This is a genomic window from Bacillus sp. GW821-FHT11D08, from assembly GCF_058808515.1.
This window is the reverse complement of the sequence record NZ_JBXARS010000009.1, coordinates 114,736-170,065: the sequence shown is the minus strand read 5'-3', so window position 1 is coordinate 170,065 and position 55,330 is coordinate 114,736. Positions and strand designations below refer to the sequence as shown.

Annotated in this window: 64 protein-coding genes, 7 tRNA genes, 5 pseudogenes and 1 riboswitch (2 of these 77 running past the window's edge); of the genes and pseudogenes, 20 read left to right on the top strand and 56 right to left on the bottom strand. The window is 40.2% G+C overall.

Annotated features, from left to right (window positions below):
• Positions 1-453: the 3' portion of a DMT family transporter gene (locus tag AC1RRX_RS17460; protein WP_020955401.1), read on the top strand. 432 nt of this gene lie to the left of the window's left edge; only the last 453 of its 885 coding nucleotides appear in the window; its start codon lies beyond the left edge, outside the window; its stop codon occupies positions 451-453.
• Positions 454-530: 77 nt separating this feature from the next.
• Here AC1RRX_RS17460 and AC1RRX_RS17455 read toward each other — a convergent pair whose 3' ends face one another.
• A complete protein-coding gene (locus AC1RRX_RS17455) occupies positions 531-1,109 on the bottom strand; it encodes a TetR/AcrR family transcriptional regulator (RefSeq protein ID WP_020955400.1) in 579 nt (192 codons plus the stop codon).
• Between the two features lie 259 nt (positions 1,110-1,368).
• Here AC1RRX_RS17455 and AC1RRX_RS17450 point away from each other — a divergent pair, with 259 nt between their 5' ends.
• Both AC1RRX_RS17450 and AC1RRX_RS17445 read left to right on the top strand, forming a co-directional pair.
• The gene (locus AC1RRX_RS17450) at positions 1,369-2,559 is read left to right on the top strand and encodes an MFS transporter (protein WP_025284320.1); all 1,191 of its coding nucleotides are present in this window, start codon (positions 1,369-1,371) and stop codon (positions 2,557-2,559) included.
• 224 nt (positions 2,560-2,783) lie between these two features.
• Positions 2,784-3,146 carry a hypothetical protein gene (locus AC1RRX_RS17445; RefSeq protein ID WP_119027153.1) on the top strand — a complete coding sequence of 121 codons (363 nt, stop codon included), beginning with the start codon at positions 2,784-2,786 and terminating at the stop codon, positions 3,144-3,146.
• Between the two features lie 44 nt (positions 3,147-3,190).
• On the opposite strand, the gene AC1RRX_RS17440 is transcribed toward AC1RRX_RS17445, so the two are convergent.
• Positions 3,191-3,811 (bottom strand): FMN-binding negative transcriptional regulator, encoded by a 621-nt coding sequence (locus tag AC1RRX_RS17440; protein WP_039062687.1) that lies wholly within the window; start codon positions 3,809-3,811, stop codon positions 3,191-3,193.
• Between the two features lie 117 nt (positions 3,812-3,928).
• Here AC1RRX_RS17440 and pdxR point away from each other — a divergent pair, with 117 nt between their 5' ends.
• Complete coding sequence (gene pdxR / locus AC1RRX_RS17435) at positions 3,929-5,311, top strand: MocR-like pyridoxine biosynthesis transcription factor PdxR (protein WP_119027152.1); 1,383 nt, start codon at positions 3,929-3,931, stop codon at positions 5,309-5,311.
• Positions 5,312-5,341: 30 nt separating this feature from the next.
• Here pdxR and AC1RRX_RS17430 read toward each other — a convergent pair whose 3' ends face one another.
• Positions 5,342-6,631, bottom strand: coding sequence for a Na+/H+ antiporter NhaC family protein (locus AC1RRX_RS17430; protein ID WP_119027151.1), 1,290 nt, complete (start codon positions 6,629-6,631; stop codon positions 5,342-5,344).
• Positions 6,632-6,854: 223 nt separating this feature from the next.
• Entirely contained in the window at positions 6,855-7,259 is a 405-nt protein-coding gene (locus AC1RRX_RS17425) for a MerR family transcriptional regulator (protein WP_007409338.1), read from the bottom strand.
• A gap of 159 nt (positions 7,260-7,418) precedes the next feature.
• On the opposite strand from AC1RRX_RS17425, the gene AC1RRX_RS17420 reads away from it, so the two are divergent.
• Positions 7,419-8,468, top strand: coding sequence for an NAD(P)-dependent alcohol dehydrogenase (locus tag AC1RRX_RS17420; protein ID WP_020955395.1), 1,050 nt, complete (start codon positions 7,419-7,421; stop codon positions 8,466-8,468).
• A 58-nt stretch (positions 8,469-8,526) separates the two neighbouring features.
• On the opposite strand, the gene AC1RRX_RS17415 is transcribed toward AC1RRX_RS17420, so the two are convergent.
• The 10 genes from AC1RRX_RS17415 to AC1RRX_RS17370 form a co-directional block, all read right to left on the bottom strand.
• Complete coding sequence (locus tag AC1RRX_RS17415) at positions 8,527-9,489, bottom strand: arsenic resistance protein (protein ID WP_119027150.1); 963 nt, start codon at positions 9,487-9,489, stop codon at positions 8,527-8,529.
• Between the two features lie 188 nt (positions 9,490-9,677).
• Positions 9,678-10,916, bottom strand: a complete 1,239-nt coding sequence (locus AC1RRX_RS17410; RefSeq protein ID WP_020953905.1) for an HAD-IIA family hydrolase — start codon at positions 10,914-10,916, stop codon at positions 9,678-9,680.
• 8 nt (positions 10,917-10,924) lie between these two features.
• A complete protein-coding gene (thiD, locus tag AC1RRX_RS17405; RefSeq protein WP_032866829.1) occupies positions 10,925-11,743 on the bottom strand; it encodes a bifunctional hydroxymethylpyrimidine kinase/phosphomethylpyrimidine kinase in 819 nt (272 codons plus the stop codon).
• 14 nt (positions 11,744-11,757) lie between these two features.
• Positions 11,758-12,516, bottom strand: coding sequence for a class I SAM-dependent methyltransferase (locus tag AC1RRX_RS17400; protein ID WP_007409545.1), 759 nt, complete (start codon positions 12,514-12,516; stop codon positions 11,758-11,760).
• Positions 12,513-13,523 (bottom strand): thymidylate synthase, encoded by a 1,011-nt coding sequence (locus tag AC1RRX_RS17395; protein WP_119027149.1) that lies wholly within the window; start codon positions 13,521-13,523, stop codon positions 12,513-12,515. The genes AC1RRX_RS17400 and AC1RRX_RS17395 overlap by 4 nt, the downstream gene beginning before the upstream one ends.
• Positions 13,520-13,984 (bottom strand): TIR domain-containing protein, encoded by a 465-nt coding sequence (locus AC1RRX_RS17390; protein WP_032866832.1) that lies wholly within the window; start codon positions 13,982-13,984, stop codon positions 13,520-13,522. Before AC1RRX_RS17390 ends, AC1RRX_RS17395 begins: the two co-directional genes overlap by 4 nt.
• Before the next feature lie 77 nt (positions 13,985-14,061).
• A riboswitch (TPP riboswitch) is annotated at positions 14,062-14,165 on the bottom strand.
• Between the two features lie 87 nt (positions 14,166-14,252).
• Entirely contained in the window at positions 14,253-14,633 is a 381-nt protein-coding gene (locus AC1RRX_RS17385; RefSeq protein WP_032866838.1) for a YdeH family membrane protein, read from the bottom strand.
• Between the two features lie 109 nt (positions 14,634-14,742).
• Complete coding sequence (locus AC1RRX_RS17380; RefSeq protein ID WP_007409549.1) at positions 14,743-15,792, bottom strand: Cfr family 23S rRNA (adenine(2503)-C(8))-methyltransferase; 1,050 nt, start codon at positions 15,790-15,792, stop codon at positions 14,743-14,745.
• A 150-nt stretch (positions 15,793-15,942) separates the two neighbouring features.
• On the bottom strand, positions 15,943-16,146 hold the full coding sequence (locus tag AC1RRX_RS17375; protein ID WP_007409550.1) for a hypothetical protein: 204 nt from the start codon (positions 16,144-16,146) through the stop codon (positions 15,943-15,945).
• 143 nt (positions 16,147-16,289) lie between these two features.
• A complete protein-coding gene (locus AC1RRX_RS17370) occupies positions 16,290-17,084 on the bottom strand; it encodes a dihydrodipicolinate synthase family protein (RefSeq protein WP_032870452.1) in 795 nt (264 codons plus the stop codon).
• 306 nt (positions 17,085-17,390) lie between these two features.
• Here AC1RRX_RS17370 and AC1RRX_RS17365 point away from each other — a divergent pair, with 306 nt between their 5' ends.
• Complete coding sequence (locus AC1RRX_RS17365) at positions 17,391-18,026, top strand: hypothetical protein (RefSeq protein ID WP_119027148.1); 636 nt, start codon at positions 17,391-17,393, stop codon at positions 18,024-18,026.
• 98 nt (positions 18,027-18,124) lie between these two features.
• Here AC1RRX_RS17365 and AC1RRX_RS17360 read toward each other — a convergent pair whose 3' ends face one another.
• Positions 18,125-19,162, bottom strand: coding sequence for a flavin-containing monooxygenase (locus tag AC1RRX_RS17360; protein WP_119027147.1), 1,038 nt, complete (start codon positions 19,160-19,162; stop codon positions 18,125-18,127).
• Between the two features lie 63 nt (positions 19,163-19,225).
• Positions 19,226-20,167: a cation diffusion facilitator family transporter gene (locus AC1RRX_RS17355; RefSeq protein ID WP_061047198.1), complete on the bottom strand. Its 942-nt coding sequence runs from the start codon at positions 20,165-20,167 to the stop codon at positions 19,226-19,228.
• 192 nt (positions 20,168-20,359) lie between these two features.
• Between AC1RRX_RS17355 and AC1RRX_RS17350 the strand changes: the two are divergent.
• A pseudogene (locus AC1RRX_RS17350) lies at positions 20,360-20,782 on the top strand (VOC family protein).
• 73 nt (positions 20,783-20,855) lie between these two features.
• Here the strand turns inward: AC1RRX_RS17350 and AC1RRX_RS17345 are convergent.
• From AC1RRX_RS17345 to AC1RRX_RS17325, 5 genes are all read right to left on the bottom strand, one after another.
• On the bottom strand, positions 20,856-22,202 hold the full coding sequence (locus tag AC1RRX_RS17345; protein ID WP_032866845.1) for an FAD-binding oxidoreductase: 1,347 nt from the start codon (positions 22,200-22,202) through the stop codon (positions 20,856-20,858).
• 402 nt (positions 22,203-22,604) lie between these two features.
• Positions 22,605-22,925, bottom strand: coding sequence for a hypothetical protein (locus AC1RRX_RS17340; protein ID WP_043021446.1), 321 nt, complete (start codon positions 22,923-22,925; stop codon positions 22,605-22,607).
• 257 nt (positions 22,926-23,182) lie between these two features.
• On the bottom strand, positions 23,183-23,368 hold the full coding sequence (locus AC1RRX_RS17335; protein WP_043021445.1) for a hypothetical protein: 186 nt from the start codon (positions 23,366-23,368) through the stop codon (positions 23,183-23,185).
• A gap of 162 nt (positions 23,369-23,530) precedes the next feature.
• Positions 23,531-23,896, bottom strand: coding sequence for a cupin domain-containing protein (locus AC1RRX_RS17330; RefSeq protein ID WP_007409559.1), 366 nt, complete (start codon positions 23,894-23,896; stop codon positions 23,531-23,533).
• Between the two features lie 35 nt (positions 23,897-23,931).
• Positions 23,932-24,408: a DinB family protein gene (locus tag AC1RRX_RS17325; protein WP_007409560.1), complete on the bottom strand. Its 477-nt coding sequence runs from the start codon at positions 24,406-24,408 to the stop codon at positions 23,932-23,934.
• Between the two features lie 200 nt (positions 24,409-24,608).
• Here AC1RRX_RS17325 and cotR point away from each other — a divergent pair, with 200 nt between their 5' ends.
• The 3 genes from cotR (at position 24,609) to AC1RRX_RS17310 (ending at position 26,807) form a co-directional block, all read left to right on the top strand.
• Positions 24,609-25,574, top strand: a complete 966-nt coding sequence (gene cotR, locus AC1RRX_RS17320) for a sporulation hydrolase CotR (RefSeq protein ID WP_144464934.1) — start codon at positions 24,609-24,611, stop codon at positions 25,572-25,574.
• Between the two features lie 359 nt (positions 25,575-25,933).
• The gene (locus AC1RRX_RS17315; protein ID WP_043021443.1) at positions 25,934-26,251 is read left to right on the top strand and encodes a PadR family transcriptional regulator; all 318 of its coding nucleotides are present in this window, start codon (positions 25,934-25,936) and stop codon (positions 26,249-26,251) included.
• Positions 26,238-26,807, top strand: coding sequence for a DUF2812 domain-containing protein (locus tag AC1RRX_RS17310; RefSeq protein WP_043021442.1), 570 nt, complete (start codon positions 26,238-26,240; stop codon positions 26,805-26,807). Before AC1RRX_RS17315 ends, AC1RRX_RS17310 begins: the two co-directional genes overlap by 14 nt.
• A gap of 109 nt (positions 26,808-26,916) precedes the next feature.
• Here AC1RRX_RS17310 and AC1RRX_RS17305 read toward each other — a convergent pair whose 3' ends face one another.
• A complete protein-coding gene (locus AC1RRX_RS17305) occupies positions 26,917-27,597 on the bottom strand; it encodes an aspartate/glutamate racemase family protein (RefSeq protein ID WP_039062672.1) in 681 nt (226 codons plus the stop codon).
• A gap of 556 nt (positions 27,598-28,153) precedes the next feature.
• Here AC1RRX_RS17305 and AC1RRX_RS17300 point away from each other — a divergent pair.
• On the top strand, positions 28,154-28,615 hold the full coding sequence (locus AC1RRX_RS17300) for a CarD family transcriptional regulator (RefSeq protein WP_032870361.1): 462 nt from the start codon (positions 28,154-28,156) through the stop codon (positions 28,613-28,615).
• Positions 28,616-29,278: 663 nt separating this feature from the next.
• On the opposite strand, the gene cspC is transcribed toward AC1RRX_RS17300, so the two are convergent.
• Complete coding sequence (cspC, locus tag AC1RRX_RS17295) at positions 29,279-29,482, bottom strand: cold shock protein CspC (protein ID WP_003156143.1); 204 nt, start codon at positions 29,480-29,482, stop codon at positions 29,279-29,281.
• A 446-nt stretch (positions 29,483-29,928) separates the two neighbouring features.
• Entirely contained in the window at positions 29,929-30,057 is a 129-nt protein-coding gene (locus AC1RRX_RS17290; RefSeq protein ID WP_223255339.1) for a molecular chaperone TorD family protein, read from the bottom strand.
• A 146-nt stretch (positions 30,058-30,203) separates the two neighbouring features.
• On the opposite strand from AC1RRX_RS17290, the gene desA reads away from it, so the two are divergent.
• On the top strand, positions 30,204-31,232 hold the full coding sequence (desA, locus tag AC1RRX_RS17285) for a Delta(5) desaturase DesA (protein ID WP_071392102.1): 1,029 nt from the start codon (positions 30,204-30,206) through the stop codon (positions 31,230-31,232).
• A 574-nt stretch (positions 31,233-31,806) separates the two neighbouring features.
• Here desA and AC1RRX_RS17280 read toward each other — a convergent pair.
• The 5 genes from AC1RRX_RS17280 to AC1RRX_RS17260 form a co-directional block, all read right to left on the bottom strand.
• Positions 31,807-32,820 carry an NADP-dependent oxidoreductase gene (locus tag AC1RRX_RS17280; protein WP_007409569.1) on the bottom strand — a complete coding sequence of 338 codons (1,014 nt, stop codon included), beginning with the start codon at positions 32,818-32,820 and terminating at the stop codon, positions 31,807-31,809.
• A gap of 262 nt (positions 32,821-33,082) precedes the next feature.
• Positions 33,083-33,832, bottom strand: a complete 750-nt coding sequence (locus tag AC1RRX_RS17275; RefSeq protein ID WP_032866855.1) for an SDR family NAD(P)-dependent oxidoreductase — start codon at positions 33,830-33,832, stop codon at positions 33,083-33,085.
• A 58-nt stretch (positions 33,833-33,890) separates the two neighbouring features.
• Positions 33,891-34,466: a TetR/AcrR family transcriptional regulator gene (locus tag AC1RRX_RS17270; protein ID WP_020955373.1), complete on the bottom strand. Its 576-nt coding sequence runs from the start codon at positions 34,464-34,466 to the stop codon at positions 33,891-33,893.
• 533 nt (positions 34,467-34,999) lie between these two features.
• Positions 35,000-35,125: a hypothetical protein gene (locus AC1RRX_RS17265; RefSeq protein ID WP_258566500.1), complete on the bottom strand. Its 126-nt coding sequence runs from the start codon at positions 35,123-35,125 to the stop codon at positions 35,000-35,002.
• Between the two features lie 89 nt (positions 35,126-35,214).
• Positions 35,215-35,853: an NAD(P)-dependent oxidoreductase gene (locus AC1RRX_RS17260; RefSeq protein ID WP_039062670.1), complete on the bottom strand. Its 639-nt coding sequence runs from the start codon at positions 35,851-35,853 to the stop codon at positions 35,215-35,217.
• A 197-nt stretch (positions 35,854-36,050) separates the two neighbouring features.
• On the opposite strand from AC1RRX_RS17260, the gene AC1RRX_RS17255 reads away from it, so the two are divergent.
• From AC1RRX_RS17255 to AC1RRX_RS17245, 3 genes are all read left to right on the top strand, one after another.
• Positions 36,051-36,494, top strand: a complete 444-nt coding sequence (locus AC1RRX_RS17255; RefSeq protein WP_007409574.1) for an Rrf2 family transcriptional regulator — start codon at positions 36,051-36,053, stop codon at positions 36,492-36,494.
• Between the two features lie 89 nt (positions 36,495-36,583).
• Positions 36,584-36,772, top strand: coding sequence for an AAA family ATPase (locus tag AC1RRX_RS17250; protein WP_232321972.1), 189 nt, complete (start codon positions 36,584-36,586; stop codon positions 36,770-36,772).
• Between the two features lie 54 nt (positions 36,773-36,826).
• Entirely contained in the window at positions 36,827-37,168 is a 342-nt protein-coding gene (locus tag AC1RRX_RS17245) for an MmcQ/YjbR family DNA-binding protein (RefSeq protein ID WP_032866857.1), read from the top strand.
• Positions 37,169-37,433: 265 nt separating this feature from the next.
• On the opposite strand, the gene AC1RRX_RS17240 is transcribed toward AC1RRX_RS17245, so the two are convergent.
• The 5 genes and pseudogenes from AC1RRX_RS17240 to AC1RRX_RS17220 form a co-directional block, all read right to left on the bottom strand.
• Positions 37,434-37,859 carry a MaoC family dehydratase gene (locus AC1RRX_RS17240; RefSeq protein ID WP_144464932.1) on the bottom strand — a complete coding sequence of 142 codons (426 nt, stop codon included), beginning with the start codon at positions 37,857-37,859 and terminating at the stop codon, positions 37,434-37,436.
• 125 nt (positions 37,860-37,984) lie between these two features.
• Positions 37,985-38,343, bottom strand: a pseudogene (locus AC1RRX_RS17235) (cystatin-like fold lipoprotein); the annotation flags it as partial.
• 161 nt (positions 38,344-38,504) lie between these two features.
• Complete coding sequence (locus tag AC1RRX_RS17230) at positions 38,505-38,819, bottom strand: MarR family winged helix-turn-helix transcriptional regulator (protein ID WP_007409579.1); 315 nt, start codon at positions 38,817-38,819, stop codon at positions 38,505-38,507.
• A gap of 339 nt (positions 38,820-39,158) precedes the next feature.
• A complete protein-coding gene (locus AC1RRX_RS17225; protein WP_144464930.1) occupies positions 39,159-40,562 on the bottom strand; it encodes an MFS transporter in 1,404 nt (467 codons plus the stop codon).
• Between the two features lie 57 nt (positions 40,563-40,619).
• Positions 40,620-40,996 (bottom strand): annotated as a pseudogene (locus tag AC1RRX_RS17220) (BCCT family transporter); the annotation flags it as partial.
• 434 nt (positions 40,997-41,430) lie between these two features.
• On the opposite strand from AC1RRX_RS17220, the gene AC1RRX_RS17215 reads away from it, so the two are divergent.
• Entirely contained in the window at positions 41,431-41,589 is a 159-nt protein-coding gene (locus AC1RRX_RS17215) for an ester cyclase (protein WP_076982829.1), read from the top strand.
• Positions 41,590-41,774: 185 nt separating this feature from the next.
• Here AC1RRX_RS17215 and AC1RRX_RS17210 read toward each other — a convergent pair whose 3' ends face one another.
• The 4 genes and pseudogenes from AC1RRX_RS17210 to AC1RRX_RS17195 all read right to left on the bottom strand — a co-directional run bounded on the left by AC1RRX_RS17210 (position 41,775) and on the right by AC1RRX_RS17195 (position 43,937).
• A complete protein-coding gene (locus AC1RRX_RS17210; protein WP_015416878.1) occupies positions 41,775-42,299 on the bottom strand; it encodes an NAD(P)H-dependent oxidoreductase in 525 nt (174 codons plus the stop codon).
• Positions 42,300-42,870: 571 nt separating this feature from the next.
• Positions 42,871-42,990, bottom strand: a pseudogene (locus AC1RRX_RS17205) (response regulator aspartate phosphatase); the annotation flags it as partial.
• A gap of 150 nt (positions 42,991-43,140) precedes the next feature.
• Complete coding sequence (locus AC1RRX_RS17200) at positions 43,141-43,287, bottom strand: NAD-dependent epimerase/dehydratase family protein (protein WP_119001710.1); 147 nt, start codon at positions 43,285-43,287, stop codon at positions 43,141-43,143.
• A gap of 8 nt (positions 43,288-43,295) precedes the next feature.
• Positions 43,296-43,937 (bottom strand): FMN-dependent NADH-azoreductase, encoded by a 642-nt coding sequence (locus tag AC1RRX_RS17195; protein WP_061581794.1) that lies wholly within the window; start codon positions 43,935-43,937, stop codon positions 43,296-43,298.
• Between the two features lie 196 nt (positions 43,938-44,133).
• Here AC1RRX_RS17195 and AC1RRX_RS17190 point away from each other — a divergent pair, with 196 nt between their 5' ends.
• Positions 44,134-44,637, top strand: a complete 504-nt coding sequence (locus tag AC1RRX_RS17190; protein ID WP_004393007.1) for an RrF2 family transcriptional regulator — start codon at positions 44,134-44,136, stop codon at positions 44,635-44,637.
• Between the two features lie 259 nt (positions 44,638-44,896).
• Positions 44,897-45,367: a MauE/DoxX family redox-associated membrane protein gene (locus AC1RRX_RS17185; RefSeq protein WP_020955360.1), complete on the top strand. Its 471-nt coding sequence runs from the start codon at positions 44,897-44,899 to the stop codon at positions 45,365-45,367.
• Positions 45,368-45,438: 71 nt separating this feature from the next.
• Here AC1RRX_RS17185 and AC1RRX_RS17180 read toward each other — a convergent pair.
• Positions 45,439-45,597: pseudogene (locus tag AC1RRX_RS17180) on the bottom strand (cystatin-like fold lipoprotein); the annotation flags it as partial.
• 671 nt (positions 45,598-46,268) lie between these two features.
• On the opposite strand from AC1RRX_RS17180, the gene AC1RRX_RS17175 reads away from it, so the two are divergent.
• A complete protein-coding gene (locus AC1RRX_RS17175; RefSeq protein WP_007409585.1) occupies positions 46,269-46,718 on the top strand; it encodes a hypothetical protein in 450 nt (149 codons plus the stop codon).
• Between the two features lie 434 nt (positions 46,719-47,152).
• Here the strand turns inward: AC1RRX_RS17175 and AC1RRX_RS17170 are convergent.
• The 8 genes from AC1RRX_RS17170 to AC1RRX_RS17135 all read right to left on the bottom strand — a co-directional run bounded on the left by AC1RRX_RS17170 (position 47,153) and on the right by AC1RRX_RS17135 (position 48,437).
• A tRNA-Leu gene (locus tag AC1RRX_RS17170) sits at positions 47,153-47,236 on the bottom strand.
• A 68-nt stretch (positions 47,237-47,304) separates the two neighbouring features.
• A tRNA-Leu gene (locus AC1RRX_RS17165) sits at positions 47,305-47,386 on the bottom strand.
• Between the two features lie 8 nt (positions 47,387-47,394).
• Positions 47,395-47,470 (bottom strand) — tRNA-Lys (locus AC1RRX_RS17160).
• Positions 47,471-47,503: 33 nt separating this feature from the next.
• Positions 47,504-47,578: transfer RNA gene (locus AC1RRX_RS17155), tRNA-Gln, on the bottom strand.
• 11 nt (positions 47,579-47,589) lie between these two features.
• Positions 47,590-47,664, bottom strand: a tRNA-Glu gene (locus tag AC1RRX_RS17150).
• A 19-nt stretch (positions 47,665-47,683) separates the two neighbouring features.
• Positions 47,684-47,774 (bottom strand) — tRNA-Ser (locus AC1RRX_RS17145).
• 3 nt (positions 47,775-47,777) lie between these two features.
• A tRNA-Asn gene (locus AC1RRX_RS17140) sits at positions 47,778-47,852 on the bottom strand.
• Positions 47,853-47,987: 135 nt separating this feature from the next.
• Positions 47,988-48,437 carry a SprT family protein gene (locus AC1RRX_RS17135; RefSeq protein WP_020953898.1) on the bottom strand — a complete coding sequence of 150 codons (450 nt, stop codon included), beginning with the start codon at positions 48,435-48,437 and terminating at the stop codon, positions 47,988-47,990.
• A 99-nt stretch (positions 48,438-48,536) separates the two neighbouring features.
• Here AC1RRX_RS17135 and cmpA point away from each other — a divergent pair, with 99 nt between their 5' ends.
• Positions 48,537-48,650, top strand: coding sequence for a cortex morphogenetic protein CmpA (gene cmpA / locus AC1RRX_RS17130; RefSeq protein ID WP_003156164.1), 114 nt, complete (start codon positions 48,537-48,539; stop codon positions 48,648-48,650).
• A gap of 9 nt (positions 48,651-48,659) precedes the next feature.
• Here the strand turns inward: cmpA and AC1RRX_RS17125 are convergent, their stop codons facing one another.
• The 9 genes from AC1RRX_RS17125 to AC1RRX_RS17085 form a co-directional block, all read right to left on the bottom strand.
• Positions 48,660-50,819, bottom strand: a complete 2,160-nt coding sequence (locus tag AC1RRX_RS17125) for a Tex family protein (RefSeq protein WP_144464928.1) — start codon at positions 50,817-50,819, stop codon at positions 48,660-48,662.
• A 72-nt stretch (positions 50,820-50,891) separates the two neighbouring features.
• A complete protein-coding gene (gene rsbX / locus AC1RRX_RS17120) occupies positions 50,892-51,494 on the bottom strand; it encodes a phosphoserine phosphatase RsbX (protein ID WP_039252641.1) in 603 nt (200 codons plus the stop codon).
• Positions 51,494-52,282 carry an RNA polymerase sigma factor SigB gene (gene sigB / locus AC1RRX_RS17115; protein WP_003156171.1) on the bottom strand — a complete coding sequence of 263 codons (789 nt, stop codon included), beginning with the start codon at positions 52,280-52,282 and terminating at the stop codon, positions 51,494-51,496. Before sigB ends, rsbX begins: the two co-directional genes overlap by 1 nt.
• On the bottom strand, positions 52,248-52,730 hold the full coding sequence (gene rsbW / locus AC1RRX_RS17110) for an anti-sigma B factor RsbW (protein WP_007609591.1): 483 nt from the start codon (positions 52,728-52,730) through the stop codon (positions 52,248-52,250). The genes sigB and rsbW overlap by 35 nt, the downstream gene beginning before the upstream one ends.
• A complete protein-coding gene (gene rsbV / locus AC1RRX_RS17105) occupies positions 52,727-53,056 on the bottom strand; it encodes an anti-sigma factor antagonist RsbV (RefSeq protein ID WP_003156176.1) in 330 nt (109 codons plus the stop codon). Before rsbV ends, rsbW begins: the two co-directional genes overlap by 4 nt.
• A 63-nt stretch (positions 53,057-53,119) precedes the next feature.
• Positions 53,120-54,127: a PP2C family protein-serine/threonine phosphatase gene (locus AC1RRX_RS17100; protein ID WP_039252645.1), complete on the bottom strand. Its 1,008-nt coding sequence runs from the start codon at positions 54,125-54,127 to the stop codon at positions 53,120-53,122.
• Positions 54,128-54,138: 11 nt separating this feature from the next.
• A complete protein-coding gene (locus AC1RRX_RS17095; protein ID WP_003156178.1) occupies positions 54,139-54,540 on the bottom strand; it encodes an anti-sigma regulatory factor in 402 nt (133 codons plus the stop codon).
• Between the two features lie 2 nt (positions 54,541-54,542).
• On the bottom strand, positions 54,543-54,908 hold the full coding sequence (gene rsbS, locus AC1RRX_RS17090) for an RsbT antagonist protein RsbS (RefSeq protein WP_003156180.1): 366 nt from the start codon (positions 54,906-54,908) through the stop codon (positions 54,543-54,545).
• A gap of 4 nt (positions 54,909-54,912) precedes the next feature.
• Positions 54,913-55,330, bottom strand: the 3' portion of a protein-coding gene (locus AC1RRX_RS17085) for an STAS domain-containing protein (RefSeq protein WP_003156182.1). Its footprint extends 404 nt past the window's final position; only the last 418 of its 822 coding nucleotides appear in the window; its start codon lies off the right edge, out of view — the gene reads right to left on this strand; it ends in the stop codon at positions 54,913-54,915.

Here is a 55,330-nt window from a genome sequence, read left to right as displayed (position 1 = left end):
TCCTCTCCGCTCGGTGATACGTACATGATCGCTTCGATTATCGTGTGCGGTCTCGGTTATGCCGAAGGCGCCCGCCTCTCCCGGCGGCTTGGCAACTGGCAGGTGATCTCTTGGGCACTCGTTTTTTCGCTCCCCCTTATGTTCATCCTGTCTTTCTGCTTCATGCCGGACTCATGGTCAAACATCGGCGCGCCCGCACTGCTCAGTCTTGCATATGTCTCAATATTCAGCATGCTGATCGGCTTCGTATTCTGGTATCGCGGACTCGCCCAGGGAGGCATCGCCGCGGTCGGGCAGCTGCAGCTTCTGCAGCCTTTCTTCGGACTGTTACTGGCCGCCATGATTCTCCATGAAAAAGCAGGATGGGAACTTGCGGCGGTGAATGCCGGCGTTATCGCTTGCGTGGCGGCCGCCCGGCAGTTCGCAAATCAATCAGAAAAGGCCGAACAATGAACTTGTTCGGCCTTTTCATTATATTCCGCCCGTAGGCAGCAGAAGTCTGTATCTCTTTCACATGATCCGGCTATTTTTCAGACAGGCTGAACTCCCTTAAACGCACTCATCACTAGATCATGCACATAGGAATCATTCACCTCATCACCTGTAATAAGCAGACGATAGAAAATCGGTCCGTAAATGAGATCGATGCTTACGTCAATATCAAGATTCTCTCTTAATTCACCTTTTTGAATTCCCTTTTCCAGAAGGCCTTTCGCTTGGAGGCGGCGGGGCTTGAAAAATCTCGTGCGATATTCTTCCGCCAATTTTGCATCCAGCTGCCCCGCACCGATTAATTCCTTAATAACGGTTCCTTCCCGGCTCGTCAAAAACCTTGCTAAATTCGTGGCGTGGGTCAATATATCTTGCACTGTTGATCCTGTATCGGGCACAGGCAGTCTGTCCGTAGCGGTCGAAAGAAAGCTGTCCATGATAACGGCAGCCTTGTTTGACCACCATTTATAAATCGTTGCCTTACTTACTTTGGCACGCTCAGCAATTTTATCGACTGTCACCGCGTCAAAGCCATTTTCCAACAATAGATCATAGGCTGCAGAAAGAATCGCCTTATGTGTTCCTTCATCGCGCGGCCGTCCTCGTTTACTCTGCACATGAATCATTCCTTCCCGAATTATAAACGATACGTTCAGTATACTTAACCTGTATAAAAAAAGAAAACAGAAACCTATTTACAAAACTGAACGTTTAGTATATCATTTGCTTATAATGAAACTAAACGTTCAGTTTATAAAATAACTTGAGGGAAATCTTGATGAAACATAGACTCCCAAAGCCTCTGCGTAAAGGAGATGAATCAGCAAATCATTTATCAAAGCATCATAAAAACCACTTAAAAAGGAGTTCATTCATATGGCTAAAGAAAACAAACAAACAGCAGATCAGGGAATTTCACCTGGTTTAACCCTTCTTCTCGCAACGGCATGCGGTATCATTGTCGCTAATCTTTATTATGCACAGCCCTTGGCAGGATTCATTAGTGCGGCAATCGGGCTTTCTCCAAGCAGCGCAGGATTGATTGTCACACTGACTCAAATCGGATACGTTGCCGGCTTACTGTTTCTCGTCCCTTTGGGAGACATTATCGAAAACAAAAAACTTGTCGTTGTATCGCTCCTTCTAAGCGCAGCCGCTTTGACACTGACAGCATTTGCGAAGCATGGAACACTGTTTTTAGCCGCTGCGTTTTTCATCGGACTGGGATCAATTGCAGCCCAAGTGCTAGTTCCGTTCGCATCATACCTTGCACCGGACGCCGCACGCGGCCGGGTTGTCGGCAATGTGATGAGCGGCCTGCTGCTCGGTATTATGCTTTCCCGTCCGATATCCAGTCTGGTCGCTGATATATGGGGGTGGAATGCCATATTTGCTTTATCCGCCGCGTTAAGTGTTGTCCTGGCAATCGTCTTATCAAAAGTGCTTCCTGCCAGAAAACCAACAGCAAACACAAGCTACACCGTCTTACTCGGTTCAATGTGGAAGCTGCTGCGCACGACTCCGGTCTTACGCCGCCGTGCCATTTATCATGCGTTTGTATTTGGCGCTTTCAGCTTGTTCTGGACGACTGTACCTTTATTATTGTCCGGTCCTGCTTTTCATTTTTCTCAAAAGGCAATCGCGCTGTATGCATTAGCGGGCATTGCAGGTGCAGCGGCTGCACCGATAGGCGGCCGTCTGGCTGATCGCGGCTTGACCCGGCTTGCCACCGGAATCGCTCTCGGTGTTGTCATCGTTTCTTTATTACTCCCGCTCATGATTCAAAGCAGCTCTCACGTCGGCATAGCAGTTCTGGTGGCCGCAGCTATCCTGTTGGATATGGGTGTATCTGCCAATCTCGTACTCAGTCAGCGTGCCATTTTTTCGTTGGCACCTGAATTTCGCAGCCGATTAAACGGATTATTTATGGCCATCTTCTTTCTGGGCGGTGCTATAGGATCATCAATCGGAGGATGGGCATACGCCTCAGGCGGGTGGAGTATCACATTATGGATTGGAATCGCTTTTCCGGTCATCGCATTGCTTTATTTCACCACGGAGAAATAAGCCTTTCACCAAAAATAAGCCGTCAGGACCAAGCTGACAGCTTTTTTTGATGTATTCTTCTTTACATCCTTCCGAACAAAAAATCCCGATTCATGAAAAGATGATATTGATTCTTTACGCCCCGCTCATATAGACGGGCGCGTGCCCGCTGCCGATTCTTTCAGCAGCGGTAAAACCATGTCATAATATGTTAAGAAATAATTGCGCCATAGGCAGGTGAACACATGAAGAAGTATTTATATAAACACCTTTTGTTAGCTCTCGTTTCGTCCGTTTGCTTTTTATTGGTCTTTTATGTGAGTTTAAAAGTGACACAGGAAGACACACCGCAGTTGTCTTCTTATCCGTTTTACCTTTTTATTTATATGTACATAGCAGCCGGTTATTTGACGGTCGGCCTTGTTTCAGCATGTATGACTGATGTCTTGAAGAACCGCTGGACATTCAATAAAACGTGTTCCATTCTATTGAAACTTATCGTTTACTTACTCATACCGTATGCTATTTTTCATTCTTTCTTCATTTTAATGGCGCCGTTGATTTATGTGCTGTTTGAGTCGTTATTCATCCTGAGAAAAGCTTCATAACCTGAAAAAACATACCGCCTGCTGCCGGTATGTTTTTCTGCTTGTCAGTTGTTCGCAGTGATCTGTTTGATGTTTTCTTCCATCAAGCCGGAAATGAGCTGTTCGTTTGTATGAGGAATCTGTTTGAGCTGTTGTACGACCAGCCCTTGTCTTGCAGCAGAATGATTTTGACTCAGCTTTGCTTTCCCCTCTATTTTGCTGATTTTGATTTTAAAACCTTTTACCCCTTTGTTCATGCCTGCCAGCAATTTCGCATCGACATCCTCTAATTTGTACGGGCTGTCGGGGCTTTCGTATTTCAATACGAGATCACTCATCGACTGCACGGTTTCTTCCTCATCCAAAAGCTCCGCCTCTCCGTAAACATGAACCGCCACATAATTCCATGTGGGAACAGCCTGATTCGTCTCATACCATTTAGGCGAGATATAACAATGCGGCCCTTGAAAAACGGCTAACACGTTTTGGCCATCAATCTCTTTCCATTGGGGGTTCGGCAATGCAAAATGACCGTATAAGCATTCGTTATTCTTACTCATCATCAATGGCAGGTGGGTTGCATACGGCATGCCTTCCGCCGTTGAAAACAATGCTGCGAAACCATACTCTTTGATAACATCGCACGCTTGAGCTTCACTCAGCTGAAATGGAGCGGGAATATACATACAAAACTCTCCTCTCGAACATGGATTGATAAAGCGCTTTCCGCTATAATAAGATATCACCTGACATTTAAAAAGGTACAGTTAGGAATAAATACACATGTCAGAGGAGAACATCTGATGAAAAATATGATTTTCGCTTTCGAAAGCGACACCCCGAAATACAAACAAATTTACGAGCAATTTAAAACATTGATTGAGCAGGGAAATATTCAGGCAGATGAGCGGCTGCCTTCGATTCGGGAGCTGGCAGATTCCCTGCGGGTAAGCCGCAATACAACGCTGATGGCTTATGATCTTCTTTTAGCGGAGGGATACATTCGCGGAGAAACACGCAAAGGTTATTTTGTAAATGAAGTAGAACCTTCTATATTTCAAAAAGAAAACGATGTTGTTTACGCTGAAAAAACCGAATCAACTCAGCCGGTCCTGATTGATTTTCGCGCCGGAGCCGTCGATCAAAAGCATTTTCCTCTGAAAACATGGAGAAAATTATACAATCAAGTTTTGACATCAGAGAAAAGCTTCCTGTACGGTGAACCGTTCGGCGAGAGAGACCTGCGTGAACAAATTGCCGCTTATCTCTTGGAATCCCGCGGAGTGAAAACAGATGCGGATTCCATTATCATCGGCAGCAGCACGCAGCAGATGCTGATATATCTCAGCCGGATTCTGAAAGAGGATTTTTCGGGAATGATCGTTGAAGACCCGGGATTTGACGGTGCCAGAGCGGCTTTTCAATTTCACGGGCTTTCTCTGGAGACGATGCCTGTCTATGAAAACGGAGCTGATTTTTCTCAATTACATGCAATGAAAGAAAAATTAATCTATGTGACCCCATCCCATCACAGCCCTTACGGCGTAAGCATGTCCATTCAGCAGCGCCAAACTCTGATCAATTGGGTGAATCATAGAGAGGGTTATATTCTTGAGGATGATTATGACAGTGAATTCCGTTATACACAGCAGCCGTTTCCCGCTCTTGCTTCCATTCAATCAGACCGGGTGATTTATTTAGGGAATTTCTCAAAATCCTTTCTTCCGGGCATCCGCATAAGCTATATGGTTTTGCCGCAGCGCCTTTTGCACCGGTATAAAGAACGGTTTATTCATTTCGAAAGCACCGCTTCTTCGCTTAACCAGCTGACCATGGCTGAATTGATGAAGGCCGGTGAATGGACCCGCCATATTAAGCGCATGCGCATTGTTTACAGGCGAAAAATGCAGCACTTGATTTCACATGTAAAGCAGCAGTTCGGCGGTCATGTGACGATCATCGGCGACCAGTCGGGTTTGTATATATTGATGAGAGTTCACCTGAACTATACAGAAGAAACATTAATCGAACGCGCTTTTCAGTACGGAGTGAAGGTATACCCTACCGCCGTTTATTTCGTTGCCGAAAAACCCGAACCGCCGATCATAAAGCTGGGTTTCGCCCATCTCGATACGGATCAGATCACACAGGGCGTACAGCTTTTGAGAAATGCTTGGCTGTCATGATAGAAAAAAGGCGCCGAACGGCGCCTTTTTTTATTTCGTATTTCTTGTGAATTTCGGCAGTCCAAATATGATGGCGGCGATGCCGCAGATTCCGATTAAAACGGGATAGAAAGAGTATGGCAGGATGCTGACGGGTGAAATATTCCCGAATTTCCCGGCTGATAACAGCTGCGCGCCGTAAGGAATCAATCCTTGTATCATACACGAAAAGATATCCAGAATACTTGCCGATTTTCTGTTGTCGATGTTGAATTTATCAGCGATATTCTTTGCAATCGGCCCGGCTGCGATAATGGAGATCGTATTATTGGCAGCAGCCAGATTCGTCACGCTGACCAGTCCGGCAATGCCGGCTTCGGCGCCTTTTTTGGAACGGATTCGTTTCGTGATGAACTCCAGTAAAAAGTCGATCCCGCCGTTTTGTTTCATCACGCCGACCATCCCGCCGATCAGCATGGACAGGATGATCAGATCGCTCATTCCGGCAATTCCATCCGTAATCGCCTTAAAATAAGAGTCAAGCGTCAGGCTGCCGCCCGCTAATCCGATGATCCCCGTCAAAACCAATCCGCCGAATATGACAGCCATCACATTAATACCGATTAACGCAAAAACCAACACGGCGACATAAGGAAGCACCTTAATCCAGCTGTAAGATTCAGCACCCGTATGGCCGACGTGGCCTGCCGGAATAAAAAATAAGATAATAACAGTCACAATGGCAGCAGGCAAAACAATCAGAAAGTTCGTTTTGAATTTATCCATCATTTGTGTTTTTTGCGTCCGGACTGACGCGATGGTCGTATCAGAAATAAAAGAAAGATTATCTCCGAACATAGCTCCGCCGACCACAGCCGCCATCGTAATCGCGCCGGAGATTCCAAGCTCCCCGCTCAGACCCGCGCTGATCGGCGCAACCGCCGCAATCGTGCCCATTGATGTTCCCATCGATATAGAAATAAAACAAGCAATGATAAACAGCCCCGGCAGCAAAAACTGCTGCGGAATAACGCTCAAAGCAAGATTGACAGTTGAATGCACCGCTCCCATCGCTTCAGCCGCCGAAGCAAAGGCACCTGCCAATATAAAAATCATTACCATAATGATAATATCAGGATGTCCCGCACCGGAAGCGAACCATTCTATTTTTTGATTGAGCGATTTCTTCCGGTTAAATAACAGCGCAAAAGCTGACGCAATGATCGCGGCAATCAAGATCGGCAATTTATAAAAATCTCCGGTCACCAGACCAGAGCCGACAAAAAGCCCTACGAATAAGACTAAAGGCAATAACGCCCAAGGGTTCTTTTTATTGTTCATCTGGGTAAACCACCTCTTTTCAGCATTAAAGTCGCTAATCACAGTCTAAGCAACATTTCACACTTTAAAAGTCTGCAGTAAAAAAGTCAAGCTGAAAAAAGGATAAGTAATGATTGATAAGATAGAAAAAGCTGTTTTGTTTCCACTCTTTAGAAAATAAAAAAACCAAGGCTCGTTTCCCTTGGTACATTTCATGCGGCCCCGCGTCCGGGACACCTTCTCTTCATTCAGAAATACATTCAGCTTTCAATCTGTTTTTAAGTTTCGCTTCATTTTCAAGGATATCTTCGTAATCCTCAATCTTCCTGTTTAATCGTTTTATGGTTTCATCAATTTCCCTCTGTTTCTCCGTCAGCCTTTTCCTTTCATTTATAAGGATGTTTTTTCGGGGTTCGATCGTATGATCGGCTCCTTCAATAAATAAAGCGGTATATTCAATCAGCGCCTCAATCGACAGCCCGGCACTTCTCATGCATTTTATAAATTGAATCCAATTCACATCATCTTCGTCATAATCGCGGATGCCGCTTTCATCGCGTTTTACCGGAGGAATCAGTCCTATACTTTCATAATACCTAAGCGTTGCGGCTGATAACTCAACCTGCTTTGCAGCCTGCGCAATCTTCATATTTTTACCACCCGTCCTTCATACCTTTCATAAGCGTGCCATTATAGAATATCATTTCATAAAAAAATAAACCAAACTCCTTGACTTAAAGTCCGCTTTAACATTTAAAGTAAAATCGAACAGAGGATTCATCACTTTATCTTGGAAAGGAAGATAACCATGTGCAATAATCATCCGACTCGTGTATTAAGCGCTCCGCATGCAAAAGCTAAATTTGAGCGGACAACGATTGAGAGAAGAGCATTACGGCCGCACGATATCCTGATTGATATTAAGTACAGCGGGATTTGTCACTCAGACATCCACAGTGCATTCGATGAATGGGGCGGCGGAATCTTTCCGATGGTTCCCGGACACGAAATTGCCGGAGTTGTGGAAGCCGTGGGTGAAGAAGTCACCACATTTGCCGTCGGCGACCGTGTGGGTGTCGGCTGTTTTGTAGACTCCTGCGGGGAATGTGAATACTGTCTGAACGGAGACGAACAATATTGCACAAAAGGCGTTGTTCAGACTTATAATAACCTGGACTACGACGGAAACCCTACGTACGGCGGCTACAGCCAGAAAATAGTTGTCACTGACAGATTCGTTGTCCGGATTCCGGATCAGCTGGATTTGGATGCTGCCAGCCCGCTATTGTGCGCGGGCATTACCACCTATTCTCCGCTGAAACACTGGAATGCCGGCCCCGGCAAAAAAGTGGCGATTGTCGGAATGGGCGGGCTCGGACATTTAGCCGTTCAATTTGCGCACGCTTTAGGCGCAGAGGTCACCGTCCTCAGCCGCTCAATGAACAAAAAAGACGAAGCGCTTGAATTTGGAGCCGATCATTACTTTGCAACAAACGATCCGGATACATTTACTGAGCTGGCCGGACGATTTGATCTTATTTTAAATACAGTATCCGCGAACCTTGACGTAGATGCCTACTTATCCCTGCTTCGCATTGACGGTACATTGGTAAATGTGGGAGCGCCCGCTAAGCCGGACTCATACAGTGTGTTCTCCTTAATCACGGGCCGCCGCAGCATTGCGGGTTCACTCGTCGGCGGTATTCCGCAGACTCAGGAGATGCTTGATTTCGCCGCCGAGCACGGCATTGCTCCTAAAATTGAAGTGATACCGGCCAATCAAGTTGACGAAGCGTACGAACGGGTTCTCCAAAGCGATGTCCGCTACCGTTTCGTCATTGATATTTCAACTTTATAATCGACATAAAAAACATACCAATATTTGTTGGTATGTTTTTTTCAGTTCAAATTATTTTTTATTTCAGCAGCCATCCGGGCACCGCTTTTATATAAACCAATTCGCCTATCAATTCAACGATTGTCTGTGTGACGATAACAGCGGCGGCTAATGAGGCCCAAGCATCCGGCAAAGCCAGCGCTAACGGCAGGACTGCGAGAGAATTTCTTGTGCCCGTGCTGAAGATCAATGCTCTTCCTTCACCTGTATCCAGACGGAACGCATATGCGATAAGCCGGGAGACAAACGGCATAATGAGCAGGAATAACAGATAGATCGGAATCACACGTATAATGATGTCAGCATCACTGATGACCTTTCCGATTTGTGTGGCGACGACCGCCAGTAAGACCAGAGCCATAAAAGGAACAGGCAGCCAGGCCGTCCATTCCAGCATCTTTTCTCCCGCCGGCTTCTTATCAGCCCATAATTGAGTCATCACCGCCGCCAGCAGCGGCACTGCTATTAACAATAAGAATGCTTCCAGAAACGGTCCCGCATGAACAGCCCCTATCACTTCTTTCCCGATAAACAGCCACAGGTATAACGGAAGCAATACCATCTGAACGGCGAACAAAACCGGCGTGGAAGCCAGTATTAATCTCTCATTTCCTTTGCCGAGCTGAGTAAAGACGATGACGTAATCAATACAAGGTGTAAGCAATACCAAACAAACCCCTAATAATATAGGAGGAGATTGAGGAAAAATGGCGGTTAACACCCATACAACGACAGGTACAGCTAAGAAATTACCGATTAGTAAAGCCGCCATAAACTTGAGGTTTGACATGGCTTCCTTCAGCTTCAAGAATGGGATTTGGGCAAACATGGCATACATGAGAACAGCGATAAGCGGTGATATCGTCCATCCCCAGCGAAGTCCTGAATCTTTCCCGGCGATCCCCGCTATTCCGCCGATTACAAGAGTCACACCATATATCCAAATTTGCTGTTTTTCTAATGTCTCTCTGGTTATTTTCATTGGCTGACACCTCTTCTCCGCCCATTATACCTTCTTTTCTGCCGCTCTTGCATTATGGTTCTGCCGGAATTAAAAAACACCAAGGGTCTGTGACACTTGGTGTTTTTGGAACGCGGCCGAGAAAAACGGGTTGAAAACCGTTAATCCTTGTAAATAACTCCCAAAAAATATTTTTGACATACTGTTCCTTATCGAATAAAAGCATTCTCTTTCATTTCCAAAGCATCATCCAGCCATCTCGGGTGCATCGGCAAGAGATGTTCAGGTAATTCATGGATATCAAAATATCTGATTTCCATAGCTTCCTCTGTGGACTTTTTCAAAGTGCCGCCGATGACGTCACATTGAAAACAATTGGTAATAAAATGGCTGACTCTGCCGTCAGGGTATATAAAGGTTTGTGAACTCGGATCAGAATAAACGCCTATCATTTTAGAGACTTTCACCACTAATCCAGTTTCCTCTTCTATTTCTCTTATAATTGCTTGTTCAACTGTTTCACCAGGTTCCACATGTCCTGAAGGAATGCCCCATAAACCATTATCAGCACGCTTCATTAATAAAACGGAACTTGATTCTTTAATTATAATTCCAGCGACTCCGGCTTTCACTTGTTCTGTCCATTGGAAATCCGGTTTTTTCCGTACTTCTGCCTTTATTTCATTATCGAACAAGTCTTTCAGATCGCGGATCACAACATCCGGATTTCTAAAATCATGTTTTGCAGGAAATAAAGTATTTTGTTCAGAAACTAATACGGAAGTGATGCCTATTTGGTTTGCTCCGACAATATCTGTTTCAGGCGTATCCCCAATCATAACGCATCTCTCTTTATCTTCAAAAGACTCGAGTACTTTTTCAAATATTGAAGACGCCGGTTTTCCAATTATAATCGGCTCTTTAGCAGCTGCTGTTTTAACAGCCGCGACTATAGCGCCTGTCGCGGGAGCTGGTCCGTTAGCGGCAGGAAATGTTTTATCCCCGTTTGCAGCGATAAATGAAGCCCCGCAGCGGATGAGGTTTACTGCCTTATGCACATCCTGAAATGTAATATTTTGATCCCATCCAATGACAACAGCCTCCGCCTGATCTTCCGTAAGATCAATACCGGCCTTTTGAATTTCACTTTTAAGTTGGTCATTTCCCAATATATATGCCTTCTTTATTCCTTCACTGACAAGGTAATCAGCTGTTGCCCACCCCGCAGTAAACACTTCATCAATACTTGCTGAAATCCCCAGTTTATGAAGGCGTTTCACAATCGTTTCTCTTGTAACACAAGGATCATTCGTTAAAAAGCGAATGGCTTTCTTTTCTTCACGGAGTCGTTTTAAAGAGGCCACAGCTCCTGGTAAAGCTTTATCTCCTATATATATCACTCCGTCTAAATCAAATAAAAATACATCATAATTCTTGGAGATCATCATAACACTCCTTAAGCGGTTGTCTCTTGGTTAATAGTTGAGCGATACGCAAAATGATTTGTAGGGCCTTGTCCTTTCCCGATTCCTAAGGGATGTTTAATGGCTGCTGAAATGAATTCCTTTCCAGTTGCCACTGATTCCGGTATGCTGTGCTGCTTTGCCAGCTCTGCAGTTATCACAGCTGAAAACGTACAGCCTGTTCCATGAGTATGCTTTGTATCAAAGCGGGGAGAAACAAATTCCTCGAAGTCCTCGTCAAAGTACAAAATATCACGGGCTTCTCCGTTCAGGTGCCCCCCTTTTACGACAGCACTTTTTGCCCCGTATACCTCCACTATTTCTTTCGCCGCATCACGCATCTGCTGTACAGTCTCGATTGATTTCCCGATGATTACTTCCGCTTCCGGAATGTTCGGTGTAATAACAGTTGTTTGGGGTATTAATAATTTCTTCAAATAATCAATGGCGTCCTTATGGAGCAGATGATGTCCGCTTTTAGCAATCATAACCGGATCCATCACATACGATTGAATATTTGCGTCTTTTAACTTTTCTGCCAGCAATTCAATAATTCCTATACTTGCAAGCATACCGGTTTTGACAGCATCCGGTTTTATATCATCAATGACACAGTCTATTTGCTGAGATATATTCTGAAGAGACATCTCCTCAAAACTTTTCACACCAAGTGTATTTTGTGCAACAACTGATGTAATAACTGCCATTCCATATACCTTTTGTTCCTGAAATGTTTTTAAATCTGCGTGAATTCCCGCCCCTCCGGAAGGATCAGTCCCAGCAATCGAAAGCGCTTTATAAATATCCGTCAACTTACACTCCTCCTTCAGGCAGGTTTCACTGCTTTAAAAATGACAAAAGGCGGATATTCCTTTTCACATTTCCAATTATTAAATTGAAACTCTTTCTCTATGGCTTTTACATGCTCTTGGTCAATATCGTTTAACGTTGGTTCTGATAAAGTTACATTTTCAAAACCTGCATGAGTTAATAGTTTATAATACATTGACTTCGGCCAATGAAAATCATTTAAAATTAAATCTGCTTGTCCGGGAACATGGAGCCATTCATTTCTTTCTTCTCCGTAAGAATATTCTTTCCCCGGTATTCCATTGCGGAAGGTTGAAAATTCAATTCCGGTTGAATCAGGATTCGTATCGAGTATGACAAATGAAGCTCCTGGTTTTAACACACGAAAAATTTCATCTATGATACCTTTGATACGCTGGTCACTATCCGTATTAATAAAAACATAACAGGCCATTGCAGCATCAACTGAGTGATCTGGTAAGAAGGAAAGATTATCGTGTTCAATTAAATGATAGTCCACATGAGGATGTTGTCTTTTTGCCTTTGCTATATCTAACATCTTCCTTGATTCATCGACTGCGATCACATTGCAGCCTATTCTGTCAGCCAGCCTATAAGCTACCTTTCCTGGACCGCATCCGAAATCGAGCACCTTTTTAATCTCCGCTTTATCAAAAGTACGAAAAACAAACTCAAAACCTAACGTTTGTTCTAAAACGTCGTTATAAGCATCGAATTTACCAGCAACACTGTCTTCTTTCCATGAAGTTTTCATTGAATTTCCTCCTTTTGCTCAGTTGAGAAATAATGAAACCACTTATTCCTGACGAAAAATTGATATATAGGAAGTAAACTTTGAAATAGAAAATGATCCATATCCCGTTTATATGCAATATGCTGGTATATACTGAAAAGGAAAAGAATCTGTTTCCAGTAATCAGGTAAATCAAGCATTTCAATATCGTTTTTAGTCATAGAAATTTGATCTTTCCTAAGTAATTCTTCGTACTTTAAGACTGTTTCAATGGACGGCCAGTTATTTCCCTCAGGCATTTTCGGAAATTCAAATTCCGGAATATCATGGTGATTTTCAGCTTCTTCAAGCACCGTTTTCGCCCATTCATGATCTAAATCATAAATATGGATTGATCCCGCATTATGAAAATATTCTCCGACTTCTACACGCAGTTCTCTGGCCATTAATTCCTGCATGAAGGTAAATGAGAAAAGATCACTGATCATCCCGCGAAAAGCATCATTTGCACGCATGACAGAAGACATGTATAATTCGCCTTCCCTCACAAAAAACTGCAAACCGATTGTGCAGGAAACATCTATATTTTCTAAAACGAAGAGTTCCGAAGCATCGAATATTTGAATAAATGCCCTTTTTGAATCAATATCTTCTTGTGTCAAAAGATTTTTTATTCTATTCCATTGATTTAGTTTTGCATTTCCGAATTCGAATATTTTAGGCCCGTACGCAGTGCCTGTTAATGTTTTTTTATTCATTGAGTATGAAGGCATTTTTTTATTGTAATAACTGATAAAATCTAAGTCGTTACTCCCCGATAAATACCATAGCACTTCAGCAAAATTAAACACGATATTGGTTTTTCTTGAGGATAAATAAGTGACACGTTCTATTGGATTTTCCAGAGTCAGATGGTAGTTCAATTGTTCTCTGCTTTTTTGTCCGCGCGGTGAATTGAAAAATTCAGGGTTGTGATAGATGTCATACAGCGTTTCCGTATATGCTTCATGAAAAGTTCTCTTTCTCATTGAGATTCCGCCTTATATGCTGCAAAGGTATTTTTAATGTTCTCTAATAAATCATCTGTATCTTTATAGCTGATGTACTCAACATCCGCCACTGCATGTAACCCTTGAATTAAGAAAGCATAATCCTTGTCCTTTTCTAGAAATAGCACGATCTTTTTTTTCAAGGCGGAAGCCCATCCAATTTCTATATGTGTTCCAGGAGAAGCGGGTGATCCGGGAAATGCTGCAAAAAGGTCGCAAGTACTTATTTCATCAAAATCAATTTTAGTGCATTGAAGGGGTGTCATGAAATCTTTCCCCCACCCTTCCCGCTTGTGAGCATTATGAACCAGCCATCCTTCATTCTCAAAAAAGGAAATTAATGATTCCAGCTTTCCCCTCTCATACGCACTCATCAATCCAGTTTTCTCATCTACTAAACTTTTAAAAGGCCCTGCCAGAAAAACTTTTTTAGTCGCCACTTCATATCACCCTTTCAAAATAAATAAAGCCACTTTCCTCTATGGAAAGTGGCTTAAATATAGATAAGATAAAGAATCTCTCTAATTTTTCACTTCCCTACGCTGGTATTAACCAAATCAGGTTCAAAGGGTCAGGACGTATTGTCTCTTCTCAGCTATTAAAGCTCCCCTAGTGACTTTTTATAAATATTTACTTTAATTCTATGCTATTCCATATAAATAGTCAAACAATGACTTTCCCTTCAATATTGCAGCTTACCCACTAGTTTTAAAACCTTCCGGCCTCTTTTTTCCTGCCAACGAATAAGGTCACGGCAACACTCGCTGAACTGACCAAAGTCCCCAGTACGGCAGCAAGAATTGTCAAAAAGCCATTGGGGATCAGAAATCCAATCGGAATGAGCCCCGCAAACGTGAGGACGATAAAACATTGATAGACTCCGGATATGATTCTCACAACCAAACTGCCAAAAAAGGACATGACGAATGGAGGAATGAACAAACATAAGATGATTCCGAGTGAGATCAATAAAATCATAGGCTCGTCAAAAGAAATGACACGATCGCCGGGAGACTCTTCAGCAGCCGCGAATACAGCAAATATAGACATTATCAGTGTAAGAAAAACAAGAAAAAACCTTTTCAGCAACGTTATGACTCCTTTTTTTATAAAAACGGGTATCTTTTTTTCAATCACAATAACCATTTTATGTTATCAAATGAAATAATATGAAGTCAAACCGAGTTCTGCACCTGATTTATTGGTTCTTATTTTTTTGATAATTTCCATATAATTGTCCGCAAGCAGCATCTATATCAATGCCAAATTGACTTCTGACGGTCACGTTAATTCCTGCTGACTTTAATTTTTTATAGAAGTTTACAACTTGTTTCTCATTTACTTCTTCAAATCTCATAGGTGAACTAACAGTCGGGTTATATCTAATGATGTTTACATGGAACAAGTTCCCTCTCTTATATCTGCTTCTTAAAAGATTTACTACTTCATTCGCATGATCAATAGAATCATTAACTCCCGGCAGCATAATATAAGCAATATAAACTTTTCTTGAGGTCACACGTATATGCTCATCTAATGTGTCCATTACCTCCAATAACGGGTAGCGTTCATTAATCGGCATTAACTTGCTTCGCTGTTCATTAAAAGGAGAATGTAATGAAAACGTCAGGTTGACCTGCGGATAATCCTGAGTGATTTTTTTAATGCCCGGAATAATACCTATGGTCGAAATAGATAACCTGCGAGGGCTTAAAGCAAACAACTTCGGATTTGTAAGCACATGTAAAGCATCAAAAACTTGTACATTCGCTAATGCTTCTCCCATTCCCATAAAAGAAATACTGTCAATTGAATGTCCTTTTAAGTGAAAGTACAAAATTTGGTCAGTCATTTCATCTGACGTTAAATTGCGTTTTAAACCAATATCTCCTGTTGCACAAAATTTACAGCCAAAATGACAGCCGCACTGCGAGGATATACAAAATGACTCCCAACCGGCTTTATATTTCATATTAACCGTTTCTATTTTTTCGTCTCCTGAAATTTCAAATAAGACTTTTGTAACTTGCTCAGAATGCTGCACTTTTAAAGGAGCAATATTTAAAATTGACTCTCCGAACTCCTCTATTAACAATTTTCTCAAGGATTTAGGAAGAACCGTTATTTCATTGAAATGATTTATTCTCCCTTGGAATACAGCATTTTTGATTTGATTCATTCTAAAATCAGGAAATTTATTTTGCTTCAGGAACTCTTGAATTCTTATATACTTGTTTTTTTGTTGCATGTTTTCTCATCCTTCCATAATACTCTTGTTTGTTTGAGTAAATAGAAGGGAGTGATCATCTAACCTTTTTTTAAAATCAGGCACAAAAAAACACCGACACAATTATCGGTGTTACGCTTAAATAACATCATGCACAAATAAACAAGGACATTATGTCATTGGATTATCGTTTATTTGACATAGAGAAAAAGCACCGATAACTGTTTTTGTATGGTGATTTGGCTTAAAAAAGGACAGACTGCTCCCTTTGTCCGCCAAGATGTTTCCAATTTTTGCATTTTTACCATACAAAATTCCATAAATCGTTATCATCGCTTTCACCTCTTTCTTGTCAATATTAGCAATAATCACCATATCATAAGGTTTCCCTTATGTAAAGCTAAACAAATGCTTACGCCCCCGCTAATGACAGTATTATATAACTTGCTTATTAAGCCTAATCCAAGTACAGAAAGCGCGCTGATCACATTTTTCACTTATCCGCGACGGAACATTTCTTATATAATGGGTGACCGGCAGCTGCCTGCTTGAATCCCAATCTTCCTATAGTGATTTTTTATATTCATGACAGTATGATGATTTGTCACTTCAGCAATCAGATCGTTTATTCGATCCAGATTAATCGGTTTATTTTCTGATAAGCTGCTGAAGCTTTCTCTGATTTCTTCAGGATAGACATTTCCGGCCATGCTTGACAGGCCGTTACACCCGTTACTCAGCATCTTCGGAAATTCAACGTCCCCTGCCGCAAACAAAATAAAGTGATCAGGGAACTCTGTTTGTTTATGACGCAGAACGTCTCCTCCTTCTTTCAGCCCCCTTATCCGGGGATGCCGGCTTATTAAGTCTTTAAGCGCTTTCTCACTCAGATTAAAACCGGTCCGGCCGGGGTTATTATAAAGCACAGCCTCTTTAGAGGTATGACTGAGAAGTTCGTCAACGTAATAAACGGCTTGCTGCTGTGTCGGTCTTATATAAGGAGGAAAACCAATCAGTACAGAATCAATATTGGTTTTCTCGATGTGTTTCATCAGTTTGACGGCATCACTGGTTCTTACGGCTGAAACACCGAACATCAGTTCAACATCTTCAAATTTTCGCTGATTAACATACTCAATGATCTGAAGACGCTCATCTATGCTGAGTGAATGCTGTTCACCAGTCGTACCGCATATGAGTAACGAATGGATACCGCTGTTTTTCAAATGTTCGACAATAGCATCAAATCCTTCTACATATAAACTTTCATCTTCATGAAAAGGCGTAGGGATAGCAACATTAAAATTTCGCATGAGAATGTCCTCCAAGTACATATTCTTGAATATCTGCAGAGTATCATATAACACTGTCTGACATTTAAAAAGGTACAGTTTCAGATAACTCAACATGTCAGATGTAAAGGCCGACACACAAAAAAAGCAGGCAAAGAGAGCCTGCTTCATTGCTTCGGCCATAATTGTTTTATCCAATTGGTTTTGGCGGGCTAAAATATTCAGACTCATCAACATTTGATGGATTCATTTAGGCACATGCCCTTATCAAAAACAATCTGGGTGCATATCCTGCTCCTAAAAGTCATTCATAAAGGGAGTTTAGATATGTATTATTATTATTATCCGTATTATGTATATGATTACAGACAGCAGCCTGATTTAAGTCAGGCAAATATTAAAATGCGAAGCCATTTATCTGCGATTCAACAAATTCCAATACACTCATCCTCCTTTCAACAATCAATGGCTGCGGTAGTGAAGCACTTGCAGGCTGTCAGCAGAGCACTCGCTCTGGGATGCGGTATGAGTTCAGAATTCAGATTTCTTCCAGACACTTGGGGATTACGAGAACTTCATACTGTACACGCGAAATATCTTACTCCGTTGAGCTATCACGTTTATTCCGCTTTAGGCGCAGCAGAGCTTCTCGCCGCCGGACAAGGCCGGGCTCCTCATTTTCCTCTTATGGTTGGCTGCATGAATTCAATACTTCGTCTATGGTCAAACTTCCCCGCAGCGATAGCAGACCTGAGAAGAGCAGCCGGTCACCAATACGCGTCATCTGTAGACGAGGCGGAAAATCTCCTAAGACCAATGGTTCCAGCCACACAACAGGCATTATCCATCAGTCAATCTGCAGTGAGTCCGGCTATTTGGCAGGCTTCCTTACGTGCCGCGCAGTTAGCTCGGGAAGTACGTCAGAATGTTGCACAATCAATGAGTCAGGGATCTTCTTATTAATTAAGCCAAAAGATTTTTTCGGCTTTACACAGTCACATAACCGGACTTATTCAACACAAAAAAGAGCAGTAAACACGTAAGTTACTGCTCTCCTCTGTCTATCCGCCGTTCATTTGTTTTACAATGTATTCAGCATCATTTCCTACACCTTGAAGCAGCGCTGAACCTCGCCTATGCTGCCAAGGCAAACCAATAAAATACAATCCTTCCGCAGCTGAAACACCCCGGTGATGTATAATTCGGCCTTCCTTATCCAAAACACCTTCTATTTTCATCCAACAAAGCGGATTCTTAAAACCAGTTGCCCAAATGATATTGTTTACTTCTAATGAAGATGAATCTTTAAAAATGATTTCATTTTGCTTTCCGGCTATGACTCTTTGTTTTAAGATGATCTTCTTCTGTCTTATTGCATGTTTTAATTCATACCCAAATATGGGGTCGCCTTTCTTCTGAATGAACTTGCCTAATATTGATGTATGACTTGCATGTAAAACTCCTAATTTATCAAACCACCAAAAGATGCTTCTTTTTCCAATCCATAAAGGGAAATAAACCGGTTTATTACTGCAAGCCAAATATGTAACTCTTTCTTTGGATAATTCAACAGCTATCTGAGCCCCGCTATTCCCGCCGCCGACTACCAGTACATTCCCAGGCGCCAGTTGTTTTGAATGTTTATATTGTGAAGAATGTAATTGATGAATATGATCGGCTACATCCCTTGATATTGATGGAATGTTAGGGGTATGAAAAGGACCTGCGGCCATCACAAGATTCTTCGTTTGATATTCTTCCCGGTTTGTTTTTATTAAGAAATAGTTCTTTAATTTTTGGACACTTATTACTTCTGTCCGTAATTGGATCGGGATTTCAAATCTTTCAACATATTTTTTCAGATAAGCAGCAATTTCATTTTTTGAAGGGAGTCCATGCTTGTCTCCTTCAAGCTGCATTCCAGGCAAAGAGCTGTACATTCGAGAAGTAAATAAAACCAATGAGTCATACCGGTTGTTCCAGCTTTCTCCCACTTCATGACTTTTATCCAAAATGATAAATTTTTGTTTCGACTTCTTTAGATAATATCCTACTGAGATTCCTGCCTGACCGGCTCCGATTACTATCGTGTCGTACATATGAATCCCCCCTCCGGTTTTATCTTAATTGTCAGCAGACAAAGTGAGTCCCTATTTCCTCCTTTAATGATGATGATGGTCACGCGGATTCTCAGTTTGGGCCTGACAAAGAATCGTATTGTCGTGATTATGCGCTGCTGTTTCCATTTGAATGGTTACATGTGTAATGCCTTTATCTCCAAGTTCATGTTCAATTTTGCGTAAAATACTTTCACTTTCAGAAATGGTCAGTTGATCGTTAACAACAGCGTGGCAGGAAAGAGCATTCAATCCGCTTGTGATAGACCATATGTGCAAATCATGAATGCTTTGAATTCCTTCTGTCTCTTCAATTGTATGAATGATGTCAGTGACATCGATATTTTCCGGAGTTCCTTCCATTAATACGTGAATGGAGTCTTTCGTCACATGGTAACCGCTTCTCAGAACAAGAATAGCCACAATGACACTGGCCACTGGATCTGCCCAGCTCCACCCGAAGAAGATGATAAGGATCGCAGCCAGTATGGCACCTACAGATCCGAGCATGTCACTTATCACATGTAAGTAAGCCCCTCTTATGTTCAGGTTATTCTTTGTATCTCCGCCGTTCAGCATAATCCCAGCGACCAATATATTTACAGCTAACCCGATGATACTAATCGTCAGCATGCCGGTTGTTGCTACCTCCGGCGGATGAGAGAAACGTTTGATTGCTTCATAAATGATGTAAAGGGAAATCAATATTAATGCAACACCGTTTATCACAGCTGCGAGAATCTCAAATCGTTTGTAGCCGAATGTCTTATGATGACTTGCCTTTTTTTCGGCCAATTTAAAAGCAATCAGAGCAACCATTAATGAGATCGAGTCACTCAGCATATGGCCTGCATCTGACAAAAGCGCTAAACTATTGGTTAAAAATCCGCCTATCGCTTCTATTATCATATAACCTGTAATCATGATAAAAGAGATCAATAAAACCTTCTTATTGGATCCGCCAGCGTGATTGTGATTGTGACCCATAAAAATCTCCTCCTTATCTCATACACTGCATTTATTATTTCTTTTCTGTTATGAAGCATTCTAACATGGACAAAAAAATAACCTTATATGATTATATGCTCATATATGAATATATAGGTTCTTTACTGAAATGTCAAAATCTTTTCAATGAAAATGTCCAATACTTTATATTGCTCTTGATCAATAATTGCTATGAAGCCGCGGATTACAGTAATTACTTTAGGCGCAGACAATTTAGAAAAATCGCTTCACTTCTATCGAGATGGCTTGGATCTGCCTACAGAGGGAATAGCCGGTACAGAATTTGAACATGGCGCAGTTGCCTTTTTTGACTTACAAACAGGACTGAAACTTGCCATTTGGAACCGCAAAGACATCGCACATGAAACAAACGTTACGTTAAATGCGCCAAGCCCTGCAGAATTTACATGAGGACATAATGTCAGCAGTAAAGCTGAAGCCGATAAAGTCATGGAACAGGCAAAACAGGCAGGAGCAACGATAACTGATCCCGCTCATGATACTTTTTGGGGCGGATACTCCGGTCACTTCCAAGACCCCGATGGACACTTATGGGAAATCGTTTGGAATCCGCACTGGGATGCAATTGAATAACCCAATTTAGCAACAATAAAAACACACCTGAAAGTTCTGGTGTGTTTTTTATTTGTTTCCCAAAACGATCAAACTATTTATACGATGGCGGGATGCTTTGCGGAAAACGGAATACATTTTCGGGATCGTATTTCGCCTTTATTCTTTGAAGCCTTGCAAAGTTTGAGCCATAATATGCTTTTCCGAAGTTCTCGATATTTTGATCCGGAACATTCACATATGAACCTGTTACATATGGTTTCATCAGCTGACGCACTCTTTCAACTGATGCAAGATTCGAAGCTTCTTGTGATTTATTTTTCCAACTGGCCGTCCATTCCGTATAAAACAACGGACGGCGCCAATAGAAGGCTGTTTCACTGCTTGGTACTCTGCTTATCGCGCCGCCCCAATTGATAAAAAAGAAATTGGTTTCTGTCCCAGTCGCTTTTTCTAAAAATTGTCTCATTACTGCAATAGGTTCTTCCGGCCAAAGATTGAGCGCCCACGCCGAGGAGAATTTAACACTCTGATCAGATCTGCCGGGAATCGGTTCGTCAGGATCTAAGAAATCTATACAATCCGGGTAGTATAGTGTTTTGATTACTGTTTGTGCCGGCGTTCCGGCATTTAATAAAGGTTTTAATAATTGAACCAGCTCTGGTTTTGAACCGAGGAACAATCCTTCCACATGGCACAAGCCATTTACTTTGCTGTAAATCTCAAGGTAGCATCCTAATCGTTCGTCTGTAAACGGCGCCCATTTTTGCCACGCTTTAAATACCGTTTCTAACTGTTCCCACGGCCAAATGATATTAAAGACGGTTGCGGTTTTAGGGGCACGGTGAACTTTGAATGTATATTGGGTGTTATATCCGAAATTGCCTCCCCCGCCGCCTCTGGAAGCCCACAGTAAATCTTCATTGCGGGATTGATTTGCTTGAATAATCCTGCCTTTGGCATCTACCATTTTCAGTGCGAGAAGGTTATCGCTTATCAGGCCGATCGATCGGGAAAGCACTCCAAATCCGCCTCCCATTGTGATTCCTCCGATTCCGACGGTTGGACTGTCTCCGAACGGGGCCATAAAACCTTCCCGAGCTAAACCTTTTACAAGCGGGCCGACGTGAATGCCGGTTTGAACGGTTGCTACCGCGTTTTTTTCATCTAAGAAAACTTTATTCATGTCACTCACATCAATAACAATTCCATCACTTACCGTGGAAAGATTTTTATCCAGAGCATGGCGGCCGCTTCTGACACGCATAGGCACATTCTTCTCACGAGCCCATTTAATAGCATTACTTATATCGTATGAATTTTGTGCAAAAACAAAGACAAGCGGACAGACATCAACATAAGGGTTCCAATTCTTAACCGCCTGTGTATAGCCGGGGTCCCCTTTGAAGATGACGCGTCCTGTTAACTGTGCTGATCCCATCTATTTCACTCCCAATAAGCATTTGATTCCGATACCAGTATATGTAGGAATTGGACAAATTCTTAGACAGATGTTCTGCAAACTTAAAAATAGATACATATACGCGAAGATGATATAAAAACAAAAAAAAAGACAAGAGCGGCAAGCTGCCGAAACTCTTGTCTCTCCTGCCTTTTTTATCATGATAGGCACTTACATTTATTGGCGTGATATCCCGACCAAACTATGGAAGTCCATAGAAAATTATGTTTGCCCTGCCATGCGTGGTTCTGCTGAGACACCGGCTGAGCAATCTTTCTGCTTGATCCCCCGACAAAGAATCTTATTCTTTATCGTTTTTGCACCCCTGTACGGTTAAAATCAATACACATTGAATCTTATCTTTTACATGATGAAAAGCTCTTATTTTTTCTTCTTGTGCTTACGTTTGCAATCCTGTTTTTTCTCTTTCTTATGACGTTTTTTACATTTCGCTTTTGCTGCTAATTTTGCCGCTTTTACCTTTGCTTCTGCTGCTGCTTTTGCTGCTTCTGCTGCTCTGGCTCTTGCTTCTTCCGCTCTTGCTATTGCCTCTTCCGCTCTGGCTCTCGCTTCTGCTTCTCTTGCTGCTTCCGCTCTTGCTGCGTCGTCCGCCATATCAAAATCATGGCCAAGGTCACAGGCTTCGTTGTATGGCTTTTTCTTCTGAACGTACTGTTGATCTTCACCTTCGTTATAATACATTACGCCACTCCTTCTCTCATCTTTTAATCTTTACATACTATGTAAAGAAATAACTGCAGCTTGGACTGGTATTATGATGAACCGGCACATTTTAGGGCAATTTTCATTTATCGATACAACAGATTCTGGATGCTTGATGAAACTTAAATGTTTATGATAAGCAGCGTAAAAAGGGAGACTACGAAAAAGGATGCTGCACGCTGCAGCATCCTTCTGTACAACTTTTTATTGAACGATTGGAAAGTGTTTTTTGGCTTTTAGTTTGCTTGCTGTGTTTGTTTTACTGGTTCTTTGCTAAAAAGTCCGACAACGTTCCACAAGATAATTGCAGCAGCTATGATTAAACGAGTCGTACTGACTTCTTGGTTAGTAAACAATTTATAGCCATATATTGACCCCAATGCTGCTATACAAAAAATATTGAACCATTTACTCCAACGCAATTAGAAAACTCCTTATAAAATGATTACATTTCAAAACAATGTATTATAATATTAACAAAATTTTTCAATAATTTACCTTAAATCATTCTTAATTGGTTTTCCTGATCATTTTCTCTAATCGTCATTCGATCTTTCGAAGTTTTGATCGTTTTTTGTTACAGGCTAGACCCAGACATCATTTTCAGCTGTTTGATCAGTTATTTCCTGCCCGGTATTCACAACACCTTTAGGTTCTACAAGCAAAATGTTACACTCTGATTCTGCATAAGGTTTATGTTCAACATTTTTCGGAATGACAAACATTTCACCTTCATTTAATGTTACTTCTCCATCACGAAATTCAATGATTAAATTACCCTTAATGACAATGAAGACTTCATCTGTTTCGTCATGCTTATGCCGAACAAAATCCCCTTGTACCTTAACAAGTTTAAATTGATAATCATTCATTTCAGCGATTACTTTTGGAGACCATTGATCTTGGAACGCAGCTAATTTCTCTTGAAAATTAATCGGTCTATATTCCATTCTTTCCGCTTTCCTTGTAAAACTCAAATATTTAACTAGTCCCAAATTAAAGGCCTGTCAACCTCAGCAGTTCTGAGATAGTCTAAAAGCTGACCGGTATGTACGGACTCATGGTAAGCGATTCTTAATAACATGTCTCCTAGTTCGCGAATATATCCAACATCAGACCTGTCAATCTTTATATTTGTTAAATCTGTTTCGTTTAACGATTTGATGAATGTCAAAAACTCGGCCCGATACGGTTTTGCAAATTCTAATTCTTCGTTTACTGTGGTAAACGTTTTTGATTCATAAGGATTAATAGTTTCCTCTGAAAACTCACTCATATTTTTCATTAAAATTTGATGATAAAGAAATTCTGCTTCTAATATGTGTCTTATCATTTCTTTACACGACATGGCTTCGGAATCCGGGCGCCAGTCCATTTTTTCCTCAGGTATAGCTGTCCATAACTTGATGCTTCGCCGTCTTACCTCTTCAAAATGTAAAATAATAAGGTCAATTGTATTCAAGTGTTTTCCCCCTTTTATTTTTAAATAATTCTCCTTCTTCCCGGAAAAAACCTCTTCAAATAAAAAACATATTCTTTCCCGACTCGCTGGATTGATAATCAAACCATTTTTAAGATAAGAAGATATTCATTCATCCATACAATAGACTCTGGCTGAACATATACTGAATGATAGTTTTCATCAGAAAGGAGAAATCAGCTTTGGAAAAGTATCGGATCATGACCTTTGACGGGGGCGGTACCTTAGGTGCTTTAAGTTTACAACTATTGAACAGACTGGCTGAAGAAAATCCAGCATTAATAAGCCGAACCCATGTATTTGCGGGAAATTCAATTGGTTCATTTACTGCCCTTGCATTAGCAAGCGGAAGATCTCCGAGGGAAACACTTCAGTATTTTGAGGATGAAATCCTGCCCGCATTCAGCACTTCCCGGCCGGGCGGACCTGTTTTCAATCAACAATTACCATATTCCGGTTTTATTAAAGCGGTACGAAACTTTTTCCCGCCAGGCCTTCGCCTTAAAGATCTAAGAAAACGAATTGTTGTCCCTTCATTCAAATTATACTCCCCGGCACTGGATCGTTGGACGCCCGTATTATTTCACAACTTTCCCGGCTCTCCCTATTTAAATGAGAAAGTGAGTGATGTCATACTGCGGAGCAGCGGTGCTCCCGCGACGCAGCGCGCCTATCAAAACTACGTGGACGGATATGTAGTGGCAACGAACCCCAGTACGGCCAGTATCGCGTTTGCGGTTGGTAAAGCCAACGTGCCATTGGATCAAATTGCGGCGCTATCCATCGGTACAGGTGAAGCCCCGACTCGGTTAAGAAGAGATACGAGGGGATGGGGAATGGTGAGTGCGGATAACATACGTCCCGAAAACCTGAAGAACCTTCCTCCAAATTGGGGAGTCCTTTTGGACAGGTCGCCTAATGAACCTTTACTGCCATTTCTTCAGATGATCTCCGGCGGAAATGGCTACTATGAATCCATGGTCAGCGCGAATCTGCTGGGAGATCGCTTTTTCCGGTTAGATCCGCGGATTCCTAACTTCTCCAAAACAGACCCTTCCGTGGTTCCCGCTGTCATTGAAATTGCGAACAAAACCAACTTACAGCCTGTGAATACATTTATAGAGAAAAACTGGAACGACAGCCATTAACTAAGTTAGAAGTTTATAATAATTCAATGAACAAAAAATACCAAGGGACTCAAAACCCTTGGTATTATTAATGCGGCCGAGAGGGTTTGGACCTTCACGGGGTATTTATACGCTGGGCATTCGATAAAGTGAAATCTTATTACCGCCCGGCATTTCAAACACTGAAGTTAAGCATTACAACCAACAATCGGGCCATTTAATTGAATAGGACTACTCAGAAGTCGCTTCCATTACGTAAGAAAAGCGACTTTTTAGATTTGATTTTCAAGTTCCTTGACAAATTTTGAAAAGACCATTGACTATTCAGTTGAACTGTATTAAGTTTAACTATATAGTCAGACTGAATAGAGGATGAGGATATGAAACATAAATTATTACCGCTGTCTGAAACCATGCATTATATTTTATTAGCTCTGCGGGAGCCGCTTCATGGCTATGCTGCCATGCAGAAGATCGAAAAGATGAGTAACGGAACTGTTATTTTAGCAGCCGGCACATTATACGGCGCGATTGAAAACTTGAATAAGCATGGCTGGATTGAACCTGTTGGAGAATCGGGCCGGAGAAAAGTTTATATGATAACTGCGGAAGGAAGCGCCATTTTGAAAATGGAACAAAACAGATTACTTCATATTTTATCCCTGTACGAAGGAAGTGAATCGAATGAAGAAATGTAAGATGTTTTTTGATATTGAAAAAGAGGAGCAATGGCTGAACGAGCACCTACAAAAAGGCTATCACTGTACAAATATCAGCGGATTAGGAATATACACTTTCGAAAAAACCGACAAAAAATATGTAATGCGACTGGATTATCAAGATTATTTATCAAAGAAAAAGTTCAAAGACTACAAAGAGATCTATGAAGACTTCGGCTGGAGTTATATAAACAGCCCATGGCTTAGCGGAACTCGGTATTGGCAAAAAGAAGATGATGATCAAAATGAAATCTTCTCGGATCGCCAATCAAAGAGTAATTATTATAAAAGACTAATGAGTTTTTCATCTTGTTTTGGTTTACTGTGCTTGTTTTATTCTTATTTGATTTACAAGGATTCAGGTTTATATTTAACTGAAGGTCTGTGGAGTATGGAAAGCGCAATGTTTTGGAAAGCATTTTTATTTGAAACTCCATTTGCCCTTTTGAGGTCGCTTCCCGCCCTTATGACTGTTCTATTTGGCTGCAGTTTCTTTAAAGCGTATCGAAAGTATTCAATGTTAAAAGAACAATAACACGGGGAAGTTACATTCAAAGAAGTAACTCGAGGATCATGTATTTGCCGAAGCCGGGCGCTTTAACGGAAAAAAGAAGCGCCCTGAATTTACTGATAAATCAGGTGACTTATTTTGTTAATAATACATACTTATTTACAATGGCTTGAGCGAGACAAGCTGATGAATCAACAAAGGTAAGTCCGCTTCTTTTTTGATCCGTGACCATATTTAAATCCGTACATGCAATGATAACCGTATCAACCTTTTCTGCTAATTCACGGTGTAATTCATCATATAATGTACTAGCCTTATCGATTTGACCTTGTTTAATCTTTTCTATTATGTGATCGACATAGATTTGCCAACTATCTTGATGTAAAAAATCATAACCTTCTCTGTTTAACGCTTCTTGAAATATTCCAGATTGAACCGTAGGAACGGTGGCTAAAAGAGCTGCTTTTTTTGAGCCTTTAGGTATTTTTTTTATGGTTTCATCAACCATGTTTAGTAAAGGGACTGAAATCGATTTTTTTATTTGATTAAAATAGATATGTGCGGTATTACATGGGATGGCAATAAAATCAACACCCGTTTTTTCAAGCTTTACAGCCCCCTGAATAATTGCCTTTTCCATGTCCGTATGATTGAGAGGTTTATTCATATAGAAAGGAGTCGGACAGGAATAAATCATCATATGAGGAAAATCCATGTCATGTATTGCTCCATATATTTTTTGGCACTCGTCTACTACCTTATCTACAAATGGCCCAGTAGATTTTGGCCCCATTCCTGCCAGTATTCCAATCATAATTGTCCTCCTCTGTAAAAATGTGTACGAATACGATCACGATGAGTTATTCTTGTGTTTCTCATCTGAATCTGCTCTCATTTCTTTTTGGCTGTCTTCTCCTATTTTATCATTTCATTAATCGAATTATCATATCTAATTCCGCCGCACGCAGAAGAATGGCAGATACATTAAGGTTATGAAAGCTTGTTTTCATTACACTCTCTATCCTCCACTTTCATCACTTCTATATGTTTTCATGAATTATGGTTAAAAATCGGTGATTAAATTGTGCCCATATAGATTAGTAAAGTGTCATTGATGTCAAGTCATGAACTCCTAAAGGAGATTTAATAACTCATTTTCAACGAAAAACTGATTTCTGTTAATTAGTCGAGATTCCAAGATATACACGGACCAATTGATCTTTCCTTTTTTAGGACCCCGACAGGTTCCCTCTTGTTTTTTTAAAAAAGTTATTGACACCAATAAATGACCATGTTATCATTAAAAATTTGATATCTCACTCCATATATGGTAACCTTAAGTTAAGTTCCCATATATGGAGGTGGATTATATGTTTCAAATTGGCGATAACATTGTTTATCCAATGCACGGAGCAGGTACAATTGAAGCCATAGAAGAAAAACAATTCTTAGAGGAAAAACAACAGTATTATGTCATAAGAATGTCAATCAGTAATATGACAGTTATGATTCCAACGCGTAAAATATTGAGTTCAAATATACGGCCAGTTACTGATATACGTGCATTAAAACACATTTTACACATTTTTCAGCATGGAGAATCAGATAGGTTACTGCCATGGAAGCAAAGGTATGTAGTAAACACGAACAAAATAAAAACGGGTGAAATACAAGAAGGCGTTGAAGTTGTACGTGATTTAATGCGAATGAAGAAAGAAAAAGCACTTAATTCAAGCGAAAAAAAAATGTTGGATAATGCATATGAATTTTTGATTAGTGAACTGGAAGTCATTAAAGGAATCACTGAAAAACAAATAAAAAGTTTCTGCTAAGGTTAATTTTAAATAATGTTTTGCATTCCAAAAAGCACCCACGAGTTTTCGGAATATTACGATTAAAATATTTCAAAGACGCTTAACTTCTTCAACTTACTTTTAGAACATTAACCTCTTTTATTATTCCTACAATCTAATCTGTTTTTATTATTAAAAATTTCTTCAACGAACATTTGATGTTTTATCAAAAAACTCGATGAAATAGTCACTTGATTTTTGTAATCCTGATTCACACTGGCACGGACAAGGAGCCGTAAGGATGGAAGAGAGGCAGGGCTTTCATTGTTTTAGGTCTAAGTGATTATTTCCAGAAGAAAAAACAACCACTCCCCTCTTTATCTTTAAGAATTTCTTACATCTGCTTCCACAGTGAATAGCAGTTGGTTATCTTCTTTTCATAAAAGAGATATGCGAATTGTAACAAAGAATAACATACAGTTATCTTGAGAACATAAAAACAAATCATTTATATATATTCCACATATCGTCAATCCGGTATGTTATACTGTAAACAATCCTTTGAGGTTTTAAACCTTTTTCTTACCTTGTAGCAACTGTCCCTACTCGAACGTTGAGTAGGGTTTTTTTATTCAGTATGATACAGAGAACATAAAAAAACAGGCTCTATATAAAGAGCCTGTTTGTATAAACGATTGAAGATTAAGCAGTTTTTTGAACGTTAGCAGCTTGAGCTCCGCGAGCACCTTGCTCAACGTCAAACGTTACTTTTTGACCTTCGTCTAAAGATTTGAATCCGTCACTTTGGATTGCAGAAAAGTGTACGAATACATCGTCTCCATTTTCACGTTCGATAAATCCAAAACCTTTTTCTGCATTAAACCATTTAACTGTACCTTGTTCCATTTTTGTTGCCTCCTAGTGTGTTACACATTGTATTACTATCCTTGCCCAAAGTATCATCAAGACGAAAAGTCGATATTCATACTATCCTTTACACGAACAAAAATAATTCTCCTTTATCATAGCACGAAACGGAAATAACTGCAAATTAATAATATGTTCATTCAGGTTTTATTTGTTAAACCTGTCGATACCAGTGCAAAATAAGATGCTTATTAATAACTATGGTTTGAAAACACCGTGAAAATGGATCACGAGTGTCTTCAAACCCAGTACTTCATATTGATTGTTAAAGATTTCTTTAAAAAGCTCAGCTGTTTCTTGTTCAAGTACAAGATATTCTTGGCTGTTCACTGGTATAGCTTTGTTTCTGCAGATGTTTCCAAACGCTCACTCAGGTATACCTCTATTTTAACGGTATTAACTTGTCATGTTTGTTCCTCAAACAATCAAAGTTTACGGTCTAAATAAACCGATTCACATTGGGGAGCATGGAGAGAGTTTGGCCCGATAAAGAGCCGGGTATAATCTTCATACACCTTTTGTATTCCGGCTGGTTCTGCTAATAAAGATTTAATCAGTCTGGAAAAAAGTATCTCATTTCCAATAATTTCACATACGAATGGGAAAGATACTTATCATCTATGGTGTATGACGCTGTGACTTCAAAGACAAACGTTTTCGATACTTAGAAGAACATCAGGGAAGGGGAAATCTTTAAAAAATGAATGAACAAAACCTAAGGACTTTGAGAAAACTGGTTACACCCTATGAAAAGTCCGATTTACAAAAAAGTATATGTCAAATCATTAACACATTGGTACCATTTTTCCTGCTATGGTATTTGGCATATAAGAGCTTGTCCATTTCTTATTTCCTTACATTAGCCATTTCTGTCGTTGCAGCAGGTTTTTTAGTAAGAACCTTCATCATCTTTCATGATTGCTGCCACTATTCCTTTTTTAAGAACCGAAAGGCGAATCGAATCCTTGGAACAATTACTGGAATTCTGACTCTGCATCCGTTTGATCATTGGGCACACGATCATTCTGTCCATCATGCGACAAGCAGCAACCTGGACAAACGCGGTACGGGCGATATTTGGGTACTGACTGTTGAGGAATATAAGGAAGCCTCAACTAAGACAAAAATAATGTACCGTTTGTACAGAAATCCGTTTGTTATGTTTATTATCGGACCGATTTACGTCTTCGGGATTACCAATCGTTTTAATCGTAAAGGGGCAAAACGCACAGAACGGATGAATACATATGTAACGAACCTGGGGATCGTCGCTTTGGCAGCACTTTTATGTTGGGCTATCGGCTGGCAAAACTTTCTGCTGGTCCAGACACCAATTTTTATGATATCGGGATCCCTCGGAATTTGGATGTTTTATATTCAGCATACGTTTGAGGATTCATATTTCGAAGAAGATGAGCATTGGGAATATGTAAAAGCAGCCGTTGAAGGAAGCTCTTTTTATAAGCTTCCAAAAGTCATGCAATGGTTAACAGGCAATATCGGTTTCCATCATGTTCATCATTTAAGCCCAAGAGTCCCAAACTATAAGCTTGAAATCGTGCATAACAACACTGAACCATTGCAAAACGTTCCGACCATCACACTGGCAACAAGTATTAAGTCGTTAAAGTTCCGCCTATGGGATGAAGAAGGCAAAAAATTTGTTGGTTTTACCCACTTTAAAAAAACTTCTAAAAGCCAGGTATCAGCTCGGCTAAGAACGGATTAAATAAACGCCCATAATCGATGATAATGGGCAGTGTATCTTGCAGAATAAAAGTGCAGACTCGCGCAAAGATTTTGTGCAGAGGTCAGCACTTTTTTAATGCCACATGCACTTACAACAAAAAAATACCAAAGGTGTCAAAACCCTTGGTATCATTAGGGTGCGGCCGAGAGGACTTGAACCCACGGGTTATTCACCCGCTGGGCCCTCAATAAAGTGATTCTTTATTATGAATTACAAAAGCCTATAATATCAGCATTTGTTTATTTTGATTATGAATGTTTACTTCGATTTATTTTTATTTGGGAGTAAAAATGGAGTAGGTTTTCATTTCAAGACAGTTAATGTCTTGTTACTGGTGACATGTCTATTAGAGTAACCGCCTAATTGAAATGGCTAGTTCTCCATGTTTTATAATGAACTCTGGCTTGATGAAGTTTTTCTATGATTTGTTCTAGCTTTTTATCTTTCCATTTCTTAATCAGCAGAACTCGCGGTTTGTAACACCTTAATATTGCCTTTCAAAATCCTTTGCATAAACGATCTTAACTTTTTGACTGTTTTCTTTGTATTCCCCTTAAAATTGAATAATCACTTTCCCTTTTGGCCGTCCATTTGCGACTAGTTCTAGCGCTTCATTTACGTTGTCTATGGTAAATTGTATTGGATGAATTGCTGGAGCAATGTTGTTTTCTTCAATGATTTTGGTAATCTCTTTAAGTTGTGCGCCGTCAGAACGAACGAAGATAAAATGGTATTCCACGTTTTGTTTCTTGGCTTTGCGATCATACTTTGCGCCAACAAGGGAAAATAGCATTTGTTTCCACAATGGAAAATTCCGGTCTTTTCCGAAGCGTTTATTTGGTCCTGTACGGAGAGAGAGCAATCTTCCGCCCGGTTTGATGATACTCAATTCACTGTCAAATTCTTTAGGTCCCAGTGTATCAATCACATAATCCACATTTGACAACAAGTCAACATAGTTTTCTGTTGAATAATCCAAATATTGATCTGCACCCATTTCCAAAATGCGTTCGCGCGCTTCTGAGCTGCCGCTAACAATGACATTTAGGCCCATTGCCTTTGCGATTGGTACAGCCATCTGACCAAAGCTGCCTGATCCACCTGGAATGAAGACAGATTTACCTGACTGTGCCTCAAGTTCTTCATGCAGACCTTGATACGCTGTGAGTCCAGCCAGTGGTGCAGCAGCGGCTTCCACGTAAGACAAATTTTTTGGCATGGGTGCAATTGCGGCAGCATCAATTGCGGCATATTCCGCAAAAGCGCCAATTTTTTCGAGGGGGAGACGTGTATAGATGGCATCTCCTACGTGAAATTCTGCCACATTTTTTCCGACTTTTTCGATAACTCCTGTCAATTCATTACCAAGCGTTAATGGGAATTCATAATCTTGAATCAGTTTCACGCTGCCTGTAATAATTAACATTTCGAGTGGATTGACTGCCGCAGCTTTGACCTTTACCAAGACTTCATTGTCATCGATTTCTGGAATTGGAATGTCATTGATTTGGGCATAGAGATCTTTTGAATACTTGGTGATCTGAGCTGCTTTCATAAGTGTTTTCATTTTTTTATCAGCATCCTCTATCATATTACGTTTATTAGGTTTTTACCTTTTTATATAATCGTTTAGGTGGAGGGGAATCTTTCTTTTAGCGAAGTCTGACTTCCAATTTTATGATTAACCCTCCACCTAAACAGCAGTCATTTTTAGAACGATCATTCTCAAATAATTAAATTTTATAGACCGATACTGTGAATAAATGTTTCTCATCTTCCTAGTGTTATTGATGTAGAGCATCGTTATATAGGTTTAATAACTTGAAATATTACATCTCTAGAATCGGATAGATTTGATCTCTTAATTGAAATTCATAGTTTCCGTCTACAACTCCTACTACTTGATTACTATCATAAAGCTCCATCATAAAACTCGCCACTTGCTCAACTGTGTGGTACATCGGGATATTTGCTTTGTAATCATATTCTTTCGTATCAGATGCAGTTTTCATGAATTCTGTTTCCGTGATTGCTGGCGCTAAAACTTTCACCTTCATTTTCGCACCTTTGCGTTCAAGTTCTTTTGCAAGGCCTTCTGTAAATGCACTGACAAAGTATTTAGATGCAGAATAAGTAATACTGCCAACAGCAATTGCATATCCGAGTGCTGATGATACGTTAATTAACTGAGTTCCCTCTACATCCGAATAATCACGTACAAATAGTGTAGAAAGAATCGTTAAGGATTCTACGTTTACACGTAGCATGGTTTCCACTTTATCTAAATTCTGATCCGTGACAGAAGAAGATTCACCAAGCCCGGCATTATTAATCCAAGTCTCAATTTGATATTCCTTTAAATTGTCATACAGTGTGTATGCCTGAGCTGTGACAGATAAGTCACTTGTACGAATAATAACATCCAAATCAGGATTAATATTCTGAATGGTTGATTTAAGCTCTTCTAATTTATCTAATCTTCTAGCTACAATAATTAAGTTTTTGCCGCGAGCAGCAAATTCCAATGCTGTCTCATATCCTATACCTGAGCTTGCTCCTGTAATAACTGTGTACTTCATATTATTCTCTCCTCGAAAACAAATTTTCTAATTAGTTAATCCATATAACAAAATAGATTCAGTCTAGTGTCGACAAAGTCAAATCAATAATGTTTTCTAATTTTTCCTTATCATTTGTCGTTTTTGCTAATACTCGTATCCCTACGAGTGAATTATGAATAAATTGAGAAAGCCCTTTAATGTCATGGTGTTTAGAAATTTCTCCTTGTTCTTGACCATGTTTTAGCAGATCAAATAATAATGCTTCCGCATTTATAAAAATCTCTGTGATTTTCTTAGCTACTTCTTCATCTATTAGGGATAATTCAACAGCTGCATTAACAGCTAAACATCCTTTTGGCTGATCTTCTTTTGGGTAAATAACCATTTCAAATAATTTTCGTATAGCCAGCTTAACCGTTAATTCTGTTTTCACTTCATTCTTCATTCTTACTTCCATTACTTCTACATAGTGACTTAAGGCTCGCATAAATAAAGTATGTTTGTCGCCAAATGTATCATAGATACTTCTGCGGTGAACGCCCATATGGTCCACCAAGTCTTGCATGGATGTTTTTTCATACCCCTGTTCCCAGAAAAGGTCCATTGCTTTTCTTAATGCTTTTTTTTCATCAAATTCTTTATTTCTAGCCATGTTATCCCCCCTTAGAATGTATTACCTCTTTATTCTGAGAAAGGCCTGAGAATCATTGATGCATTCATCCCTCCCTCATTCTTAAATAATTAAAGAACGATCATTCTCATTTCAGTAGCAAAACAGTTAGATCTGACGTATTTCAAGTATATCAAATTTAAGAACGATCAGTAAAGAATTTAGAATTAAATCATGTGTTTTATATGCTATGCATGGCTACTACCTGAATTTTAACGAATATCGCTCCTTTTTATTTTTCATCAAATCATTTCTTTAATGTCATTGACGGCAGGTCATAAAGCATACTGGTGTGTTTTCGAAAATACCCCTCATTTCAGTAAAGTTCCCCGCTGGAATATTCACACTTTGGACACGAAATAGGAACTGTAGAAGAGTTTCCCGGATTTTCAAACTAAAGTGTATTAAACAATACGGAGGATTACACTGGGTAACACAGTCAAATAAAAAAGCTCTAACTAATCCAAAAAGTTGCTAGTCAGAGCTTTTTATACATATTTTTTTGGTCCAACTCACTAAGCACCTACTCTGTCATCAGCAACTTGAAACGGAGCTTTGATAACAGGGACATCATTTGTTAAAACCACTCCTGCTATGCTGCCCAATAAAATGACTGCAAACAAAGTCAGGCTGATCTTCATTAATTATCTCCCCTTTTTTATTTTCCGTCCCGCTTTAATCTAAGATACCATTAGCGATGACACTAATGGTACCCTTTGTTTCTACTCAATTATTCAGCTTCTCCAACAACAGTAAAGCGTTCATTTATATGTTTTGGATTTTCAATTTCATCCAATACTGCAATTGCATAGTCTGCATAGCTGATATAACTTTCGCCTTTCGAATTCACAAGAAGATGATCTTTTCCTGACTGATAAAATCCAGTTCTTTTCCCGTCTGGGTCAAATACCGCTGAAGGACTGATAAATGTCCAGTTAATACCAGAAGTTTCCTTTAGTTCTTGCAAGTTACGACCTTGCCCTTTAGCTGTCGGAATAAAAATCTCCGGGAAATCAGGTGAATCCATTACACTGACAGTTTTATTTTCGTCTACATAAAGACTCCCTGCTCCACCTACAATTACGGCTCTTGTACCCGTTCCTTTTAATGCCCTAATTAATGCCCGGCCAGCATCTACATGTGCCTGTTCTTCTCCTAATGGAGCACCGAAGGCATTAACTGCTACATCTAACTTTTTTAGATCATCCGATGTAAGATCAATTATATTTTTTTCAATGATTGCAATCTTTTCCTCTTTAAGTTTTGCAGCATCTCTTACAATTGCAGTTACTTCATGTCCCCTGCTTACCGCTTCTTTCAAGATAAGACTTCCAGCTTTTCCGGTTGCACCAATGATTCCAATTTTCAATTTAAAGTCCTCCTAATCATTCAAAATTTTAAATGTAACCATATCGATTACGTGTAATAATTTTAGTTACACCTTTTCTATTTGTCAATACTTTTATCATCTTGTTAATTGAGCATATTAGAGTAAAAGAACTTGTAATACATTCAGTTACAAGTGTACTATAAAGAGTGTAAAGTAATGAGGGTGGTGAAGAAATCATGTCTATTAGCAGCCGTTTTGCTGTAGGAATTCATATATTGGCTCTTATTGAAATAAATGAAGACGGAATTAGCACTTCTGAATTTTTAGCTGGAAGTGTAAATACAAATCCCGCCTTAATAAGAAAAATTATGGGGATGCTGAAAAAAGCAGGTTTAGTAAATGTTCGGCCAGGTATTGCAGGAGCTGAATTAGCGAAGGATTTAACTGAAATCACCTTACTTGATGTTTATAGAGCAGTTAATGTTGTTCAAGATAAAGAATTGTTTAGTATACATGAAAATCCCAATCCTCAATGTCCCGTAGGCCGGAACATTCAAAGTACAATTGGTCCAATATTTGAAATCGCCCAATCTGCCTTGGAAAAAGCTCTTGGGCATATCACAATTGAGGATGTGGTAAAGGATATTATTGAAAAAGAAAAATTGACCAATAATTTTTAAATGATTTCACAGAAAATCTTTTATCAGACTGGGGATAAGAAAAATGGCTTTTTGATGAAAAAGAGCAGACATAAAATCTACTCCTTTTGATGAAAGATTTAGATTACGGTAAGGGATATAAATATGCTCATGATAAAAAATTAACGACAATGCAGACGATGCCAGATTCTTTAATAGGACGTGAGTATTACTATCCAACAACTCAAGGTTCAGAAGCTAAGTTCAAACAAAGACTTGAGGAAATCTCGGATTGGTATAAAAGAAACCGCAAATCTTAGTTTGAACGAATATGTTCTGTATATAAAAATAATGAGGTATGGAGTGAATTGATAATGAATTATGGTGAAATAAAAGATTACTGCCTAACCTTTCCAAACTCTTATGAAGACCATCCTTTTGGAGATGGTTGGACTGCAATTCGGCACAAAGGGAATAAGAAAATATTTGCACTTATCTTCACTCGCGACGAACACTTATGTGTCAACCTTAAATGCGAACCTGAAAGGGCTGATTTTTTACGTGGTCTTTTTGAAGAAATCAAGCCCGGATACCATATGAACAAGGAGCATTGGAATACTCTTACCTTAGATGAGGGACTCCCAGAGCATCAAATCCATGACATGGTAAAGTACAGCTTTGAACTGACAAAACCAAAAAGTAAAAAGGAAATATAACATCGAAGGATAGAACGCTCATTATAATTATTCACCCGGCGCAATGATACAGAGGAATATGCAAAAAAACCTCAAGGCAGCAATTTTTAAATTCGTATTTACGAGATGATTTTTTCGTTATTGTGAGTCCTTTGTTTCTCGACATAGGTTGAACAAATAAAAAAAGAGCAGACTCAAAGTCCACTCAATTAATTTAGATGATTGCTTATTTCATCCAGACACCTATAAAAATTGAAAGGTGACGATGATATGCCGCAAAGGTCATTTAGCGTTTAATTAATACTGATAACTCACCTTCAAACACTTTTTCCTCTTTCTGATTATAGGTAGATAACAATACAGTAAGTATCCCCGTCTGGCTTTTATTTGGTTTTTTATCAATAACCTTAACAATAGTGTTCAGTTTATCATTAGGGTAAACAGGTGCTAGGAATTTTATATTATTCATTCCTGTCCCAGCAATAATATCGTCTTCATGACACCCTTCTTCAATCCAAAGCTTAAAAGTAATAGATAACGTTTGTATTCCAGAAGCAATAATTCCATTAAACCTGCCCATTTTTGCTTTTTCTTCATTTAAATGCATGTATTGTGGGTCATACACTTCTGCAAAATTCTTTATATTCTCTTTTGTTAATTCAAAAGATTTAGTTTGAAAAACCTGCCCGGTGGTAAATTCATCCAATTTCATAAATAAATCTCCTAGAATCTAAACTTTATTATTAAATCTACGTAGCATTTTAACATACTGGCTCTCACACAACAACTTAATGGTAAAACAATTGTTCCCCTATCAGGAATGAACAAGCACATTGTTTTTGTTTCCTTGCCTTTAACCTCTTTATAATCAGGTGTTTTCTTATAAAGACCAAGGCGGTCGCCATCACCATCACCCGGCATATGTGCCATTTCCTATTTCCTCATAAGAATCTCCAAGCTTCTCATAATAAGAATAAGCAGTAAGCTTGCGAGAACTTTCTTCTGGCTGATAAAACGCAAGTTGAATATATTTCCCGTCATCATATACACGAATTATAGCGTTATCTCTTTTGTGCTCATCTGAATCTGCTCGCATTTCTTTTCTGACTTTCTTCTCCTGCTTCATCACTTCATTAATCATTATCATATTTACTGCCGCCGCACGCAGTCAGCAGAAGGATGAAGGTGACTGACAAATCATACGACCTACTATAAGTAAGTGGACAGTAACAGATGAATTTTTATAAACAAAAAATACCAAGGGTGTCAAAACCCTTGGTATCATTGATGCGGCCGAAAGGACTTGAACCTCCACGGGTTATTCCACCCGCTGGGCCCACCATCTATATTCATAAAACTATTGCTCAGATGTCAGCATGTTAAGTAAATTACGAATTTCCTTGTTATAACTTTTAATTTCTTCTTCATTACAACCGGTTTTATCAAATACTGCATTAGGTATCATTGTGACTTTTTCTTTAAACTCATTCCCTTCAGTTGTTAACGTAATAATTACACTTCGTTCATCCTCTTTTGAACGCTCTCTTATAATAAGACCTCGCTCCTCAAGTCGTTTTAAAACTGGAGTTAATGTTCCGGAGTCTAGATATAATTCTTCGCCTAAACCTTTAACAGATATTTTTTCCTTCTCCCATAAAACAAGAAGAACCAAATACTGTGATTAGCGTACAAGTTCTCGTTTTCTTCTTTGGACCCCATATAGAAAATAAAAAGCCAGCTCTCCTTCGGGAGAAGAACTGGCATAACAAAGCTTCTTGCTTCTTATTTTGCTGTATTGCTCGGACCTTTTAATTTCTCTTCGTTCTTGCGTCAACGTTTTATTATTAGGACACAACCAATAAAATAATGACGATCGAGAATAGCAACGCTGCTTTTGCAAAGCAGTAAGCCCTCCAGAATATAAAAGAGCTGCAGTCATTGCTGCTCGGATAATCCCAGCTTATTCTGAGTCTGTATTTCGAGTAGCCGGTCAATTAAATGGATGTTTTTTTCATTCCTTTTCTGTTTGTTCCATTTTCCACCACAGTGAATCTTTTGGATTTTCAACAGCTTCTTGAAACTCAGCTTTAGAAGCAACTGTTGGGTAAGAACCTTTTAAAGATTTACCTGAAGTATCTTTAAATAAGGTTAACACAACTATTAAGCCAATTAAACTAACTGCTAATAAATAGAAACCCGGCGCCAAATTGTTTCTTGTCACATGGGTTAACCAAGAAGCAACTAAAGGTGTTGTTCCACCAAAAATAGAAACTGATAAGTTGAATGTCCAGGATAATGTACGATATCTAATGTCCGTATGGAACAACGTAGGTAAAGATCCTGGCATAGTACCTTCGTATACAGATAATACAATACCTAACATTAAAAGTCCTATAAATAAGAATGTTATATTCCCCATATTAAGAAATTGAAAAGAGATAATCGAAAATACAATTCCTAATACTAATCCAATTGATATAACTTTTTTATTTCCTAATTTATCTCCTAGTTTACCGAAAGTTAAAGCGAACGGTACCATAATAATCAATACAATTGCTGTAACCGGTGTACTTATATTATCACTTATACCAAGGTTCTCATCTAAATAAGAAGGCATATAACCTAACAATAGGTAATTGGTTATATTGAAAAATGCCACAAATACGATACATAAAAAGATATCTTTTTTATATGTTTTAATGACTTCTAATAAACCTGGTTGTTGTTCTTGGCTTTCAGAGATGTCATTTTCAAAAATTGGTGATTCATCTAAATGACTTCTCAAATATAAACCAAATAATCCTATTGGAATACTTAAGAAGAAAGGAATTCTCCATCCCCAACTATTCATTTGAACATCAGATAAAGTCCAGAAAAGTACTGTAACTAAAACAGAAGCTACTATATAACCAGATAATGTGCCGATTTCTAAACCGCTGCCTAACCTTATACGCTTATTATCTGGAGAAGATTCTGCGATATATACCATTGCACCAGCGTACTCTCCACCCACAGAAAAACCTTGCAGAATACGAGCTAAGAGTAATAATATAGGGGCCCATACACCAATCTGTTCATAGGTAGGAAGCACACCAATTATTAAAGTAGATAAAGCCATCATTAAAATAGTAATTGTTAATACTATTTTCCGACCAAATTTATCACCCATTTTACCAAAAATAATTCCGCCTACCGGTCTAAGTAAGAAGGCAATTGCAAATGTAGCAAAAGTAAATATTAACTTTAATTCATCGTTTTGAACTGGACTGAAAAAGTTTTTACTAATAATAACTGCCAAATAAGAATATAAAGCAAAATCAAACCATTCCATCGCGTTTCCTATCCCTGTAGCAAACACGCTTTTCTTCGCTTTTTGAATGTCTACAACGTTAATTTTTTTCTTGTTAAACTTCATTTAATAATATCGACTCCTTAATTATTAAATCCACATTATACAAGCGTATAAACGGTCCCAGAATGTATAGCGTAATGCTTCTCTAAAAGTCTGGGGGTTTCTGTTTCACCTGATGGAGAGCTAACGGCATAGTGGATGATTGGTTCAACTGTACCTTAAAAGACTAGACTAATATCCATATCAGCGCCAAATAACATTGTAAACCAGGAAAGAAGGATGAAATTCAGTTTTTTCGCTGGTTTCCTTAACTTATTTTTGCCGATTGGACTAAAAATAATACAAAAAGCAACAAAAAGAGAAACATCCAACAGATAATACCAGCCAAAGCGGTTAGTGATATATCCTTGGGCTGTGGTTGGCATTTTCTGCAGACTATTTGGAGAAATGATTCCCCTTAATACAGCTCTATTGTGAATATTATCACAATCGAACAAAAACTTTTATTTCTTCAAAGTATCCTAAACCTTTATTTTAGTTCTTCCATTACGTCTTCCAATATGTTTATTATAAGATTGATGTCGTTCCTAAGAATTATTTACTGATTCTATCTTTATTACCCCACAATCAGGTGAAACAAAACACTATAAACGTATCATATCTTTTTAAAATCTGACAAGCTCAACAGGGTGATAGAAACCCGGCTAAAGCCCAGCTAGTCAATGGATAGAAGAAATTTTTTTGTTCTTCCCAAGGAATAACCGTCTGCGTTTAATCCAGCCCAATTAGAAAGAAAAAGAGCAGGAGTAATCCTGCTCTTTCATTCAAAACTTTAATTTGTATGAAGAATTTCGTATACCTTTTCGACTTTCTTTACCTATTAATCAGTATACAGACTACAACAGAAATAAGTAGCACCGGGTATGAAATAATGGATGCATTTAAACAGGCCAATCACCGACAATTGAATTTAGGAAAAAGCGTTAAATTCTCTCTTATGATGTTGTTACGTATTGTTGACGGTAAAATTATTGAACATAGATCTCATGTGGATGTGCATGATATTCTCCGTCAGCTTGGCGTTAATTAACAGTAAAAAGTTGAAATAGTGAGAGACCAGGTGAATAGCTTGTCTCTTTTTTATAATTAAGTCCTCGCTCTATGCCCTCCTGCATTCAGTCGATGTAACTTTGAAATAAAGTTTAATTAACATCTATCACAAATCCTTATTTTCACAACACATCATTTATTTCAGCTTCCCTCGCGAATACCGGATCAATGCTCAGCTTTAAGATAGTTAACCAATTTCTCCGCACTGTTCTTAACATCTTCTTTTGAAAGGTGAAGTGTCCCATATTGTGTAAAGGCAGGAAGAAAACGCATTCCTATATAGTTAGCAGTGACTTGAAACGGTCTGATAAGCTCGCTGATCGTGATATTATATTCTCCGCCTGCTTGATAATCAGATTCCTGTGCGCCTAAGGAGATAGCTAAGAGCAGTTCTTTTCCATGCAATTTAGTACCTCCAGTTCCATAAGCCCAGCCATGTGTTAACACATCATCTTCCCATTGTTTGAGTAACGCGGGACTGCTGTACCAATACATTGGGAACTGAAAAACGATACGCTCATGATCTAACAGGAGCTGCTGCTCTTTTTCTACATCAATGATAAAATTAGGGTATTCACCGTACAGGTCATGAACCGTAATGTCATTCTCTTGCTTTAAACGATTCATCCAGGTTTTGTTGACAACAGACGTTTCCAAATTAGGGTGTATAACGATAACTAATGTTTTCATTTGACTGTTATCCTTTCTTCGCCGATTAGTTATTATTGCTTTTGTGATAAGGATTTGATTCTAATTTTAAAATCACAACTTATTTACACCTATTTTATCCTTTTTCATGAATTCAGGGCAACTAATTGGGCACCGATTACATTTATAGCCCAAAGAAGACTTAACCTTTTAAAAAAGATTAAGCCTTTTCAGTATTCTTATGCCCCTACCCTATTATCTCGTGTCTAATTCTAATAGCTGATCATATAACAAGGTCTTCCATGCTTAGCAATACTTTCTCTGCTTTTGCAAATTGGAGCTTGAGGCATTAGTAACTACCTATAATGATGAAAATATTTGTGCGATGTCGACTGCAGATGACTTACTTTAGGTAAGTGGGCAGTTTGTGGGCAGTAGATCATTTAAAAATAAGCACAAAAAAATACCAAGGATCTCTATAATCCTTGGTATCATTGATGCGGCCGAGAGGACTTGAACCTCCACGGGTTATTCACCCACTAGGCCCTCAATAAAGTGATAGCTTATCACTAGTTACAAAACCCCGCCATTTCAAGCAATTGATAGTATAACAATCAGCCTGCTCAACTTGATCATTTTTAATAAGAGTATACCAATCATTCAATTTTTGAGTGACTAGGTCGTACGGAATTTTTCTATTTTCATCCAAGATAATCGATGCAAGCAAATTCATCCAATGCAAAAAGGTACGAATAGTCTATTGAAGAAATTATTCTTTTCGTCTTTATTGCGGTTATTGTAAGGCTTTTGTGTCTTGACACGTGATCCATAAATAAAAAAAAACAAAACACGCTAGAAAATGTTCTAACGTGTAAAGATTACTTCATTGTTTACTAAAACTGATTCTTTTGAGGAACGTGTTCGACCGATTACCTCGGGTCAATGCAAATACTTGATGGCCGTTTTGTATTAATTTAGGAAGAAGGGACCGACCAATTACTCCAGTCCCCCCGGCAACAATGATCTTCATGCTATACCCTATTTACCTGCTAATCTTGAAGCAGCTTCTTCAACTTCTTTATTTGCTTTTTGTAAAACATCCTCCGGACTTAGTAAAGCTGTTCCTTGCACTCGGATAATTTGATAATCCTCAATACCAAGGAAATTGAACATTGATTTCAAATATTTATTAGAGTATTCAACTTCTTCATACCAGTCATCATTTGTATAAATTGATCCGCTAGCTTGTATGACAAGCATTCTTCGTCCATCTTTAAGCAGACCCACTGACCCAGTGTCAGTATATTTAAATGTTTCGCGTGCGATCATGATATTGTCCATATAGTCTTTTAATTTTGATGGAATATTGAAATTATGCAAAGGCAAAACGATGACATACGTTTTTGCACTTTTGAATTGTTTCAATACTTCTGTCATGCGTTCTGTTACTTTTTGTTCATCGCTTGTCAGTTCTTCGCCCTTTCCAGCCTTATCCCATGCGCTTAAAACTGTTTTATCAACCATAGGCACTTCATCACTATACAAGTTAATCTGCTCAAGCTCTTCACTCTCTGGAATTAATTCTTTGTAAATTTCCAAAAAGTGTTTCATTACCCGTAAACTATATGACAACGTATCATCCACTTTTGGATGTGCATTAATGATAAGTGTTTTGCTCATTTAAAACTCTCCTTTTATTTTATATTAAAGATTAATTTAATCGACGATCAACTCGGTCTTTAATATAAACCCTGCAGTTTATTTTGTCAAACGGAACAAATCATATACTAAAGAAGGGTTTTATGATTGACTATCACCAAAAATACTCCTAAGATACAATATGATAACCCTTAAAATCAAAAGCAGGTGAGTTTATATGCAGTACAGTGTTGGGGTTGAATATGCTTTACATTGTCTGGTTTATTTAATAGATGTTCCCTCCAAGGAAAGTGTCGGGATTCGGGACCTTGCAGAGTTCCAAGGACTTTCAGAAACATTTCTTTCAAAAGTTTTCGGTAAATTATCTAAAGCTGGTATTGTAAATTCTGTCCCTGGTGTAAAGGGAGGATATAGGTTAGCAAAATCCCCAGAAGATATTTCCTTTTGGGATGTAATAGAGGCTGTTGAAGGACCAAAACCCATTTTTCAATGTAAAAATATTGTAAGCAATGGTCTGCTTTATCGTGACAAATGCAACTCCTGTGAATCCAGCAATTCTTCTTGTACAATTAACTTGGTAATGCTTGAAGCAGAAGAACAGATGCGTAATTATCTTCGTAATAAAACGCTCGCATGGTTAAATAAAGAATTGGACGTAGTATTGCCTAAAAAAACAAGGACAGATACTCGGGAATACTTCATAAAAAAAAGCTCTGACTAAATTAATTAGTCAGAGCTTTTTTGTGCTTCAAGATGCCTTTAAATTACAAGTCATATTATGTTTTTTCGTTTTCCTTCTCGGCGTTTGAATTTGTAAAAACAATGCCGTACGTATTGGTGCTTCTCTTGCATAAGAAAGCGCAAATGTTATACTCATATTAAAGACTATATTAATCGCCGATTTATACGGTCTCTTATAAAAAAGAATAACAATCTTCTTTTTTACAGATTAATTTCAAAAAAGGAAGGAGAAATGTAAAATGAAAGCATTAATGACTCTGTATCTTAGGCTCGCTTTAGGAATTAGCTTTTTATCTTCTGTAGCCGATCGATTCGGACTATGGGGGACACCTGGCAAGCCTAATGTCGTATGGGGAAACATTGAAAATTACACGGATTATGTCGCTGCCTTAACTCCTTTTATACCAAATGCTCTTGTACCAATAGCAGGATGGATAGCAACTATGTTTGAAACCATCTTAGGAATACTTTTGATCATTGGTTTCAAAACAAGAATAACTGCTGTATTGAGTGGTGCTATGTTGATTATTTTCGCTCTAGGTTTAACAGTAGGAACAGGTTTTAAGACTTCTCTTGACTATTCTGTATTCTCTGCATCTGCAGGTGCATTCATATTAATTTATTTTAAAAGAGTACCCTATAGTATAGATGCTTTACTCATGAAAAAAACTGTAGAGGCTGAATCATTTTCACTTGAGTCAGACAAATAGCCCTCAAACCTCTAAAAGATAGGGAAAGAAATATCGAAGCATAAAAAAGGAGCAGACATAAAGTCTACTCCTTAATTTTCGGTTTCCTTCCCTTTAACTTCTTCATAATCAGGTGTTTTCTTATACAGACCAAGTCGGTCGCCATCACCCGGCATATGTGCCATTTCCTCATAAGAATCCCCAAGCTTCTCATAATAAGAATAAGCAGTCAGCTTACGAGAACTTTCCTCAAAAAAATACCAAGGGCGTCTGCAACCCTTGGTATCATTGATGCGGCCGAGAGGACTTGTACCTCCACGGGTTACTCACCCGCTGGGCCCTCAACCTAGTGAAAACGTATCATGTATTACATAAACCTTATAAATAAAGCATTCTTTATCTACATTTCCACTTGTTTTCTTCTTTTTTTCGGGCAAAAATTAGGCATTACTTTTTTTAAAAAAATCACTGAAAATATTAGCTTTAAATTTGTAATTCCAGCTAAGATCTAAGAAACCACTAACAAAGGAAGTAAGGTGGTCTCGCCCAATAGGTGCGATAGTTTTTTCTTTTGGTAGTATCTTGACTTGTCCGATTTTGAGTAAAAAAGAGTACGTATTAATCTTGAATAGAACAAAAAACACTACCCTTTTCGTTACTTTAGAGAAAGGATAGTGTTTTTTGGTTTTGCGGGTATCGGAAAATCTTTAGTAGCAGTACCTCAATAAAAGATCGCAAATTCCACTTACCTAGCTATATCAAGGCTTACTTGTCTGATTTGGGATGTATGGGGTACAAAAGTTGAGTTACAAACATTATTATCCAAAAGAATGTTTACTGTAATTATTTTACATGGTATTATTTGTATCACGCATACGAAATATGTATGTATAATAAATGAAATTAAAAGGAGTGCTTGATCGTGAATCTTAAGTCCATTTTCAAAGGAGTAACATCGACTCTGATAGCTGGTGTAATTGTTGGAACTTGTACTATACCTGCTTTTGCGGAGTCGACTACAAGTGTATCGTCGAAAAATTATGCAGTTACAAGTGGAGTATTCAAAGCTCTAGATAGGGAAATTTCAGAGGGTTCTGTTGATCAATCAAGCTGGAGTCGGGAGTTCGAATTAGATGAGAATGACGGAGCACAAGTAAACTTCTGGATTTCAAATAACGGAAGTAATGACATAAAAATATCAATTGATGGAAAAGTCTCAAGAACCATCGCACCAGGCAAGCAAGGCAACATTTCTGCCGAGGTTAAAAATGGTTGGTTTGGTTGGACATACAATTACACATTTACAGCTTCACCAACGGCTCAAGGTGGTAGTGTTAAGATGAAATATAAAATTGCTCAAAGAAATAATTAACGAATTACGGAAAGGTAATCACTTATTACCTTTCCGTAATTTCATCATTTTTTTAGTTTTTTAATAGATTCCTTAAATAAAAGGTTTTGTATTAAATCCTATATGATGCAAATCAACCCCATTAGTAATTACTTTTCTCCAATTTTCTGCTCCTGCTTTTCCTGCTCTTTTCCCCTCAACCTTACGAATATTATCATGTCCTATATTTAAGGGTTATACAGCGCTCATTATCATTATTTACACCTTTTTTGATGTATTTTCATATTTTCTGGACAGTAAATGGGAGTAAAGAGACCTTGACCACTCACCAAGATAAGTAAAATAAAAAACGAAGGGCATCAAACTAGATGACTTACTATAAGTAAGTGGGCAGTAACAGATAAATTTCTATAAACAAAAAATACCAAGAGTGTCTAAACCCTTGGTATCATTGATGCGGCCGAGAGGACTTGAACCTCCACGGGTTATTCACCCACTAGGCCCTCAACCTAGCGCGTCTGCCATTCCGCCACGACCGCGTGCTATGAAGCTGTCTTTCCACTAAGCATATAAGCTAGTGATGATGATCAGCACTTTGAAAAGAAAGTGCGGGTGAAGGGACTCGAACCCCCACGTCGTAAGACACTAGATCCTAAGTCTAGCGCGTCTGCCAATTCCGCCACACCCGCGTGACAAGTGGTGAGCCATGAAGGACTCGAACCTTCGACCCTCTGATTAAAAGTCAGATGCTCTACCAACTGAGCTAATGGCTCGCTCTAAAAGTGATTCAAAAATTTTAAATAAAATGGCTGGGCTAGCTGGATTCGAACCAACGCATGACGGAGTCAAAGTCCGTTGCCTTACCGCTTGGCTATAGCCCAACGAAGGTAAATGGTGACCCGTACGGGATTCGAACCCGTGTTACCGCCGTGAAAGGGCGGTGTCTTAACCGCTTGACCAACGGGCCGTCTGGTTGAGAACTTATCTGGCGGAGAAGGAGGGATTTGAACCCTCGCGCCGCTTACGCGACCTACACCCTTAGCAGGGGCGCCTCTTCAGCCACTTGAGTACTTCTCCATATGGCTCCACAGGCAGGATTCGAACCTGCGACCGATCGGTTAACAGCCGATAGCTCTACCACTGAGCTACTGTGGAATAATCAGACTTTCTTTATTATAAATGATGCGACATATTGTGTCAAGAAGCAACATTTATTTTTTTAAGAAAGTGTCGTTGTCTCTCAACGACTTTTATAATTTAACATAGAACATTAAAATGAGTCAAGCCTTTTTAAAAAATTCTTTTGATTTTTCCTCTGCACTTTCCGCAGGCATATCTTTCCGGATTCATTGCCCGCTTCTTTATATACTGTTGGCCGCAGGCCGCGCATCTATACATATATGTTTTCTTTTGTGTCTTTTTGGTTTGCAGCGGCGTGCAGAATCTCGGCGCTCCGACTTTCTGAAGCAGGTCTCTGAAATCTTTGTCTCTGTGCTTGTACCCTTTTCCTTCAAGGTGAAGATGGTAATGACACAGCTCGTGTTTAATGATTCCTTCCAGCTCGCTCTGCCCGTGTTCGAGAAGATATTTTCGGTTTAATTCGATGTTATGGGAAGACAGCATGTACCGGCCGCCTGTCGTTTTCAGCCGGTCATTGAAAAAGGCCCGGTGACGGAACGGCTTTCCGAAATCTTGTGCAGAGATGTCTTCCGTCAGCTTTTGAAGTTGTTCGTTATCCATAAGTGCACCCCGCTTTAAAAACATTGAACGGGACAATTCACCGTTCGCATACAATGAGTTAAAACCGACCTCTAACTAAAAGCTGAGGAGGAATGAGCCATGCCGAATTGGCTGATGAAACAAATGCAAAAAGCGTTTTTAGAAAAGGACAATTACCAAATCAAACTGCTGAATCAGTGCTGGTATTTCTACAGAAAAAAACACTGCTCGTAAGCAGTGCTTTTATTTTACCATAGACAGCGACACTCTGCCTTTTTGCACGTCCACCCCTTCGACCCATACGGTGACGATGTCTCCGACCGATACGACGTCGAGAGGATGTTTGACGAATTGATTGCTCAGTTTTGAAATGTGCACAAGCCCGTCCTGCTTGACGCCGATATCGACGAAAGCGCCGAAGTCTACAACGTTGCGGACGGTGCCCTGCAATTCCATTCCTTCCTTTAAATCCTCAAGCTGCAGAACGTCTTTTTTCAGCAAAGGCTTCGGCACTTCGTCACGAGGATCGCGCTCCGGCCTTGTCAGCTGCCCGCAAATATCCGCAAGCGTAATTTCCCCTATACCGAGCTCTTCAGCCGTTTCAGACAGCGGCAATGCGCTTATTTTCTCTTTTACGTCCGCGCTTCCGATCTGATCCGCAGTGAGCTGCAGTTTTTTGAGCAGCGCCTTTGTCTCTTTATAGCTTTCCGGGTGTATCCCGGTGCGGTCGAGCGGTTCCTGTCCTCCGGGCACTCTCAAAAAGCCGATGCATTGTTCATATGTTTTTGCGCCGAGACGCGGGATTTCTTTCAGTTCTTTGCGATTTGTAAATTTGCCTAGTTCATCTCTTTTTTTGACGATATTGCCGGCAACGGTTTTGGATAACCCAGCTACATATTGAAGCAGCGCGGCTGATGCTGTATTGACATTCACCCCGACTTGGTTGACGACGGTCTCTACGACAAAACGGAGAGATTCGTTTAATTGCTTTTGGCTGACATCGTGCTGGTATTGCCCGACGCCGACGGATTTAGGATCAATTTTTACAAGCTCGGCCAGCGGGTCCTGCAACCTCCGCGCGATGGAGACGGCGCTGCGCTCTTCGACCTGAAAATCCGGAAATTCTTCACGGGCGATTTCTGACGCGGAATACACGCTTGCTCCGGCCTCGTTGACGATGACATAATAAATGTCCCGCTCTGTTTCTTTTAACACATCAACGACGAATTGCTCTGTCTCCCGTGATGCCGTGCCGTTTCCGATCGCCACAACCTCGACTTCGTACCGATCCAGCAATTGTTTGATTTTTTCCCGGGCTTCCGCTGTCTTTTTTACGGGAGCGTGCGGGTAAATGACATCGATTTTCAGCACTTTTCCCGTCTCATCAACAACTGCCAGTTTGCACCCCGTACGGAAGGCCGGATCGACGCCGAGCACAACTTTCCCCTTCATCGGCGGCTGCAGCAGGAGCTTACGCAGGTTTTCAGCGAAAATATGAATCGCCTGCGCGTCTGCTTTTTCTGACAGCTCTTTGCGGATATCGCGCTCAATAGCCGGCTGGATCAGACGTTTGTAACTGTCCTCAATGGCTTCTTTCAGCGTTTCTATCACAGGCGTTTCACGGTGTTTGATAATTTGCTTTTCTAAATAAGCTTTTATCTGATCGGCGGGCGGTTCGATCGCAATCTTTAAAATGCCTTCTTTTTCACCGCGATTCATCGCAAGCACTCTGTGAGGAACGACCTTTTGGATCGGCTCTTCGTACTCGTAGTACATTTCATAGACGTTTTTCTCGTCATCTGCGGCTGACTTGCCTGCCGCGGAAGTGAGAATTCCTTTTTTATACGTTTCCTGGCGGATCCACTTTCTGAAATGAGGATCATCCGAGATTTGTTCGGCTATGATGTGCTTCGCGCCTTCAATGGCTTCCTCTCTTGAAGCGACTTCTTTTTCTGCACTGATATATTGATCAGCGATGTCGTGAAGGCGGTTTTCTTTCGGGAGAGACAGAATATAGTCCGCAAGCGGTTCAAGGCCTTTGCTTTTGGCGACGGTGGCTTTTGTTTTCCGTTTCTGTTTGAAGGGACGGTATAAATCCTCGACTTCCTGAAGCTTGACCGCTTGTTCGATTTTTTGCTTCAGCCCTTCCGTCAGCTTGTCCTGCTCAGAGATCAATCTGATGACTTCTTCTTTCCGCTGCGTCAGGTTTTGTATGTATTGCCACCGCTCGGAGATTGCCTGAATCTGCACCTCGTCCATTGAGCCGGTCTGCTCTTTTCGGTACCGCGCAATAAACGGGACGGTATTGCCGTCTTCCAGCAGGCGGATGACACTTTCGACATGTTTTTGGGATAACGCTGTTTCTTCAGCAATTTGTTTTTTCAAAAGGGCTAACGTTTCCATATCACAAAAGCCTCCATCTCTTCATTCTTTCTCTAGTGTATCAAAAAACGGCGGAACATAAAAAAAGCAGCCTTACGATAAAAGCTGCCCTAGAATATAGGTCAAATCATCACGTCTGGATGTTGTGTACGGATGAAGTGATTTTGATATATCTTCTATTGAGTGTCCCTGCTTTAAGCAGGTGCGGATATGTGGAGCCTCAAGCCCATCCGTGTAGATGATGAACCTCGCCCCTTTTTCGTATGATGACGTATACGTTTTGTATCTTTGCGGTTTGCCTGAGAGGTAACCCGAAATCGGCAGCGGATGAAAGACTTCGCCTGATGGGGAGTGCAAGAAGAAACGGACGTTGCCGATCGAGCAGTATGTCAATTCCCTTTTGATGAAATTGATTTTTAAGATGGAGGCAGTCGCCCCTCTTTTGTTTTTCATCGCTTGATTGCAGCGCTCAATGATGCTTTCCACATCCTCATCCGCATACGTTTCCACGATGTCTTTAATGGCTGACGAGGATTCATTGGCAAGAGATCCGCTGCCGAGACCGTCCGCTACCGCGCAAACTAATTCTTCTTCATTCGCCTTCATAAAAAAGCTGTCGCCGCATATGGACTTGCCTTCTTTATTTAATTGGTATACAAGAGTTTGAACATGTTCATTTTCTTCAACCTGAATCATTACATTAGCTCCATGGAGGGATCTCCAATCAAGGCCTCTCTCAGTTTTTTCACCGCTTTCCGCTGCAGGCGCGAGACGTGCATTTGAGATATTCCGAGAATGTCCCCTGTTTCTTTTTGGCTTTTATTTTGCACAAATGTTAGATCGATAATCTGTTTTTCGCGGTCGGACAGCACATGAAGCACGCTTTTGATCATCATCTGCTGGTTGACGCGTTCGTATCCTTCCTCCTGCGAACCGACGATATCTAAAATCGTGACGGTGCTTCCGTCCGCATCCGCTTCGATGCTGTGATCGACAGACAGCGCCTGATAGCTTTTTCCCATCTCCATCGTTTCAAGCACTTCCTCTTCTGACACATCGAGAAAGGCTGCAATTTCTTCGACTTTCGGCGACCGCTGCGTCTCTGTCGTCAGCTGATCCACCGCCATTTTAATGCGCGGCCCGAGTTCTTTAATCCGTCTCGGGACGTGTACGCTCCATGTTTTATCTCTGAGGAAGCGTTTGATCTCGCCGATGATGGTCGGAATCGCAAATGCTTCAAAGGATTTGCCGACCTCGGGATCATACCGTTTAATGGCTCCGAGAAGTCCGATCATCCCGACCTGGCGGAGGTCTTCATGAAAACTTTTTCCTTTTGAATATTTCTTTGCCAGCATTTCGACGAGATTGGTATACACCTCAACGAGTGTTTCCTGGGCTTCTTTATTATCATGTGTTTGAAAGTCGCGTATGAGCCGATCAACTTCATCTTTAGTTAGTTTCGTAGTTTTTGATGGTTGTGCCATGATCAACTCGCTCCCCATTTAAATACTTTGTCATCGCCACGGTTACGCCAGAGTTGCTTTGAACTTTGACTTCATCCATGAGCGTTTCCATTAAATACAGACCGAGCCCTCCTTCTGACAATTGATCGACTGTGTGTGAAGGAGTGTACGGCCCGAGATCCTGCTGCTTCTGATCAAAATCAAAGCTGTCTCCCTGATCGGCGACAATGACCTCCAGCCGATCCTCAAACACACCGAACCGCACGGATACTTCTCCCTTATTTTCATCGTTGTATGCATGCTGGACAGCGTTTGTACAAGCTTCGCTGACAGCGATTTTTAAATCTTCAATGTCATCATAGGTATAGCCCATTCTGCTTGCGACCCCTGATAACGTAAGCCTGACGATTCCTACATATTCCGGTTCGGCCGGAATTTTCATCTCTATATAATCAACTGATGTACTCATTGCACGCCACCTTCTGACTTTGCCGAAATGTCGATGATGTCCTTAAGCCCCGTAATTTCAAACAGACGGACGAGCCGGTCGGAAAGATTCTCAAGCTTCAGAGAACCGCCTTCCTTGCTCACCGTTTTAAACACGCCTACAAAAACGCCTAAACCCGTACTGTCCATATAGTTTACATCTTTTAAGCAGATTCTCATGTCCTTCCCCTCGTTTGCCAGGGGCATCAGCTTTTCACGAACCACCGGAGCTGAGTATACATCGATTTCTCCAGCGATATTGATTTGTATATCTGAAAGATTCTCCTTCATATCTACCGTTAAATTCATCGTATCACCTCTGAAAGTTATCCTTACTCGTGCTAATGGCTTTTTACCCGTGCTGCCGTTTTTTTAAACCTTTCTTTTCAAAACAATTAACGTAAAATCGTCATGAAGCTGAAAGTCCTGGAGTCTCAGCAGGCTGTCGTAAATATTTTTGACCATATCCTGCGCGGAGCAGTCCATATGTTCTTCCAGCATGCGCTGAATGTCGCTGCGTTCTAAGAAACCGTTTTCGGTACGGCATTCGGTGACGCCGTCAGAAAAAAGAACGATCATGTCTCCTTCGTCCATGTGCTGTTCATATTGGCTGTAATCAAAATCCTGAGAAATTCCCAGCACCAATCCTTTTGCCTCCAGATCATAAAACTTTTTTTCTTTTTCAGAGTAGTAGAAGCCCGGTTCATGCCCCGCAGAGGCATATGTAAATTGGTGATTTTCCGTATTGTAGTTTGCGTAAAACATGGTGATAAACATGCTTGAATCCACGTTCTGTTCTACAACGCGGTTAAGATTTTTCAGCACTTGGGAGGGGTGAATGCCGATCTCCGGAAGAGAGTCCATGGCATACTTGATCATCGACATGCACAATGCGGCGGGTATTCCTTTTCCGATGACATCGGCTATCGCGATGTTAATCGATTCCTTGTCTTTGACAAAGTGATAATAATCCCCGCTCATCTGTTTGGCGGGGACGCTGATCGCCCCGATATCCAGATCTTCTTCTTCAGGAATTTTTGTGCCAAGCAGCGTCTGCTGAACATTTGCGGCAATTTCAATTTCTGAACGAAGCTCCTGCTGGATATCTCTCAGACTTTGATGTTCCTGATAAGCCATCCCGTAGCCAATCATGACTTCTATTAAAAAATCCAGCGAATGAAAAACATCTTCCGGCAGATCCGGATACAGTTCCTTTACTACTTTTCGGTGGATACTGATAATCTCCTCCGGAGGAACCTGATGTTCAATCGTTTTTCGGCTGAATTTTTGGGCTTGATATAAAGATGTTTCTGTTAATTCGGCTATATATCGGCTAAGCAGCTGATGATACCGCTGCTCTATAACCTCCCTGAAATCCACGTTCTAACCTCCTACCGAAGCCATTTCACGGCTTGAATCTCTGTTCCTTCCTCTGCAACAGATTGCAGGCTGAATTCGTCCATCAGCCTTTTGACGCCCGGAAGTCCCGCTCCCAGTCCGCCTGACGTTGAAAAGCCGTCTTCCATCACTTTACGGATGTCGGGGATTCCGGGTCCTTTGTCTTCTGCTATAATTTTAAGGCCTTTTTTCCCTCTGTCGTTTACTTGTTCTATGCTGACCTGGCCTTTGCCTGCATATAAGTAAATGTTTCTGGCCAATTCTGAGATAGCCGTCGTGATTCTGGCCTGGTCCACCGTACCGAAGCCTAATTCCTTCGCAACGTTGCGGCCAAGCTGTCTGGCGGCTACGATATCCCATTCTGTCATGATTTTCACACAGGATTGGTCGTTCATCGCTATTCCCCCAATTCCCGCTTCAATGTCTCAAGCCCTTGCTCTAAATCGAGCGCCGTTTCAATTTCCTCAAGTGAGATTCCGAGTTCAATCAATGTGACCGCCACAGCCGGCTGAATTCCCGTCAATACGACCTTTGCGCCCATCAATTTAGACATGGTGATGACATCGCCGAGCACTTTCGCGATAAATGAATCGATCATGTCAACGGATGTCAGGTCAATGACGACCCCGTTTGCGCCGGTTTCATAGATTTTGTTCAGCAGATCTTCTTGAAAATGCAAAGCTGTCTGGTCGTCAAGTTCCCATTGGATGGATACCAATAAGCAGTTATACAGTTTCAGGATCGGGATTTTTGGATGTCTCACAATGTTATTCCCCCAATGAAACGATTTTTCGATTTGTCATTTCAAGCGCTGTTTGAATTCCTTTTTGAAGGGTATTCTTCGTAATAACCTGCGACAAATCAATTCCCAGATTAACGATCGTCTGCGCGATTTCCGGACGGATTCCGACGAGCAGGCATTTCGCGCCGACAAGCCGCACCGCTTCCGATGCCTGAATAATATGGTGCGCCACCATCGTATCAACGACCGGCACGCCCGTGATATCAATTAATACAACCTGTGAACGGTGCTTTACGACGCCGTTTAACAGATTTTCCATAATGTGCTTTGCACGCTCCGTATCAATCGTCCCGACAAGCGGCATGACCGTTACATGCTCAAATACCGGGATCAGCGGAGCCGACAATTCCTGAAGCGCGATTTTTTGCAAAGTAACCGTTTTT

What these genes read in the sequence shown, in the direction of transcription:
- AC1RRX_RS17450 (WP_025284320.1), top strand. Translation starts at nt 1,369, where the DNA reads ATGGCTAAAGAAAACAAACAAACAGCAGATCAGGGAATTTCACCTGGT.
- AC1RRX_RS17445 (WP_119027153.1), top strand. Translation starts at nt 2,784, where the DNA reads ATGAAGAAGTATTTATATAAACACCTTTTGTTAGCTCTCGTTTCGTCC.
- AC1RRX_RS17440 (WP_039062687.1), bottom strand. Translation starts at nt 3,811, where the DNA reads ATGTATATTCCCGCTCCATTTCAGCTGAGTGAAGCTCAAGCGTGCGAT.
- pdxR (WP_119027152.1), top strand. Translation starts at nt 3,929, where the DNA reads ATGAAAAATATGATTTTCGCTTTCGAAAGCGACACCCCGAAATACAAA.
- AC1RRX_RS17430 (WP_119027151.1), bottom strand. Translation starts at nt 6,631, where the DNA reads ATGAACAATAAAAAGAACCCTTGGGCGTTATTGCCTTTAGTCTTATTC.
- AC1RRX_RS17425 (WP_007409338.1), bottom strand. Translation starts at nt 7,259, where the DNA reads ATGAAGATTGCGCAGGCTGCAAAGCAGGTTGAGTTATCAGCCGCAACG.
- AC1RRX_RS17420 (WP_020955395.1), top strand. Translation starts at nt 7,419, where the DNA reads ATGTGCAATAATCATCCGACTCGTGTATTAAGCGCTCCGCATGCAAAA.
- AC1RRX_RS17415 (WP_119027150.1), bottom strand. Translation starts at nt 9,489, where the DNA reads ATGAAAATAACCAGAGAGACATTAGAAAAACAGCAAATTTGGATATAT.
- AC1RRX_RS17410 (WP_020953905.1), bottom strand. Translation starts at nt 10,916, where the DNA reads ATGATGATCTCCAAGAATTATGATGTATTTTTATTTGATTTAGACGGA.
- AC1RRX_RS17400 (WP_007409545.1), bottom strand. Translation starts at nt 12,516, where the DNA reads ATGAAAACTTCATGGAAAGAAGACAGTGTTGCTGGTAAATTCGATGCT.
- AC1RRX_RS17395 (WP_119027149.1), bottom strand. Translation starts at nt 13,523, where the DNA reads ATGAGAAAGAGAACTTTTCATGAAGCATATACGGAAACGCTGTATGAC.
- AC1RRX_RS17380 (WP_007409549.1), bottom strand. Translation starts at nt 15,792, where the DNA reads ATGCAACAAAAAAACAAGTATATAAGAATTCAAGAGTTCCTGAAGCAA.
- AC1RRX_RS17375 (WP_007409550.1), bottom strand. Translation starts at nt 16,146, where the DNA reads ATGGTGATTATTGCTAATATTGACAAGAAAGAGGTGAAAGCGATGATA.
- AC1RRX_RS17370 (WP_032870452.1), bottom strand. Translation starts at nt 17,084, where the DNA reads ATGCGAAATTTTAATGTTGCTATCCCTACGCCTTTTCATGAAGATGAA.
- AC1RRX_RS17365 (WP_119027148.1), top strand. Translation starts at nt 17,391, where the DNA reads ATGTATTATTATTATTATCCGTATTATGTATATGATTACAGACAGCAG.
- AC1RRX_RS17360 (WP_119027147.1), bottom strand. Translation starts at nt 19,162, where the DNA reads ATGTACGACACGATAGTAATCGGAGCCGGTCAGGCAGGAATCTCAGTA.
- AC1RRX_RS17355 (WP_061047198.1), bottom strand. Translation starts at nt 20,167, where the DNA reads ATGGGTCACAATCACAATCACGCTGGCGGATCCAATAAGAAGGTTTTA.
- AC1RRX_RS17345 (WP_032866845.1), bottom strand. Translation starts at nt 22,202, where the DNA reads ATGGGATCAGCACAGTTAACAGGACGCGTCATCTTCAAAGGGGACCCC.
- AC1RRX_RS17340 (WP_043021446.1), bottom strand. Translation starts at nt 22,925, where the DNA reads ATGTATTATAACGAAGGTGAAGATCAACAGTACGTTCAGAAGAAAAAG.
- AC1RRX_RS17330 (WP_007409559.1), bottom strand. Translation starts at nt 23,896, where the DNA reads ATGGAATATAGACCGATTAATTTTCAAGAGAAATTAGCTGCGTTCCAA.
- AC1RRX_RS17315 (WP_043021443.1), top strand. Translation starts at nt 25,934, where the DNA reads ATGAAACATAAATTATTACCGCTGTCTGAAACCATGCATTATATTTTA.
- AC1RRX_RS17310 (WP_043021442.1), top strand. Translation starts at nt 26,238, where the DNA reads ATGAAGAAATGTAAGATGTTTTTTGATATTGAAAAAGAGGAGCAATGG.
- AC1RRX_RS17305 (WP_039062672.1), bottom strand. Translation starts at nt 27,597, where the DNA reads ATGATTGGAATACTGGCAGGAATGGGGCCAAAATCTACTGGGCCATTT.
- AC1RRX_RS17300 (WP_032870361.1), top strand. Translation starts at nt 28,154, where the DNA reads ATGTTTCAAATTGGCGATAACATTGTTTATCCAATGCACGGAGCAGGT.
- cspC (WP_003156143.1), bottom strand. Translation starts at nt 29,482, where the DNA reads ATGGAACAAGGTACAGTTAAATGGTTTAATGCAGAAAAAGGTTTTGGA.
- desA (WP_071392102.1), top strand. Translation starts at nt 30,204, where the DNA reads ATGAATGAACAAAACCTAAGGACTTTGAGAAAACTGGTTACACCCTAT.
- AC1RRX_RS17280 (WP_007409569.1), bottom strand. Translation starts at nt 32,820, where the DNA reads ATGAAAACACTTATGAAAGCAGCTCAGATCACCAAGTATTCAAAAGAT.
- AC1RRX_RS17275 (WP_032866855.1), bottom strand. Translation starts at nt 33,832, where the DNA reads ATGAAGTACACAGTTATTACAGGAGCAAGCTCAGGTATAGGATATGAG.
- AC1RRX_RS17270 (WP_020955373.1), bottom strand. Translation starts at nt 34,466, where the DNA reads ATGGCTAGAAATAAAGAATTTGATGAAAAAAAAGCATTAAGAAAAGCA.
- AC1RRX_RS17265 (WP_258566500.1), bottom strand. Translation starts at nt 35,125, where the DNA reads ATGAAGATCAGCCTGACTTTGTTTGCAGTCATTTTATTGGGCAGCATA.
- AC1RRX_RS17255 (WP_007409574.1), top strand. Translation starts at nt 36,051, where the DNA reads ATGTCTATTAGCAGCCGTTTTGCTGTAGGAATTCATATATTGGCTCTT.
- AC1RRX_RS17250 (WP_232321972.1), top strand. Translation starts at nt 36,584, where the DNA reads ATGAAAGATTTAGATTACGGTAAGGGATATAAATATGCTCATGATAAA.
- AC1RRX_RS17245 (WP_032866857.1), top strand. Translation starts at nt 36,827, where the DNA reads ATGAATTATGGTGAAATAAAAGATTACTGCCTAACCTTTCCAAACTCT.
- AC1RRX_RS17240 (WP_144464932.1), bottom strand. Translation starts at nt 37,859, where the DNA reads ATGAAATTGGATGAATTTACCACCGGGCAGGTTTTTCAAACTAAATCT.
- AC1RRX_RS17225 (WP_144464930.1), bottom strand. Translation starts at nt 40,562, where the DNA reads ATGAAGTTTAACAAGAAAAAAATTAACGTTGTAGACATTCAAAAAGCG.
- AC1RRX_RS17215 (WP_076982829.1), top strand. Translation starts at nt 41,431, where the DNA reads ATGGATGCATTTAAACAGGCCAATCACCGACAATTGAATTTAGGAAAA.
- AC1RRX_RS17210 (WP_015416878.1), bottom strand. Translation starts at nt 42,299, where the DNA reads ATGAAAACATTAGTTATCGTTATACACCCTAATTTGGAAACGTCTGTT.
- AC1RRX_RS17200 (WP_119001710.1), bottom strand. Translation starts at nt 43,287, where the DNA reads ATGAAGATCATTGTTGCCGGGGGGACTGGAGTAATTGGTCGGTCCCTT.
- AC1RRX_RS17195 (WP_061581794.1), bottom strand. Translation starts at nt 43,937, where the DNA reads ATGAGCAAAACACTTATCATTAATGCACATCCAAAAGTGGATGATACG.
- AC1RRX_RS17190 (WP_004393007.1), top strand. Translation starts at nt 44,134, where the DNA reads ATGCAGTACAGTGTTGGGGTTGAATATGCTTTACATTGTCTGGTTTAT.
- AC1RRX_RS17185 (WP_020955360.1), top strand. Translation starts at nt 44,897, where the DNA reads ATGAAAGCATTAATGACTCTGTATCTTAGGCTCGCTTTAGGAATTAGC.
- AC1RRX_RS17135 (WP_020953898.1), bottom strand. Translation starts at nt 48,437, where the DNA reads ATGGATAACGAACAACTTCAAAAGCTGACGGAAGACATCTCTGCACAA.
- cmpA (WP_003156164.1), top strand. Translation starts at nt 48,537, where the DNA reads ATGCCGAATTGGCTGATGAAACAAATGCAAAAAGCGTTTTTAGAAAAG.
- AC1RRX_RS17125 (WP_144464928.1), bottom strand. Translation starts at nt 50,819, where the DNA reads ATGGAAACGTTAGCCCTTTTGAAAAAACAAATTGCTGAAGAAACAGCG.
- rsbX (WP_039252641.1), bottom strand. Translation starts at nt 51,494, where the DNA reads ATGATTCAGGTTGAAGAAAATGAACATGTTCAAACTCTTGTATACCAA.
- sigB (WP_003156171.1), bottom strand. Translation starts at nt 52,282, where the DNA reads ATGGCACAACCATCAAAAACTACGAAACTAACTAAAGATGAAGTTGAT.
- rsbW (WP_007609591.1), bottom strand. Translation starts at nt 52,730, where the DNA reads ATGAGTACATCAGTTGATTATATAGAGATGAAAATTCCGGCCGAACCG.
- rsbV (WP_003156176.1), bottom strand. Translation starts at nt 53,056, where the DNA reads ATGAATTTAACGGTAGATATGAAGGAGAATCTTTCAGATATACAAATC.
- AC1RRX_RS17095 (WP_003156178.1), bottom strand. Translation starts at nt 54,540, where the DNA reads ATGAACGACCAATCCTGTGTGAAAATCATGACAGAATGGGATATCGTA.